The 54,687-nt window shown below is 65.0% G+C and carries 60 protein-coding genes (2 of these 60 cut by a window edge); 20 read left to right on the forward strand and 40 right to left on the reverse strand.

The window, feature by feature from the left end:
- Together BKX93_RS04210 and BKX93_RS04215 are read left to right on the forward strand one after the other, a co-directional pair.
- A protein-coding gene (locus BKX93_RS04210) for a multidrug efflux RND transporter permease subunit (RefSeq protein WP_046156977.1) crosses the window boundary here: on the forward strand, window positions 1-2,875 show its 3' portion. The gene continues 230 nt to the left of window position 1, outside the view; only the last 2,875 of its 3,105 coding nucleotides appear in the window; the start codon falls outside the window, past its left edge; it ends in the stop codon at window positions 2,873-2,875.
- 5 nt (window positions 2,876-2,880) lie between these two features.
- A complete protein-coding gene (locus BKX93_RS04215) occupies window positions 2,881-4,272 on the forward strand; it encodes an efflux transporter outer membrane subunit (RefSeq protein WP_070978857.1) in 1,392 nt (463 codons plus the stop codon).
- 68 nt (window positions 4,273-4,340) lie between these two features.
- On the opposite strand, the gene BKX93_RS04220 is transcribed toward BKX93_RS04215, so the two are convergent.
- Window positions 4,341-5,354, reverse strand: coding sequence for a glycosyl hydrolase family 18 protein (locus tag BKX93_RS04220; protein WP_244887236.1), 1,014 nt, complete (start codon window positions 5,352-5,354; stop codon window positions 4,341-4,343).
- Between the two features lie 516 nt (window positions 5,355-5,870).
- Between BKX93_RS04220 and BKX93_RS04225 the strand changes: the two genes are divergently transcribed.
- A complete protein-coding gene (locus BKX93_RS04225; protein ID WP_046156979.1) occupies window positions 5,871-6,284 on the forward strand; it encodes a hypothetical protein in 414 nt (137 codons plus the stop codon).
- 142 nt (window positions 6,285-6,426) lie between these two features.
- Here BKX93_RS04225 and BKX93_RS04230 read toward each other — a convergent pair whose 3' ends face one another.
- Together BKX93_RS04230 and BKX93_RS04235 are read right to left on the reverse strand one after the other, a co-directional pair.
- Window positions 6,427-7,059 (reverse strand): hypothetical protein, encoded by a 633-nt coding sequence (locus BKX93_RS04230; protein ID WP_052729251.1) that lies wholly within the window; start codon window positions 7,057-7,059, stop codon window positions 6,427-6,429.
- Window positions 7,060-7,081: 22 nt separating this feature from the next.
- Window positions 7,082-7,786 (reverse strand): glutathione S-transferase N-terminal domain-containing protein, encoded by a 705-nt coding sequence (locus BKX93_RS04235; protein ID WP_046156980.1) that lies wholly within the window; start codon window positions 7,784-7,786, stop codon window positions 7,082-7,084.
- A gap of 129 nt (window positions 7,787-7,915) precedes the next feature.
- On the opposite strand from BKX93_RS04235, the gene BKX93_RS04240 reads away from it, so the two are divergent.
- The gene (locus tag BKX93_RS04240; protein ID WP_046156981.1) at window positions 7,916-8,266 is read left to right on the forward strand and encodes a hypothetical protein; all 351 of its coding nucleotides are present in this window, start codon (window positions 7,916-7,918) and stop codon (window positions 8,264-8,266) included.
- 99 nt (window positions 8,267-8,365) lie between these two features.
- The gene (kdsA, locus tag BKX93_RS04245) at window positions 8,366-9,214 is read left to right on the forward strand and encodes a 3-deoxy-8-phosphooctulonate synthase (protein ID WP_046156982.1); all 849 of its coding nucleotides are present in this window, start codon (window positions 8,366-8,368) and stop codon (window positions 9,212-9,214) included.
- Window positions 9,215-9,220: 6 nt separating this feature from the next.
- Here kdsA and BKX93_RS04250 read toward each other — a convergent pair whose 3' ends face one another.
- The gene (locus BKX93_RS04250) at window positions 9,221-9,991 is read right to left on the reverse strand and encodes a class I SAM-dependent methyltransferase (RefSeq protein ID WP_046156983.1); all 771 of its coding nucleotides are present in this window, start codon (window positions 9,989-9,991) and stop codon (window positions 9,221-9,223) included.
- Window positions 9,992-10,204: 213 nt separating this feature from the next.
- On the opposite strand from BKX93_RS04250, the gene BKX93_RS04255 reads away from it, so the two are divergent.
- Window positions 10,205-10,552, forward strand: coding sequence for a hypothetical protein (locus tag BKX93_RS04255; RefSeq protein ID WP_046156984.1), 348 nt, complete (start codon window positions 10,205-10,207; stop codon window positions 10,550-10,552).
- Between the two features lie 43 nt (window positions 10,553-10,595).
- Here the strand turns inward: BKX93_RS04255 and BKX93_RS04260 are convergent, their stop codons facing one another.
- The 4 genes from BKX93_RS04260 to BKX93_RS04275 all read right to left on the reverse strand — a co-directional run bounded on the left by BKX93_RS04260 (window position 10,596) and on the right by BKX93_RS04275 (window position 12,826).
- Window positions 10,596-11,219 carry a 3'-5' exonuclease gene (locus tag BKX93_RS04260; RefSeq protein WP_046156985.1) on the reverse strand — a complete coding sequence of 208 codons (624 nt, stop codon included), beginning with the start codon at window positions 11,217-11,219 and terminating at the stop codon, window positions 10,596-10,598.
- Entirely contained in the window at window positions 11,216-11,419 is a 204-nt protein-coding gene (locus BKX93_RS04265; RefSeq protein WP_021476013.1) for a hypothetical protein, read from the reverse strand. The genes BKX93_RS04260 and BKX93_RS04265 overlap by 4 nt, the downstream gene beginning before the upstream one ends.
- An 88-nt stretch (window positions 11,420-11,507) precedes the next feature.
- On the reverse strand, window positions 11,508-11,915 hold the full coding sequence (gene arfB, locus BKX93_RS04270) for an alternative ribosome rescue aminoacyl-tRNA hydrolase ArfB (protein WP_070978859.1): 408 nt from the start codon (window positions 11,913-11,915) through the stop codon (window positions 11,508-11,510).
- Window positions 11,916-12,112: 197 nt separating this feature from the next.
- Complete coding sequence (locus BKX93_RS04275) at window positions 12,113-12,826, reverse strand: SDR family oxidoreductase (RefSeq protein WP_046157009.1); 714 nt, start codon at window positions 12,824-12,826, stop codon at window positions 12,113-12,115.
- On the opposite strand from BKX93_RS04275, the gene BKX93_RS04280 reads away from it, so the two are divergent.
- Window positions 12,815-13,786 carry a helix-turn-helix transcriptional regulator gene (locus BKX93_RS04280; protein WP_222103287.1) on the forward strand — a complete coding sequence of 324 codons (972 nt, stop codon included), beginning with the start codon at window positions 12,815-12,817 and terminating at the stop codon, window positions 13,784-13,786. The two genes, BKX93_RS04275 and BKX93_RS04280, sit on opposite strands and share 12 nt — an antisense overlap.
- A 57-nt stretch (window positions 13,787-13,843) precedes the next feature.
- Here BKX93_RS04280 and BKX93_RS04285 read toward each other — a convergent pair whose 3' ends face one another.
- Window positions 13,844-15,373 carry a thioredoxin family protein gene (locus BKX93_RS04285; protein WP_046156986.1) on the reverse strand — a complete coding sequence of 510 codons (1,530 nt, stop codon included), beginning with the start codon at window positions 15,371-15,373 and terminating at the stop codon, window positions 13,844-13,846.
- Window positions 15,374-15,532: 159 nt separating this feature from the next.
- Between BKX93_RS04285 and BKX93_RS04290 the strand changes: the two genes are divergently transcribed.
- Together BKX93_RS04290 and BKX93_RS04295 are read left to right on the forward strand one after the other, a co-directional pair.
- Entirely contained in the window at window positions 15,533-16,435 is a 903-nt protein-coding gene (locus tag BKX93_RS04290; protein ID WP_186009489.1) for a helix-turn-helix domain-containing protein, read from the forward strand.
- A gap of 43 nt (window positions 16,436-16,478) precedes the next feature.
- Window positions 16,479-16,994 carry a NuoB/complex I 20 kDa subunit family protein gene (locus BKX93_RS04295; RefSeq protein WP_070978862.1) on the forward strand — a complete coding sequence of 172 codons (516 nt, stop codon included), beginning with the start codon at window positions 16,479-16,481 and terminating at the stop codon, window positions 16,992-16,994.
- 1 nt (window position 16,995) lies between these two features.
- Here the strand turns inward: BKX93_RS04295 and BKX93_RS04300 are convergent, their stop codons facing one another.
- A complete protein-coding gene (locus BKX93_RS04300; RefSeq protein WP_046156989.1) occupies window positions 16,996-17,412 on the reverse strand; it encodes an OsmC family protein in 417 nt (138 codons plus the stop codon).
- Between the two features lie 116 nt (window positions 17,413-17,528).
- Here BKX93_RS04300 and tsaD point away from each other — a divergent pair, with 116 nt between their 5' ends.
- The 3 genes from tsaD to BKX93_RS04315 all read left to right on the forward strand — a co-directional run bounded on the left by tsaD (window position 17,529) and on the right by BKX93_RS04315 (window position 21,316).
- Complete coding sequence (tsaD, locus tag BKX93_RS04305) at window positions 17,529-18,554, forward strand: tRNA (adenosine(37)-N6)-threonylcarbamoyltransferase complex transferase subunit TsaD (protein WP_046156990.1); 1,026 nt, start codon at window positions 17,529-17,531, stop codon at window positions 18,552-18,554.
- A gap of 44 nt (window positions 18,555-18,598) precedes the next feature.
- Window positions 18,599-20,503, forward strand: coding sequence for an ATP-binding cassette domain-containing protein (locus BKX93_RS04310; protein WP_046156991.1), 1,905 nt, complete (start codon window positions 18,599-18,601; stop codon window positions 20,501-20,503).
- A gap of 105 nt (window positions 20,504-20,608) precedes the next feature.
- The gene (locus BKX93_RS04315) at window positions 20,609-21,316 is read left to right on the forward strand and encodes a substrate-binding periplasmic protein (protein ID WP_046166613.1); all 708 of its coding nucleotides are present in this window, start codon (window positions 20,609-20,611) and stop codon (window positions 21,314-21,316) included.
- Between the two features lie 45 nt (window positions 21,317-21,361).
- On the opposite strand, the gene accD is transcribed toward BKX93_RS04315, so the two are convergent.
- The 19 genes from accD to leuC form a co-directional block, all read right to left on the reverse strand.
- Window positions 21,362-22,231: an acetyl-CoA carboxylase, carboxyltransferase subunit beta gene (gene accD, locus BKX93_RS04320; protein ID WP_021476004.1), complete on the reverse strand. Its 870-nt coding sequence runs from the start codon at window positions 22,229-22,231 to the stop codon at window positions 21,362-21,364.
- 75 nt (window positions 22,232-22,306) lie between these two features.
- Window positions 22,307-23,095 carry a tryptophan synthase subunit alpha gene (gene trpA / locus BKX93_RS04325; protein ID WP_021476003.1) on the reverse strand — a complete coding sequence of 263 codons (789 nt, stop codon included), beginning with the start codon at window positions 23,093-23,095 and terminating at the stop codon, window positions 22,307-22,309.
- 11 nt (window positions 23,096-23,106) lie between these two features.
- Window positions 23,107-24,309 (reverse strand): tryptophan synthase subunit beta, encoded by a 1,203-nt coding sequence (gene trpB, locus BKX93_RS04330; protein WP_021476002.1) that lies wholly within the window; start codon window positions 24,307-24,309, stop codon window positions 23,107-23,109.
- The gene (locus BKX93_RS04335; protein WP_046166614.1) at window positions 24,296-24,919 is read right to left on the reverse strand and encodes a phosphoribosylanthranilate isomerase; all 624 of its coding nucleotides are present in this window, start codon (window positions 24,917-24,919) and stop codon (window positions 24,296-24,298) included. Before BKX93_RS04335 ends, trpB begins: the two co-directional genes overlap by 14 nt.
- Before the next feature lie 31 nt (window positions 24,920-24,950).
- A complete protein-coding gene (gene truA / locus BKX93_RS04340; RefSeq protein WP_046156994.1) occupies window positions 24,951-25,739 on the reverse strand; it encodes a tRNA pseudouridine(38-40) synthase TruA in 789 nt (262 codons plus the stop codon).
- 169 nt (window positions 25,740-25,908) lie between these two features.
- Window positions 25,909-28,350: a type IV pilus assembly protein FimV gene (locus BKX93_RS04345; protein WP_145929260.1), complete on the reverse strand. Its 2,442-nt coding sequence runs from the start codon at window positions 28,348-28,350 to the stop codon at window positions 25,909-25,911.
- A gap of 80 nt (window positions 28,351-28,430) precedes the next feature.
- A complete protein-coding gene (locus tag BKX93_RS24500) occupies window positions 28,431-28,802 on the reverse strand; it encodes a hypothetical protein (protein WP_145929261.1) in 372 nt (123 codons plus the stop codon).
- Window positions 28,803-28,860: 58 nt separating this feature from the next.
- Window positions 28,861-31,128: a motility hub landmark protein FimV gene (locus BKX93_RS04350; protein ID WP_483294887.1), complete on the reverse strand. Its 2,268-nt coding sequence runs from the start codon at window positions 31,126-31,128 to the stop codon at window positions 28,861-28,863.
- Between the two features lie 148 nt (window positions 31,129-31,276).
- Window positions 31,277-32,287 (reverse strand): aspartate-semialdehyde dehydrogenase, encoded by a 1,011-nt coding sequence (locus BKX93_RS04355; RefSeq protein WP_046156996.1) that lies wholly within the window; start codon window positions 32,285-32,287, stop codon window positions 31,277-31,279.
- 129 nt (window positions 32,288-32,416) lie between these two features.
- A complete protein-coding gene (gene asd, locus BKX93_RS04360) occupies window positions 32,417-33,523 on the reverse strand; it encodes an aspartate-semialdehyde dehydrogenase (RefSeq protein WP_083340437.1) in 1,107 nt (368 codons plus the stop codon).
- A 500-nt stretch (window positions 33,524-34,023) separates the two neighbouring features.
- Window positions 34,024-34,248: a DUF3955 domain-containing protein gene (locus BKX93_RS04365; RefSeq protein WP_244887238.1), complete on the reverse strand. Its 225-nt coding sequence runs from the start codon at window positions 34,246-34,248 to the stop codon at window positions 34,024-34,026.
- 346 nt (window positions 34,249-34,594) lie between these two features.
- Window positions 34,595-35,470 carry an ankyrin repeat domain-containing protein gene (locus tag BKX93_RS04370; protein ID WP_070978868.1) on the reverse strand — a complete coding sequence of 292 codons (876 nt, stop codon included), beginning with the start codon at window positions 35,468-35,470 and terminating at the stop codon, window positions 34,595-34,597.
- A 212-nt stretch (window positions 35,471-35,682) separates the two neighbouring features.
- On the reverse strand, window positions 35,683-36,747 hold the full coding sequence (gene leuB / locus BKX93_RS04375; protein ID WP_070978870.1) for a 3-isopropylmalate dehydrogenase: 1,065 nt from the start codon (window positions 36,745-36,747) through the stop codon (window positions 35,683-35,685).
- A 10-nt stretch (window positions 36,748-36,757) separates the two neighbouring features.
- Entirely contained in the window at window positions 36,758-37,057 is a 300-nt protein-coding gene (locus tag BKX93_RS04380; RefSeq protein WP_070978872.1) for a hypothetical protein, read from the reverse strand.
- Window positions 37,058-37,076: 19 nt separating this feature from the next.
- The gene (locus BKX93_RS04385) at window positions 37,077-37,658 is read right to left on the reverse strand and encodes a pyridoxamine 5'-phosphate oxidase family protein (protein WP_070978874.1); all 582 of its coding nucleotides are present in this window, start codon (window positions 37,656-37,658) and stop codon (window positions 37,077-37,079) included.
- A 37-nt stretch (window positions 37,659-37,695) separates the two neighbouring features.
- Window positions 37,696-38,091 (reverse strand): GFA family protein, encoded by a 396-nt coding sequence (locus BKX93_RS04390; RefSeq protein ID WP_070978876.1) that lies wholly within the window; start codon window positions 38,089-38,091, stop codon window positions 37,696-37,698.
- Window positions 38,092-38,210: 119 nt separating this feature from the next.
- A complete protein-coding gene (gene leuD / locus BKX93_RS04395; RefSeq protein WP_070978878.1) occupies window positions 38,211-38,849 on the reverse strand; it encodes a 3-isopropylmalate dehydratase small subunit in 639 nt (212 codons plus the stop codon).
- 30 nt (window positions 38,850-38,879) lie between these two features.
- Window positions 38,880-39,065, reverse strand: a complete 186-nt coding sequence (locus tag BKX93_RS04400) for an entericidin EcnAB (RefSeq protein ID WP_046157632.1) — start codon at window positions 39,063-39,065, stop codon at window positions 38,880-38,882.
- A 111-nt stretch (window positions 39,066-39,176) separates the two neighbouring features.
- Window positions 39,177-40,592, reverse strand: a complete 1,416-nt coding sequence (leuC, locus tag BKX93_RS04405; protein WP_070978880.1) for a 3-isopropylmalate dehydratase large subunit — start codon at window positions 40,590-40,592, stop codon at window positions 39,177-39,179.
- Window positions 40,593-40,693: 101 nt separating this feature from the next.
- Between leuC and BKX93_RS04410 the strand changes: the two genes are divergently transcribed.
- A complete protein-coding gene (locus BKX93_RS04410; protein ID WP_070978881.1) occupies window positions 40,694-41,467 on the forward strand; it encodes a helix-turn-helix transcriptional regulator in 774 nt (257 codons plus the stop codon).
- Here BKX93_RS04410 and BKX93_RS04415 read toward each other — a convergent pair.
- From BKX93_RS04415 to BKX93_RS24505, 4 genes are all read right to left on the reverse strand, one after another.
- Complete coding sequence (locus BKX93_RS04415; protein ID WP_052729303.1) at window positions 41,445-42,605, reverse strand: MFS transporter; 1,161 nt, start codon at window positions 42,603-42,605, stop codon at window positions 41,445-41,447. The genes BKX93_RS04410 and BKX93_RS04415 overlap by 23 nt on opposite strands.
- A gap of 69 nt (window positions 42,606-42,674) precedes the next feature.
- The gene (locus BKX93_RS04420; protein WP_046168864.1) at window positions 42,675-43,079 is read right to left on the reverse strand and encodes an RNA-binding S4 domain-containing protein; all 405 of its coding nucleotides are present in this window, start codon (window positions 43,077-43,079) and stop codon (window positions 42,675-42,677) included.
- Window positions 43,079-43,729, reverse strand: coding sequence for a fumarylacetoacetate hydrolase family protein (locus BKX93_RS04425; RefSeq protein WP_046168862.1), 651 nt, complete (start codon window positions 43,727-43,729; stop codon window positions 43,079-43,081). Before BKX93_RS04425 ends, BKX93_RS04420 begins: the two co-directional genes overlap by 1 nt.
- A complete protein-coding gene (locus tag BKX93_RS24505; protein WP_144408933.1) occupies window positions 43,726-43,944 on the reverse strand; it encodes a hypothetical protein in 219 nt (72 codons plus the stop codon). The genes BKX93_RS04425 and BKX93_RS24505 overlap by 4 nt, the downstream gene beginning before the upstream one ends.
- A gap of 114 nt (window positions 43,945-44,058) precedes the next feature.
- Between BKX93_RS24505 and BKX93_RS04430 the strand changes: the two genes are divergently transcribed.
- Together BKX93_RS04430 and BKX93_RS04435 are read left to right on the forward strand one after the other, a co-directional pair.
- Entirely contained in the window at window positions 44,059-45,765 is a 1,707-nt protein-coding gene (locus BKX93_RS04430; RefSeq protein ID WP_222103313.1) for a PHA/PHB synthase family protein, read from the forward strand.
- Window positions 45,766-45,834: 69 nt separating this feature from the next.
- Entirely contained in the window at window positions 45,835-47,013 is a 1,179-nt protein-coding gene (locus tag BKX93_RS04435; RefSeq protein ID WP_070981699.1) for an acetyl-CoA C-acetyltransferase, read from the forward strand.
- Window positions 47,014-47,071: 58 nt separating this feature from the next.
- Here the strand turns inward: BKX93_RS04435 and BKX93_RS04440 are convergent, their stop codons facing one another.
- The 3 genes from BKX93_RS04440 to BKX93_RS04450 form a co-directional block, all read right to left on the reverse strand.
- A complete protein-coding gene (locus BKX93_RS04440; RefSeq protein WP_046168092.1) occupies window positions 47,072-47,443 on the reverse strand; it encodes a DOPA 4,5-dioxygenase family protein in 372 nt (123 codons plus the stop codon).
- A 128-nt stretch (window positions 47,444-47,571) separates the two neighbouring features.
- A complete protein-coding gene (locus BKX93_RS04445; RefSeq protein ID WP_046168091.1) occupies window positions 47,572-48,192 on the reverse strand; it encodes an HAD-IA family hydrolase in 621 nt (206 codons plus the stop codon).
- Window positions 48,189-48,998, reverse strand: a complete 810-nt coding sequence (locus tag BKX93_RS04450; protein ID WP_046168090.1) for a PhzF family phenazine biosynthesis protein — start codon at window positions 48,996-48,998, stop codon at window positions 48,189-48,191. The genes BKX93_RS04445 and BKX93_RS04450 overlap by 4 nt, the downstream gene beginning before the upstream one ends.
- A 76-nt stretch (window positions 48,999-49,074) precedes the next feature.
- Between BKX93_RS04450 and BKX93_RS04455 the strand changes: the two genes are divergently transcribed.
- Window positions 49,075-49,500 carry a GNAT family N-acetyltransferase gene (locus BKX93_RS04455; RefSeq protein ID WP_046168089.1) on the forward strand — a complete coding sequence of 142 codons (426 nt, stop codon included), beginning with the start codon at window positions 49,075-49,077 and terminating at the stop codon, window positions 49,498-49,500.
- A 24-nt stretch (window positions 49,501-49,524) separates the two neighbouring features.
- On the opposite strand, the gene soxR is transcribed toward BKX93_RS04455, so the two are convergent.
- Complete coding sequence (soxR, locus tag BKX93_RS04460) at window positions 49,525-49,971, reverse strand: redox-sensitive transcriptional activator SoxR (RefSeq protein WP_021475977.1); 447 nt, start codon at window positions 49,969-49,971, stop codon at window positions 49,525-49,527.
- A 41-nt stretch (window positions 49,972-50,012) separates the two neighbouring features.
- On the opposite strand from soxR, the gene BKX93_RS04465 reads away from it, so the two are divergent.
- A complete protein-coding gene (locus tag BKX93_RS04465; RefSeq protein ID WP_244887240.1) occupies window positions 50,013-50,363 on the forward strand; it encodes a flavodoxin family protein in 351 nt (116 codons plus the stop codon).
- The gene (locus tag BKX93_RS04470; RefSeq protein WP_052729302.1) at window positions 50,360-50,764 is read left to right on the forward strand and encodes a VOC family protein; all 405 of its coding nucleotides are present in this window, start codon (window positions 50,360-50,362) and stop codon (window positions 50,762-50,764) included. Before BKX93_RS04465 ends, BKX93_RS04470 begins: the two co-directional genes overlap by 4 nt.
- A gap of 129 nt (window positions 50,765-50,893) precedes the next feature.
- Here BKX93_RS04470 and BKX93_RS25880 read toward each other — a convergent pair whose 3' ends face one another.
- Window positions 50,894-51,019, reverse strand: a complete 126-nt coding sequence (locus tag BKX93_RS25880) for a hypothetical protein (protein WP_021475974.1) — start codon at window positions 51,017-51,019, stop codon at window positions 50,894-50,896.
- A gap of 131 nt (window positions 51,020-51,150) precedes the next feature.
- Entirely contained in the window at window positions 51,151-51,369 is a 219-nt protein-coding gene (locus BKX93_RS04475) for a hypothetical protein (RefSeq protein ID WP_046168088.1), read from the reverse strand.
- A gap of 97 nt (window positions 51,370-51,466) precedes the next feature.
- On the opposite strand from BKX93_RS04475, the gene BKX93_RS04480 reads away from it, so the two are divergent.
- Together BKX93_RS04480 and BKX93_RS04485 are read left to right on the forward strand one after the other, a co-directional pair.
- Window positions 51,467-53,251: an aminopeptidase P family protein gene (locus BKX93_RS04480; protein ID WP_200896627.1), complete on the forward strand. Its 1,785-nt coding sequence runs from the start codon at window positions 51,467-51,469 to the stop codon at window positions 53,249-53,251.
- A gap of 70 nt (window positions 53,252-53,321) precedes the next feature.
- Window positions 53,322-54,215, forward strand: coding sequence for a LysR family transcriptional regulator (locus tag BKX93_RS04485; RefSeq protein WP_070978885.1), 894 nt, complete (start codon window positions 53,322-53,324; stop codon window positions 54,213-54,215).
- A gap of 174 nt (window positions 54,216-54,389) precedes the next feature.
- On the opposite strand, the gene BKX93_RS04490 is transcribed toward BKX93_RS04485, so the two are convergent.
- A protein-coding gene (locus BKX93_RS04490) for an ArsR/SmtB family transcription factor (RefSeq protein WP_046168099.1) crosses the window boundary here: on the reverse strand, window positions 54,390-54,687 show its final stretch. 362 nt of this gene lie beyond the right edge of the window; 298 of the gene's 660 nt are visible here — the last part of the coding sequence; its start codon lies off the right edge, out of view — the gene reads right to left on this strand; it ends in the stop codon at window positions 54,390-54,392.

Consider the following 54,687-nt stretch of genomic DNA (forward strand, 5'->3'; position numbering starts at 1 on the left):
CACCGAGATGACGTCGACCAGCTCGCTGGGCTCCAGCAACATCACGCTGCAGTTCGACCTGGACCGCGACATCAACGGCGCCGCGCGCGACGTGCAGGCGGCGATCAACGCCGCCCGCTCGCTGCTGCCGACTGGCATGCCGTCCAACCCGACCTACCGCAAGGTGAACCCTGCAGACGCGCCCATCATGATCATGGCGCTGACCTCGGACAGCCTGACCCGCGGCCAGATGTACGACGCGGCGGACTCCATCCTGGGCCAGAAGCTGTCTCAGGTGGACGGCATCGGCAACGTGATCATCGGCGGCGGCGCCCAGCCGGCGGTGCGGGTGGAAATGAACCCGATGCAGCTGAACCACTACGGCATCGGCATGGAAACGGTGCGTTCCGCCATCACCAGCACCAACGCCAACCGGCCCAAGGGCTTTCTGGAGAACGAAGACAAGCACTGGCAAGTGCAGGCCAACGACCAGGCCGGCAAGGCCAGCGACTACCTGCCGCTGATCGTCAGCTACAAGAACGGCAGCGCGGTGCGCATCTCCGACGTGGCCGAGGTCAAGGATTCGGTGGTGGACCTGCGCAACGCCGGCATGCTGGGCAAACAGCCGGCGGTGATGCTGATCCTGTTCCGCCAGCCGGGCGCCAACATCATCGAAACGGTGGACCGGGTGAAGGCGATGCTGCCGCAGTTGCAAGCCTCCATCCCGTCTGCGATCAAGATCAACCAGGTGATGGACCGCACCCCCACCATCCGCGCCTCGCTGTCGGAAGTGGAGCGTTCGCTGGCGATCTCCATCGCGCTGGTGATCCTGGTGGTGTTCATGTTCCTGCGCAACGGCCGCGCCACCGCGATTCCGGCCATCACCGTGCCGGTGTCGCTGGTGGGCACTTTCGCCGTGATGTATATGGCCGGCTTTTCCTTGAACAACCTCAGTCTGATGGCGCTGACCATCGCCACCGGCTTCGTCGTCGACGACACCATCGTGGTGCTGGAAAACATCTCGCGCCACATCGAGGACGGCATGAAACCGTTCCAGGCGGCGCTGCAAGGCGCGCGCGAGGTGGGCTTCACCGTGCTGTCGATGAGCATTTCGCTGATCGCGGTATTCATCCCCATCCTGCTGATGGGCGGCATCATCGGCCGCCTGTTCCGCGAGTTCGCCGTCACGCTGTCGGTGGCGATCATGGTGTCGCTGGTGGTGTCGCTGACCACCACGCCGATGCTGTGCGCGCGCTGGCTCAAAGCGCATGACGCGCACAAGGAGCCGGGCAAGCTGTTCCGATGGAGCGAGCGCATGTTCGACGCGATGCTGGACGGCTACCGCCGCTCGCTGTCCTGGGCGCTGCGCCACAGCCGGCTGATGATGGCCATCCTGGGCGCCACCATCGCGCTCAATGTGTTCCTGTACGTGGTGATCGCCAAGGGCTTCTTCCCGCAGCAGGACACCGGCCGCCTGACCGGCATGATACGCGCCGACCAGAGCATTTCCTTCCAGGCGATGCAGGTGAAACTCCAGCGCTTCATCAACGTGGTCGGCGCCGATCCGGCTGTGGACAAGGTGGTGGGTTTCACCGGCGGCGGCCAGCGCAACGGCGCCAATATGTTCGTCAGTCTGAAACCGCTGTCCGAGCGCAAGGAAAACGCCGACCAGGTGATCGCGCGGCTGCGCAAGAAGCTGGCCGCGGAACCCGGCGCCCAACTGTTCCTGCAGTCGGTGCAGGATATCCGCATCGGCGGCCGCTCCAGCAACGCGCAATACCAGTACACGCTGCAAGGCGACGATCTGAACGAGCTGCGCGAATGGACGCCCAAGGTGCAGCAGGCGATGAGCAAGATCCCCTTCCTGGCCGACCTCAACAACGACCAGGAAGTGAAAGGCCTGCAAACCACGCTCAACTTCGACCGCGCGGCGATGGCGCGGCTGGGCCTGACCCAGGCGCAGGTGGATTCGGTATTGAACGACGCCTTCGGCCAGCGCCAGGTCTCCACCATCTACAACGCGCTCAACCAGTACCACGTGGTGCTGGAGGTGGCGCCGCAGTACTGGCAGAGCCCGGAAAGCCTGCGCGACATTTACCTGCAGACGCCGGGCGGGTCGCCTACGCCGCTGTCGGCCTTCGCCAGCTGGAAGCCGACCAACACCTCGCTGTCGGTCAACCACCAGAGCCAGTTCGCGGCCACCACCATCTCCTTCAACCTGCCGCCGGGCTACTCGCTGTCCGACGCCACCCTGGCCATAGACGCGGCCATCGCCGACATCGGCCTGCCCAGCAGCATCCACGCCAGCTTCCAGGGCACGGCCAAGTCGTTCCAGGCCTCGCTGGACAGCCAGCCTTATTTGATCCTGGCGGCGCTGGTGGCGGTCTACATCGTGCTGGGCATGCTGTACGAGAGCGTGGTGCACCCGATCACCATCATCTCCACCCTGCCCTCCGCCGGCGTCGGCGCGCTCTTGGCGCTGATGGCAACCGGCGGCGAGTTCAACATCATCTCGCTGATAGGCGTTCTGCTGCTGATCGGCATCGTCAAGAAGAACGCGATCATGATGATAGACTTCGCGCTCACCGCCGAGCGCGAGCAGAAACTGCCGCCGCAAGAAGCCATCCTGCAGGCCTGCCTGCTGCGCTTCCGCCCCATCATGATGACCACGATGGCGGCGCTTTTCGGCGCGCTGCCGCTGGCGCTGGGCCACGGCGACGGCGCCGAGATGCGCACTCCGCTGGGCATCTCCATCGTCGGCGGCCTGCTGCTCAGCCAGCTGCTGACGCTGTACACCACCCCCATTGTCTACCTGTATCTCGACCGCTTCCGCCTGTGGTGCCTGAAATGGCGCGGCAGCCGCGGCCACGCGCTGGCCGGCGGCAAAGAGGAATGATTGCCATGAATAGAACAACAACGCCGCTGAAACACGGCCTGAGCGCCATCGTCATCGCCGCCGCGCTGGCCGGCTGCGCCGTCGGCCCCGACTACGTCAAGCCCAAGCTGGACATCCCGGCCAGCTTCAAGGAAGACGGCCGCTGGAAAACCGCCGAACCGCAGGACGCGATGCCGCGCGGCGACTGGTGGACAACATTCCAGGACCCGACGCTGAACGGCCTGATGGACACGCTGAATAAACAAAGCCCCACCATCGCCCAGGCCGAGGCGCAGTACCGCGAGGCCCAGGCTCAGCTGCGCCAGGCCCAGGCCGGGCTGTTCCCGTCGCTGTCGGCCAACGCTTCGCAGAGCCGCGGCGTTTCCTCTCCAGGCGCCGGCACATCCAATGCCTACAATCTGGGCTTGTCCGCCAGCTGGGAAGTGGATCTGTGGGGCGGCGTGCGCCGCGAGGTGGAGGCCGGCAAGGCCAAGCAGCAGGCGTCCGAGGCCCAACTGGCCGCCATCCGCCTGAGCAGCCAGGCCCAGCTGGCCACCGCCTACCTGCAGCTGGTGGTGGCCGACCGGCAGTTGGCCAATCTGCGCGACAGCGAGAAGGCGCTGGCCGAAGCGCTGAAGCTGACGCGCAACCAGTTCGCCGCCGGCATCGTCGGCGACGACGCGGTGGCCTCGGCCGAAAGCCAATGGCACAACGCGCAGGCCGCGGTGGTGGACAAGCGGCTGACCCGCGCCCAGCTAGAGCACGCGATCGCCGCCCAATTGGGCCAGGCGCCGGCCAGCTTCGGGCTGCCCCCAGCCACGGAAACGCCCCACCTGCCGCAGATTCCGGCCGGCCTGCCGTCGGCGCTGCTGGAGCGCCGGCCCGACGTGGCCGCAGCCGAGCGCAATATGGCCGCCGCCAACGCCCAGATCGGCATCGCCAAGGCCGCCTTCTTCCCAACGCTGACGCTGGGCGCCAGCGGCGGCTACCGCGGCTCCACCCTCGCCGACTGGGTGACGCTGCCGAACCGCATCTGGTCCATCGGCCCGTCGCTGGCGCTGACGCTGTTCGACGCCGGCCTGCGCAGCGCGCAGACCGACCAGGCGATCGCCAGCTACGACGCCAGCGTGGCCAGCTACCGCCAGACAGTGCTCGCCGCGCTGCAAGGCGTGGAGGACAATCTGTCGGCGCAGAGCCTGCTGAAGGAGGAGTCGGGCATGCAGACCGCGTCGCTGGCCGCGGCCAAGCGGGCGGAAACCATCGCGATGAACCAGTACCAGGCCGGCACCGTCGCCTACCTGAACGTGCTGTCGGCGCAAAACGCCCGCATCGCGGCGGAGAACAACCTCTGGACCGTGGTCAACCGCCAGTACACCGGCAGCGTGGCGCTGATCGCCGCGCTGGGCGGACGCTGGTGACGCCGCGCCCCGCTATGGCAAAAACCGGGCTCGAGGCCCGGTTTTTCTTTGCCGCTCCATCCCTCAGACTACGGCTGCGATAAGCCCTGCTTCAACGCGGCCCAGAAAGCGGCATCCTCCATCCCCAGCGCGTAAGCCGAGGTGCCGCCCAGGCCGTAGGCGTTCACCAGGCTGGCCTTCAGCGCCACGCTGCGGGCGTTTTCCGTCCAGACGGTATGCACGCCGCTGCCGTCCTTCGCCGCATAGGTGAAATTGACGGAGTGAGTGCCGACATCGTAGCGCGGCTTGACGCCATACTGGCTGATCAAGGCCTGTGTCTTGCTCCAGAACAGTTGCTTGCCGCTGTTGTCGGACTTCCAGTCATAGCCATAGGCTGGAATGCCGTTCAATATCTTGCTCGCCGGCACAAGCGATACCGCGTAATCTAGATCGTTCTCCATCCAGTCCGAACCCGCCACCGGCCCAGGGCCCCAGGTGGGGATCGTTTCGTCATAGGTCATGATTTGCAGATAATCGGCCGCCGCGCCCAGCGCGCGCAGATCGTAGCCATAATTGGCCTCGTGGTTTTCATCCTTGGTGGAGAAAGCCGGCACGCTGACGATCAGCTTCAGCCCCTTGGCGTGCAATGCCCGGCCCAAAACCTGGATGAAGTTGCTGAAGTTGTTGCGGTCGCCCTGCGCCACCGCCTCGAAATCAATATTGATGCCGACAAAGCCATTGGCCTGGGCGAACTTCACCAGATTGGCCACCGACTGGTTCAGCGCGACAGTCGACACCGCATGGGCGATATCCGCGCTCCAGTCGCTATCGATATTGGAAATGCAGCCATAAGCGGCGATCTTCCTCGTCCGCAGGAAGGACAGCGCGTTGGCCGGCGCCGCCGCGCCATTGCCGGTGATCGCGCCATCGCGGGTGATATTGTAGAAATCGACGGAAACCGCGTTGAAATTGGAGTAGTGCTTGGTCAATGCCTCATAGTTGCCCTGATAGTCCGAGTAGTACGTCAGCACCATCGGGGCCGCCATTGCGGTTGCGGAAGAAAAAGCCAGGCCGGCCAGCAAGACAGCAATCTTTCGTTTCATGCACGCACCTTGTAGTGTTTTGCCTGCTGCATGCACGGCCTGTGCAGCGATAGGCTGATTTGATATGAAAACCCGTATCCTAGCGCTGTAATTTTAAATTTTTCCGCCAAGACAGAAACAATAAACTAAGTACTTATCAAAATGGGGACGATACCTCGTTTTCGTTTCTGGCGCAAATCATCAGCCTTAGGAAAACCTGTCGCGAACACACTTGTTCCTGCGGTTGTCCACCGATTAGGTCAATCGCAAGACGGTTAGGGGCACTCGCGAGATGCGGCGCAGGCGGATCGGGCCGATAGAGTCGATGCGACAAAAGAATGGCCGTTGCATGGTGCCGTCTCCGCCCGGATATCGCATCCCCCTGGCCAGGAGCCCACATCCAGACGAAAATGCACGGCGACCACTGGCTGATGTTCGATCGTTTTGGTCGGGCCTCGACTGTTAGCATCAACCGCTGCGACGCCGGCAGGCCAACCATTGCCTGAGCCCTCGCCTCATAAAAATAAGGAAAGAACGATGAACAAAAACCTTGCCCTGCTTTGCCTGGCGCTGGCCGCGCCATTCGCCTCTGCGGCCGGTTCGCCGCAGACCATGCTGGAAAACTATCTGGCCAAGGATGCCGCCGGCATGCGGCTGCAGGAGTACCCGGCCACTCGCTACTTCGCCAACTACCAGGACGAGCCGGGCTGGGACATGGTGACGCTGATCACCGGCTACGGCGTGCAACCACAGCAATGCGGCCCGCGCCGCTGCGAATTCTTGGTCCGCTACCAGCTGGATCCGACCCGCCCATCCGACGAACAGGCCAAGCCCCACCCCAAGGGCGGCGAGGAAAAGGCCCGCTACGTGGTGGTCAAGCAGGGCGGCGGCTGGAAGATCGACAGCGGCAGCATGCGCGAGCCGCACGTGAAGCGCGGCGCGCTGCGCTGACGCCGCCGGAAGCGGGCCTTGCCTTGGACGCCGGTCCTTCCGGCGTCACTCAGCGCCGCTAACAAAACCTGGTGAAACATCTGAGGCAAGGCGCGTCGACGCACACAGTACACGCAGTACGGCAAGTCTACGCAACGCAGCATCAGGGGTTGGGTTGGCGGCTGTCAGGGTAGGAAAGCGTGACGACCTTCGAACTGGCGCTGGCCTTGGTCCGTTTTTCGTCCGGCCCGGAGTAACGAACGGTAGTCACCGCTAGCTGAGGCTGGCCGCCCGGCCCCGCCAGCGGATTCAGAAACACCTGGCTGCCCTGGCAAGGCTTGCCCTCGTCGCCGCAATCGCCGAAATTATTCCCCTCCTCCGCCTTGAACAGCGTCCGCGGCTTCCAGCCATCGAACAGCACCACGCTATACGTGGCGTCGAAATTGCCCTGGCCGGAGCTCGAACTGCCCAGAATCACCATATAGCCTTTGCTGCCATCATGGGACAGCATCGTCACATCGGCGGATAGCCCGCTAAAACCATCGAGCACGATGGCCTTGCCCAGCGCCGGACGGGCCAACACATAGCCTTGCATGAAGTTGCGCCCCTGATCGGGAAACTCCGCCGACGCAAGATAGGCCTTCTCGCCGCCCTTCAGCGCCAGCGGATGGACCTCTCCCAACGCCACCTTGCCGACATCGCCCAGCCAACGGACGATCTGGGCTTTGGATGGCTCAGCAGCCTGCACGGCGGCGCAGCAGAATGCGGCCAGCGCCGCGAGGTATCGGAATTTCATCGCCGCTCCTTTCCCTTCCGCCTCAATCCCGCGCCGGAATAGCCAGGCCGCGCGCCACCGCCGGCCGCTCGGCGAATGCCTGCGCCACGCGCTGGACGTTGGGAAAATCGTCGAAGCCCACCAGCTCGCCTGCGCCGTAGAAACCCACCAGATTGCGCACCCACGGCCAGATGGCGATGTCGGCGATGGTGTATTCGTCGCCCATGATCCAGGCGCGGCCGGCCATCCTGCCCTCCAGTACTTGCAACAGGCGGCGGGACTCGGCGACGTAGCGGTCGCGCGGGCGCTTGTCCTCGTAGTCCTTGCCGGCGAACTTATGGAAGAAGCCGAGCTGGCCGAACATCGGCCCCACGCCGCCCATCTGGAACATCAGCCACTGGATGGCTTCGTAGCGCGCGGCCGGATGCTTGGGCAGCAGCGACCCAGTCTTGTCGGCGAGATAGATCAAAATGGCGCCCGATTCGAACAGGGCCAGCGGCTTGCCTTCCGGGCCATCCGGGTCCAGGATCGCCGGGATCTTGTTGTTCGGGTTCAACGACAGGAATTCCGGCGACAGCTGATCGTTGCGCTCGAAGCTGACCAGATGCGCCTCGTACGGCAGGCCGGTTTCCTCCAGCATGATGGAAACCTTGACGCCGTTGGGCGTCGGCAGCGAATACAGCTGCAGGCGATCGGGATGCTTGGCCGGCCATTTGCCGGTGATCGGGAAAGCGGACAGGTCTGCCATGGCGTTATCCTTGGTAAAACGGCGAAACGCCCACTATACCCGCCCGGCATTGCGGCGTCTCCCGCCGCGATAAACCGCCCATGCTACGATCCCGCCCTCGATCATCCGCCCCCCGCCGGGAAACACACCATGCGCCGCCTTCTCTCCTTCCTCGCCCTGGCATCGGCCAGCCTGCCAGCCCTCGCCGCCTGTCCCGCCAACGCGCCGGGCGAGCCGCTGCACTGGGCCATCGCCATCTGCCAGCAGCGCTATGAAACCGACGAGATCGAAAGCCCCAAGATGCAGTCCTGCATTTTTTCAACCGCGAAAGCGCATCAGGTCGATCCGGCCAAGCCCTCCGCCAATACCTGCGCGATCAATCTGCAGTTGAAAAAGAAATGGTGCGCAGGCCTGAAAAAAACCGGCGCGGCCGACTCGGCGGACGCCTGCGTCCGCTCGCGCGACGCGGTCCCCGAAGCGGTGGCGCAAGGCGGCGCCTGAGCGCCAGGATGGCCCGCGCCGCGCCGCGGGTATATCATGTCGCTTTGCCCAATCGGCCGCGCCTTGCCTGCGGCCGCGCACGAACACAGGAAGAATCCCTTGATCAACGTCACTCTTTCCCCATCCGTCACCGTAGGCAACGAAGCGCCGTTCACGCTGTTCGGCGGCGTCAATGTGCTGGAATCCCGCGACCTGGCGCTGCGCGCCGCCGAGGAATACGTCCGCGTCACGCAGAAGCTGGGCATTCCCTACGTGTTCAAGGGCAGCTTCGACAAGGCCAACCGCTCGTCCATCCACTCCTACCGCGGCCCGGGCCTGGAGGAAGGCATGAAGATCCTGCAAGCGGTGAAAGACACCTTCGGCGTGCCGGTGATCACCGACGTGCATGAGCCGTGGCAGGCTGCCCCGGTGGCCGAAGTGGCCGATGTGGTGCAGCTGCCGGCCTTCCTCGCCCGCCAGACCGACCTGGTGGAAGCGCTGGCCAAGACCGGCCGCGCCGTCAACATCAAGAAGCCGCAGTTCATGAGCCCGGCGCAGATCCAGAACGTGGTGGAGAAGTTCGCCGAAGCCGGCAACGAGCAACTGATCCTGTGCGACCGCGGCACCTGCCTCGGCTACGACAACCTGGTGGTGGACATGCTGGGCTTCGGCGTGATGAAGAAAGTCAGCGGCAACCGCCCGGTGATCTTCGACGTCACCCACTCGCTGCAACAGCGCGAGTCCGGCGCCGCCGCGTCCGGCGGCCGCCGCGCCCAGGTGGCGGAACTGGCCCGCGCCGGCATGGCGGTCGGCATCGCCGGCCTGTTCCTGGAGGCCCATCCGAATCCGGCCGAAGCCAAGTGCGACGGCCCCAGCGCGCTGCCGCTGGCGCAACTGGAGCCCTTCCTGGCCCAGGTCAAGGCCATCGACGATCTGGTCAAGTCCTTTCCGCCGCTGCAGATCGGCTAAATAGCCTTACAGCCGGGCGCAGCGATACGCCTCGGTGCGGTAAGGGAAGGCCACCCCGCCCCTGCCGCTCAAGTCGGGATGGGTGGCGATCAGACGGCGCAACGCTTCGGCGAAGCGCCGTTTTTCGTCGTCCGGCAACGCCGCGATGAAGCTGACCGACAAGAAACGGTCGATGATCACGCGCTCCGGCGGGCCGACATGACTGTGCGGCAGCATGGTCAAGGCCGGCGCGGCGAAATAGCTGGTCGTTTCAAACGGCAGGCGCCACGCGCCGGAGTGGAAGCGCGGCGTGTCGCCCTCGTACGGCGCCAGCAGATCGCTGATTCGCGCCACCCAATCGCAGGACTCGTCGCGCACATTCCAGATCAGCCCCAGGCTGCCGCCCGGCTTCAGCACCCGGTGGATTTCCCGCAGCGCATCCTCATTGGCGAACCAATGGAACGCCTGCGCGCACACCACAACGTCCATCGACGCGTCAGGCAGCGGAATCTCCTCCGCGGCGCCCTTCAACGCCAGCAGCCCCGGCAGGCGCGCCTGCAACTGCGCCCGCATCTCATCCACCGGCTCCACCGCCGCCGCCTCGCCAGCCACCATCGCCAGCAGGCGGGTGAACTTGCCGGTGCCCGCGCCCAGATCCAGCGCGGCCGAATCCGGCCTCAAACCCAATTCGCGCCTCAGCCAGTCGGCCAGTTCCGGCGCGTATTCGGGCCGGCCTCGCTCGTAGGCCTGCGCCTCCCGGGCGAATCCCGTCTTGGCTTGTCCATGCAATGTATCCATATTCCTCCGACGCTTTACAGCGCTCCGCGAAATTATTTCAACAGAAACAGTATTGGTGCGCATTTTTAAGCCGGCCCTTACTAGCTAATATGGACCAGGGCGGCCCCATACCCTGCCGACGACACTCGCCTGGCTCGCATCCACATCGTCCATCCGGCGATCCGAAGACTCATCCCGGCCGCCCCCACCTCCCCAAACATCCCCGGAGGGCATATGACCACTGCCACCGAAACCCAGGCCGCCATCGCGGAAGCAACAGCAACCAAAAGCTACGCCTGGACGCTGACCGCGTTCCAACAACACGGCAACCTCTGGCTCAGATGGAGCAGCACCGCGCCGTTCCGCGCGCAGCAGGGCCAGATCCATGTTTACGATGGAACCAGCTTCCCGTCCAACCCGCAGGACAAGACCAAGAAATGGACTTGGGACGACGCCCAGAACACGCCATGGGACAGCGGCCTGCCCTGGGGCTCCAACTGGTATTGCGCCTACATCGCGGAACGCCCGCCCAACGGCCCTTACGCCTATGTGGTGCAGGTCATCACGCCGCAGGAAAAGTAAGCTGGCCATAAACGACAAGCGGAAGCTCAAGGCTTCCGCTTTTTCACGCCGTCGTCGCGGCCTGCAATTCCCGCAAATAGGGTTTGACCTTGGCGGCGGTCACTTTCTGCAGCTTGCACAGCAAGGCATGATCGATGTCCGCCAGGTGGAACTGCTGCCGCAGCGTATCGCTCAGCAGCGCCATCAAGTGGGCCGCCATTTCAGCATCCGCCATCGCGCGGTGGGCGCGGCCGGTGTCCGGCAGGCTGGCCCAGCGCGCCAGCGTGCCCAGCTTGTGGTCCGGCGCCTGCGGCAGCAAGCGGCGCGACAGCATCAAGGTGCAGGCGAAATCCTGGCGGCGAGCCAGTCCGAGCAAACCCAGCTCGTAGTCCCAGAACTTGCGGTCGAAGCTGGCGTTGTGCGCCGCCAGCGGCGCATCGCCGACAAAACGGGCCGCGTCGCGCATCACCTGATCCGCCGGCGGCGCGGTTTTCAGCATCGCGTTGCTGATGCCGGTCAGCCGCTCTATCATCGGCGGCACCCAGACGCCCGCGTTCATCAGGCTCTGGAAGCGGTCGACCACGCGGCCATCCTCCACCATCGCCACGCCGATCTCGGTGGCGCGGCAGTCGCGGCCCGGCGACGCGCCGTTGGTTTCGAAGTCGATGACGGCGACGCGCTGCCTCATGCCAGAGCGGCCTTGGCCGCCTCTTCCGGCGTCAGACCGTCGAAGAACTGGTCGGTATACCATTCGGCCTGCTCTTCGATGTGTTCCTGAGCCTCGGCCTCGGTCGCGCCAGCGGCGACCAGATGAGTCTCCACTTCCGCGCACCAGGCCAGCAACGCCAGCGTTTCCTCGTCCAGTTTTTCCTGCGGCTTCTTCGACATCGGGATTTCCTTGCGATTCAATATATTATCGAGCCGGGCATTGTACCCGGCTTACGGCGGCGCGCAAGCGCGCGAGGCTCGGCTTACGCTAATCATCGACCCGGCCGCGCAGGGATTTGATCGCCGCGCGCTGCGACTTGCCGGCCAGCCGGCGCTGCTTCGAGCCATAGGTCGGCTTGGTGGCGCGGCGCGCCTTCGGCGTGTGGCCGGCGCCGTCTATCAAGGCCTGCAGCCTCTGCAACGCGTCGGCGCGGTTCTGCTCCTGGGTGCGATACTGCTGCGCCTTGATCACCAGCACGCCATCCTTGCTCAGCCGCTGGTCGTTCAGGCCCAACAGCCTTTCGCGCAGCCATTCCGGCAGCGAGGAAGCGGCGATGTCGAAACGCAGGTGAACGGCGGACGAGACCTTGTTGACGTTCTGGCCGCCGGCGCCTTGGGCGCGCATCGCGGTGAACGTCACCTCGTCCTCTTTGACCAGATACAGGGATGGCGCCATGGCGGAAACAATCATTGCTAAACACGCATTATAAACCGCGCGGACCCTATAGCCCGCGCGGTTTGTTTGCTCCAGCACCTGTTTACGATCTCGCGAGCCACAGCGAGGAAGCGGAATGCGCAAATGGCGCATGAGCATCCTGAAGCCATACTCACCGTGCCGCACCTCGCAACGCGCAGCAGATCATAAACAGGCTCTTACGCGCCGAGCCGGATGCCGCCGTCGCAGATCAGCGTCTGCCCTGTCATGAAGCCATTGCCGATCAGGAACGCCACCGCATCGGCGATGTCCTCGGCCCTGCCGATGCGGCCGACCGGCGTGGCTGCGGCGAAACCGGCGAACAGGTCCGCCCGGCTCTCGGCCGGCAGGAAATTCCACCACTCGGTATCCACGACCCCGGGCGACACCGCGTTCACCCGCAGCGGCCGCAATTCGGACGCCAGCACCGGCGCCAGCGCGGCGACGGCGGCGTTGGCCGCGGCCAGGCCCGCGGTGCCGCGCAAGGCGGCCTGCGCCGACACGGCGGACAGAAAGGTGATGCTGCCGTTTTTCGCCAGATGCGGCAGCGCGGCCTGGGCGCAGGCGAAATGCGGGTAGACCTTCTCCTCGAACCCTGACTTCACTTGGTTCAGATCAGCCTCAGCGAACGCGCCGCCGCCCTTGTTGCTGCCCATCGCCAGCACCAGATGGTCGATCGGCCCGCAGCGGCGGAAAGCGTCCGGCAGCGCCGAAACGTCCGACGCGTCCATGGCCAGCGCGGCGACCAGGCCATCCAGCCGCGCCCTGGCCGCCTCCAGCCGGCCGGCGTCGCGCCCGGCGATGGTCACCCGATAATCCCTATCCAACAACAGCTTGGCGCTGGCCAGCCCTATGCCGGCCGAACCTCCTATGATCAGAACATGTTGCGTCATGACGAGCTCCTTGGCGATGAACCGGGCGAACGGCTGTCCGCCTTGGGTTTCGAACTCATCATCGGCCATACGACAAATGACAAACAGTTGCGGGATTATCCTGGTATCGTCACTACCATGAACCGCGCCGACCACACCGAAACCATACGCCTGGCAGAACTGGGCGCCTTTCTGCGCTCGCGCCGCGAAAGCCTGAGCCCTGCCGCGGCCGGCCTGCCGCCAGGCATGCGCCGCCGAACGCCGGGACTGCGCCGCGAAGAGGTGGCGATGCTGGCCGACATCGGCACCGCCTGGTACACCTGGCTGGAACAGGGGCGCGACGTGCAAGCCTCCAGCGGCGTGCTGTCGGCGCTGGCCGGGGCCTTGCGCCTGGACGGAGCCGAGCGGCGCCACCTGTTCGCGCTGGCCGGCCGGCAAGCGCCGGACGCCGTCGCGCCGGGCAACCATATCGAAGCCTCGCTGCTGCGCATGCTGGACAATCTGCGCGATCAGCCGGCCTACATCACCGGCCGGCGCTGGGACATCCTGGCGTGGAACCGCGCCGCGGCGGCGCTGTTCGGCGACTATGCCCTGCTGCCGCACGAGGACAGGAATCTGCTGCGCATGGTGTTCGCCAATCCGGCGCACCGGGCTTTGCTGGCGGAATGGGACGATCTGGCGCGCGCCGCGCTGGCGATGTTCCGCTCCGACTACGGCCGCCATGCCGGCAATCCGGCTTTCGAACAGCTGCTCGCCTCGCTGAACCGCGACAGCGCAGAATTCCGCGCCTGGTGGCCCCGGCGCGAAGTGCTGGAGCCGCTGTCCGGGATCAAGCTGCTGAATCATCCGCGGCAAGGCCGCATGAGCTTCGAATACAGCAGCTTCGCGCTGCAGGATGGTTCGGAGCGGCGGCTCACTCTCTACACCCCGCTGGCGGATGACGACAGCGCCGCCAAACTGGCCGCGCTGCTGTCCGGCTGAAAAGAAAACCCGCCGCGCCGGACAGACGGGCGGGCTGATTTCGAGCAGGCGGAACCGCTAGGACTTCAGATTTTTCACCAGCCCGTCGCACACCGGCTTCTGCGCGTCGTCGGCCGGCAGTTTCCCGCACACGCCGTCCAGCTGGCCCGCCAGGCGGCCGACGGCCTCCGCGTGCTTGCCATCCTGATTCCAGGCTTTGAGCTTCCCGGCCACCTTCTCCAGCGAGCGGCGGCTGCGTTCATAGAAAGCGCTGCCCGACTTGCCGGCATCGGTGAACACCTCGCTCGCCGCGGCCTCGATCCGGCCCGCGTCCTGCGGCTCCAGCTCCACCGCGTTGCTGACATAGCTTGCGCCCCATTGCAGCCGGGTGGCCTGCCCTTCCGACGCCTGATAGGCCTTCTGGTACCAATCCAGCGCCGCCGCCTTGTCGCCGCGCTCCTTGGCGTTGGAAGCCAGAATCAGCATGTGGTAGTACGGCGCATGCGAGGTTTTCAGCTCTCCCTTCAGCAGCTTGTCCGACTCGTCCAACAGGCCGGCGTCCGCCAGCAACTCGCCGGCGGCGGTGATCACTGCCTGGCGCTGATAGGGGTTAGGGCTGGCTTTGTCCGCTTCCGCCGCCCTGGCTCTCACGTCGGCCACCCGCTCGGCCGGCAGCGGCTGCTTGGGGTGCTGCTGCTTGTACAACGCCAGCAAGGTCGATGCCGCGCCCAGACGATCGCCCCAGTACAGCGTGCCGTCCGCTTCCAGCTTCTTCAACTGCGCGTCGAAGGCCTCGCGCAGCGTCGCGTCGTCGCCCAGCAGCTTCAGCGCGTCGCCGGCGGAATAGATGACGATGTCGGCGTTCGCGCGACTCAGCCTGTCATCGCCCAGAACCTGCAGCAGGCGGCCGCGCGCCTGGTTTCGGTCGAAGGCCGGAGGCTCTTTTTCTCCGGCCAACGCGGCCAATGCTTTCAACTGCAGCCGGGTCGCGACCGCGGCCGGTTCGGCCGGCACCCGCTCAGCCAGCTTCTCCAGCGTGGCGGGAACATCTTTCTCCGGCAGCAACTGGCCGCGGTCCACATCCCAGGCGTAATCGGCCAGCAGCTGCCAGTCAGCCGCCGCCAGCTTGTTGCCGGCCAAAGCGTCGGACAGCAGCGTCTTCACCGGTTTCACCGTCGTCAGGCCCAGTTGCAGCGTGCGCAGGTAGCGCTCCGGATCCACCTCGCCCGGCAGACGGGTGATCTCCGCGCCGTCCGGGCGGAACAGGATCATGGTCGGGTAGCCGCGCACCTTGAATTTCTCGCCCAGCTGCTGCGCGTTCTCGCTGTCGCCGTCCAGGTACACCGGCACGAACTGGCGGGTGGCGGCGATGAAGTCCGGACGGTTGAAGATGGTGGACTTCACCTGGTTGCACGGCGGGCACCACACCGCGCCCCAATACAGGAACACCGGCTTGTTCTCCGCCTGCGCGCGCGCGAACGCCGCCGGCACGTCGCCCTGCTGCCAGCTGATGCCAGGCGGCAAGGCATGGCCGTCGCTGACATCGGCATGCGCGACCGGCATCAAACCGGCCAGCGCCAGCGCCATCACCAACAAGGTTCGCTTCATGTCTCTGCCTCTTTCTGTCTTTGTATGCATGGCACCATGCTACACCCAATATTCACAAGGCATAAAGACGGACTGGCGATTTGCTTAGCAGCGGCGCGGCAAAAGCCCACTCTCAATACCAATGGCATTGCCGGCATTACTCGCCTATCATCGATGGCCATGAGCCGCCTGATCCTGCCGCCGCCGCTATCGCTGAGCGGCATCGTCCGCTACTTCCACATCGAGCATGCCGACGGCGGCGTGCTCCGGATGCCCGCCATGCCCTTCCCCTACCTCGGCGTCTTGCTGAGCGGCGACAGCTGCGCGGAGCGCGGCGGCGAACGCATGGCGTCCCCGCGCAGCTTCGCCGTCGGCGCGCTGTCGCGTCCGATCAGCCTGCGCATTTCCGCCGGCGCCGTTTTCGCCAGCGCGCCGCTGCGGCTCGGCCAGCTGCAAACGCTGTTCGGCATCGCCAGCCATGAATTGACCGACCAGATCTGGCCGCTGGACGCGCTCATCGGCCGCGCGGAGGAAGAGGCGCTGTTCGACAGCCTGCGTCCCGGCGACGGGGCCGGGCAATGGGTGGAGGCGCTGTCCGCCTGGATCATGCGCAGGCTGGCGCGGCGGGAGCCGCCGGGAGGATTCGACCACTGGCGGCTGCCCGCCGCCTCCTTGTTTCTCGACTCTCGAACGCTGGCGGAGCAATCCAGCCTGAGCACGCGCCAATTCGAGCGCCGCTTCCTCGCCCGCTACGGCCAGCCATTGCGCGACATGCGCCGCATGGCGCGCTTCATGCGGGCGATGGGCGGGATGATCCTGGGCCAGGCCGGCTCTATGGCCGATCTGGCGCTGGACTGCGGCTATTTCGATCAGGCCCATTTGAGCCGCGACTTCAAACTGCTGTCAGGCTTCTCCCCGCGCGAATTCGCGCAGGGCCTCCATGGCCAAAGCAACCGGGAACTGGACCTGTTGCGCTACGACGCGCGCGAAAAACAGCTGGTGATGGACAGCGTGGACGCCGATCTGCGGGAAATGCGGGCCGACGAAGCGACGGATGTCGCCTCGGTGCAAGACGCCTTCTGAGGGAGAGGCGCAGCATGGAGGCCTTGCGCACCGGAGACCCCAGATGGACAGCCCCTCGCTGGAAAAAGACGGCTTTTTGCTCACCACCATCGACGGCCTGTTCGGCCGCGCCCAAAGCGGCAGCCTGTGGTATCTGTCGTTCGGCCTCGCCTGCTGCGCGGTGGAGATGATGCACGCGGCGGCGGCTCGCTACGACATGGACCGCTTCGGCTGGATACCGCGCGCCACGCCGCGCCAGGCCGACCTGATGATCGTGGCCGGCACGCTGACCAACAAGATGGCGCCGGCGATGCGCAAGGTCTACGACCAGATGTCGGAGCCGCGCTACGTGCTGTCTATGGGTTCCTGCGCCAACGGCGGCGGCTATTACCATTACAGCTATTCCGTGGTGCGCGGCTGCGACCGCATCGTGCCGGTGGACATCTACGTGCCCGGCTGCCCGCCCACCGCCGAGGCGCTGCTGTACGGCCTGATGCAGCTGCAGGCCAAGATACGCCGCAACGACACCGCCAGCCGGCGCGATCTGCTGGACCGTTCGACAAGCAGGCAGCCTGGCTGAATCAATCCTCGCGCAGCTCGAAATCGTGGGTGATGTCGGCGGTTTTGGCCAGCATGATGGACGCGGAGCAATATTTCTCCGCCGACAGCTTGATCGCCCGCTCCACCGCGTCCGGCTTCAAGTCGCGCCCAAGCACCACGAAGTGGAAATGGATGCGGGTGAACACCTTGGGATCGACATCGGCGCGATCGGCCTCAATCTCCACCCAGCAGTCGCGCACGTCCTGGCGGGATTTTTTCAAGATGGTGATCACGTCGTAGCTGGTGCAGCCGGCGGTACCCAGCAGCACCAGCTCCATCGGCCGCGGCCCCAGGTTGCGGCCGCCGCCCTCCGGCGCGCCATCCATCACCACCGCGTGGCCGCTGCCGGTCTCGCCCATGAAACACACGCCGTCCACCCATTTCAGCCTCGCCTGCATCGTCCCGCTCCCCTATTTGATCAAAAATGTTCATCAGACTAACACTGCCGATTTGGGCGGACAAAGATTCACCGGTAGAATAGAAAGATTGTCCCGTTATATTCCGAGCTGCACCCATGCTGGTACTTGGCATTGAATCCTCCTGCGACGAAACCGGAGTCGCGCTGTACGACACCCGACAAGGCCTGTTGGCCCATCAGCTGCACACTCAGATGGCGATGCACGCCGAGTACGGCGGCGTGGTGCCCGAGCTGGCCAGCCGCGACCACATCCGCCGCGCCATCCCGCTGACCGAAGCCTGCCTGGCCGACGCCGGCAAGACGCTGGCCGATCTGGACGCCGTCGCCTACACCCAGGGCCCCGGCCTGGGCGGCGCGCTGATGGTGGGCGCCAGCATGGCCAACGCGCTGGCCTTCGGCCTGAACATCCCGGTGATCCCAGTCCACCATCTGGAAGGCCACCTGCTGTCTCCGCTGCTGGCAGATCCGAAGCCCGAGTTCCCCTTCCTGGCGCTGCTGGTTTCCGGCGGCCACACCCAGTTGATGGCGGTGCGCGGCGTCGGCGACTACGAAATCCTCGGCGAAACGGTGGACGACGCCGCCGGCGAAGCCTTCGACAAGACCGCCAAACTGCTCGGCCTGCCCTATCCCGGCGGTCCGCTGCTGTCCAGACTGGCGGAATCCGGCAGTCCGGACCGCTTCACCCTGCCGCGGCCGATGCTGCACTCCGGCAACCTTGACATGAGCTTCTCCGGCCTGAAGACCGCGGTGCTGACGCTGGTGCGACAGCAAGAGTCCGCGCAGGGCGAACTGGACGAACAGACGCGGATGGACATCTGCCGCGCCTTCCAGGAAGCCATCGTCGAAGTGCTGGTTAGGAAATCGCTGGCCGCGATGAAGCAAGCCGGCATGAAGCGGCTGGTGGTGGCCGGCGGCGTCGGCGCCAACAAGCAGCTGCGCGCCGCGCTGGACGAAGCGGCCGCGCGCAAGCGTTTCGAGGTGTTCTACCCGCCCTTGGCGCTGTGCACCGACAACGGCGCGATGATCGCCTTCGCCGGCGCCATGCGCCTCAAATTCGCCGAGCCGGCCGGCGGCTTCACCATCAAGCCGCGCTGGGACCTGTCCAGCCTGCCGGCGGTTTAAACCGAACTCATACGCCGCCCGCACAAGCGGGCGGCCAGAAGAATATGATCCAACTGAAGAACCTCAGCTTGCGCCGCGGCCTGAAAGAGCTGCTGATCGGCGCCAACCTGACGCTGAACCCCGGCTACAAGGCCGGCCTGACCGGCGCCAACGGCGTGGGCAAGTCCAGCCTGTTCGCGATGCTGCTGGGCGAATTGCACGCCGATGGCGGCGACATGCTGTTGCCGCCCAACTGGACCATCGCCCACGTGGCGCAGGAAACGCCGGCGCTGGAGCGCAGCGCGCTCGACTACGTGCTGGACGGCGACAAGGAGCTGCGCGCGCTGGAAGCCCAGCTGGCCATCGCGGAAGACAAGCACGACGGCAACGCCATCGGCCATCTGCACGGCGAGCTGGCCCATATCGACGCCTACTCCGCCCCGTCCCGCGCCGGCAAGCTGCTGACCGGCCTGGGCTTCGACGAAGCCGGCCAGCAGCGCCCGGTGGCCAGCTTCTCCGGCGGCTGGCGCATGCGGCTGAACCTGGCCCAGGCGCTGATGTGCCGCTCCGACCTGCTGCTGCTGGACGAGCCGACCAACCACCTGGACCTGGAAACGGTGCTGTGGCTGGAAGACTGGCTGAAGGCCTACCCGGGAACGCTGCTGGTGATCTCGCACGACCGCGATTTCCTTGACGCCATCTGCAGCCACACGGTGGAAGTGGCCAACCAGACGCTGACGCTGTACACCGGCAACTACAGCCAGTTCGAAGTGATGCGCGCCGAGAAACTGGCGCGCCAGCAGGGCGAGTACGAAAAGCAGCAGCGCCAGATCGCCCACCTGGAATCGTTCATCACCCGCTTCAAGGCCAAGGCCAGCAAGGCGCGCCAGGCGCAAAGCCGCGTCAAGGCGCTGGAAAAACTGGAGCGGATCGCGCCGGCCCACTCCGCTTCGCCGTTCGATTTCCATTTCGACAGCCCCGAGCACCTGCCCAACCCGCTCTTGAAGCTAGACAAGGCCAGCGCCGGCTACGGCGACAAGACCATACTGTCCGGCATCAGCCTGTCGGTGGAGGCCGGCGCGCGCATCGGCCTCTTGGGCGTCAACGGCGCCGGCAAATCGACGCTGGTGAAGCTGCTGTCCAGCGACCTGGCGCCGCAGACCGGCGAGCGCATCAACGCGCAGATGCTGAAGATAGGCTACTTCGCCCAGCACACGCTGGAAACGCTGCGGCCGGACGAATCTCCGCTGCAGCACATGCAGCGCCTGGCGCCGACCACGCGCGAGCTGGAGCTGCGCAGCTTCCTCGGCGGCTTCAACTTCCGCGGCGACGCCGCCACCGACCCCGTCGGCCCGATGTCCGGCGGCGAGAAAGCGCGCCTGGCGCTGGCGATGATAGTCTGGCAAAAGCCCAACCTGCTGCTGCTGGACGAACCGACCAACCACCTGGATCTGGAGATGCGCCACGCGCTGACGCTGGCGCTGCAGGACTTCACCGGCGCGCTGATCGTGGTATCCCACGACCGCAGCCTGCTGGAGTCCACCACCGACGTGTTCTGGCTGGTGAGCGGCGGCAAGGTGCAGCCGTTCGACGGCGATCTGGAAGACTACCGCCAGTGGCGCCTCGCCCAACTGGCGGAAAACGGCAAGCCATCGGACGGCGACGCGCAAACAGTCAACCGCAAGGAGCAGAAACGGCAAGAGGCCGAGGCGCGCCAACAGCTGGCCAAGCAGCGCAAACCCTTGCAGAGCCGCCTGTCCAAGCTGGAGCAAGAAATGGACAAGCTGTCGCGGGAAAAGAGCCAGCTGGAAACCTTCCTGTCGTCCAGTGACGCCTATGACGACGCCAACAAGCAGAAACTGGCCGACAGCGTGCGGCGCCAGGGCGAAGTCGCGGGGCGGCTGGAAGTCGTCGAAGAGGAATGGATGGACGTGCAGGAACAACTGGAAGCGCTAGCCCAGGCCGACTAGCGCCACTTGCGACGAATCATGGCGGCGAGAGAAATTACTTGTAATCTCCGCCGCCGTCTTCTTACGCTAAGAAGAAGCGGGACCTCCCGCGAACCGGAACGCGCCATGCCGCATGCGCTCACGCACAAGCTTCTGCTGGCCAGCCTGCTGCTGGCCGCGCCCTGCGTTTTTCCGGCAGAGCCCATCCGCCTCGCCACCCATCTGCAGCCTCCCCTCTCTTTCACTCGTGACAACGGCCAGGCGGACGGCCTGGCGGTGCAGGTCGTCGATTGCGCGCTGAAAAAGATGCAGCGCCCCTACACCCTGGACTTCCTGCCCTGGCCCCGCGCGCAATGGCAGGTCCAGCATCTGCAATCCGATGGTTTCTTCGCCGCCACGCAATCCGAAGAGCGGGACCGTTACGCGACGCTCTCCGGCCCCCTGATACCCTATGAGCGGCGCTGGTATCTGCTTAAAGCCAACCCGCTGTCGCCTTCCAGCCCCGAATTCAAACGCCTGGCGCGCATCGCCGCCTTCAGCGGCTCCAATATGGATATCTGGCTACGCGATCACGGCTATCGCCTGAGCGCCACCCCGGGCAATAGCGAGCAACTGCTGCGCATGCTGCAATCCCGCAGGGTGGACGCCGTGCTGGGCAACAGCTACGCGGTGGACGCGCTGATCGCCCGCCTGGGGCTGCAGACAGAGCTGCGCAGCGAGTTGGCCGAAGCGCTGCCGATGGGCCTCTACTTCGGCAAAGCCTTCCTCGACCGCGAAGGCCCGCAATTCCTGCCCAAGTTCAACAACGCGCTGCAAGGCTGCCGCCCCAAATGAAAATGCCGCCCGAAGGCGGCATTGGATAGATTAGGCGCGAGCCGCTCAAACAGCGGCAGGCTCCTTCATCAGCAGCGTGATCATCCCGGCGATCTTGCGCTTCAGCTCGCGGCGATCCACCACCATGTCCACCGCGCCCTTGTCCAGCAGGAATTCTGCGCGCTGGAAGCCTTCCGGCAGCGTTTCGCGCACGGTCTGCTCGATCACTCGGGCGCCGGCGAAGCCGATGCGGGCCTTGGGTTCGGCCATCACCACATCGCCCAGGAAGGCGAAGGATGCGGACACGCCGCCCATGGTCGGATCGGTCAGCACCGAAATGAAGGGCAGCTTGTGCTCGGTCAGCAGTTGCAGCGCGGCGCTGGTCTTGGCCATCTGCATCAGCGAATTCAGGCCCTCCTGCATCCGCGCGCCGCCGGAGGCCGACACGCAGATGAACGGCGCCTTGGCTTCCACCGCGGCCTGCACGCCGCGCACGAAGCGTTCGCCGACCACCGAGCCCATCGAACCGCCGATGAACTTGAATTCGAACGCGGCCACGACCGCCGGCAGCGAATGGATGCTGCCCTGCATCACCACCAGCGCGTCATCCTCGCCGGTGTCGCTCTTGGCAGCGGTGAGGCGGTCCGGGTACTTCTTGCTGTCCTTGAACTTCAGGATGTCCACCGGCCGCACTTCTTCGCCGATTTCGCGCCGTCCCTCTTCGTCCAACAGCAAGTTCAGGCGCTGGCGCGCCGACAACGGGTGGTGGTGGCTGCACTTCGGGCAGACCTGGAGGTTGTTTTCCAGATCGGTGTAATACAGTACCGCTTCACATTCCGGGCATTTGCTCCAAAGCCCCTCCGGTACCGCCGAAGGCTTGTCGGCGCGGTTTTCGCGCTTGATCTTCGGCGGGAGGAGCTTGTTCAACCAGCTCATGCTGACTCCTTGAATCTGGGTGTCCGGATATCTCCGGCCACATTGCGACGGGGGCGATGCGCCCCCGTCTGTGTTCTAGCGGATGGCAGCCTTCAATTCGGCTACCAGACGAGTTAGCTGCTCTCTGGCAGTTTCGGGTGTCGCCGCCTCAATTTCCTGCACCAGCCTGCTGCCCACCACCACCGCGTCGGCGGCGGCCGCGATGGCCTTGGCAGTCGCGGCGTCGCGAATCCCGAAGCCCACGCCTATCGGCAGCGGCAATTGTTGTCTGAGGGCAGCAATTTTACGCGCTACATCCTCAATGTCCAGATGTCCGGCGCCGGTCACGCCTTTCAGCGACACATAATAGACGTATCCGCGCGCCAATTTGGCGATTTCCGCCACCCGCGACGGCGGCGTGGTCGGCGCCACCAGGAACACCGTGTCCAGACCCTGGGCATCCAGCGCGGATTGAAGCTCGGCGGCCTCTTCCGGCGGACAATCCACCGTCAGCGCGCCATCCACGCCGGCCGCCTTGGCCCGGGCGGCAAATTCGGTATAGCCCATCGCGCACAGCGGATTCAGATAGCCCATCAGCACCACTGGCGTCGTTGCGTTGTCGCGACGGAATTCGGCCACCATCTCCAGCACATGGCGCAAACCCACCTTGTGCTTGAGCGCGCGCTCGGACGCGCGCTGGATCACCGGGCCATCGGCCATCGGGTCGGAAAACGGCACGCCCAGCTCGATGATGTCGGCGCCGCCTTCCACCAGTCCGTGCATCAGCGACACGGTCAGGCCGGGATGCGGATCTCCCGCGGTGATGAACGGAATCAGGGCTTTCTTGCCCGCGAGCTCGGCAAAACAGTTGGCAATGCGTGACATTCTCGCCCCCTTCACAGCGTGATGCCGGCCAGGCCGGCAACGGTATTGATGTCCTTGTCGCCGCGGCCGGACAGATTGACCAGAATCACCTGGTCCTTGCCCATGGTCGGCGCGACTTTGGCGGCCCAGGCCAGCGCGTGGCTGGATTCCAGCGCCGGGATGATGCCCTCCAGATGACAGCAGTCGTGGAAGGCGCGCAGCGCCTCGTCGTCGTCGATCGACACGTATTCGGCGCGGCCGATGTCTTTCAAGTGGCAATGCTCCGGCCCCACGCCGGGATAATCCAACCCGGCCGATACCGAATGGGTCTCGATGATCTGGCCGTCCGCGTCCTGCATCAGATAGCTCTTGGAGCCGTGCAGCACGCCCACCGGCGCGCCTGAGGAGATCGGCGCCGCGTGCTTGCCGCTGGAAACGCCGTGGCCGCCCGCCTCCACGCCCACCATGCGCACGCCCGGCACGTCGATATAGGGATGGAACATGCCGATCGCGTTGGATCCGCCGCCCACGCAAGCCACCACCACATCGGGCTGGCGGCCTATCACCTCCGGCATCTGGATCTTGGATTCCGCGCCGATTACCGATACGAAATCGCGAACCAGCATCGGATACGGATGCGGGCCGGCCGCGGTGCCGAGAATGTAGAAGGTGGAATCGACATTCGTCACCCAGTCGCGCATCGCTTCGTTCAGCGCATCCTTCAGCGTCTTGGAGCCGGACTCCACCGGCACCACGGTGGCGCCCAGCAGCTTCATCCGGAACACATTGGGCGACTGGCGCTTGACGTCCTCCGCGCCCATGTACACCACGCACTCCATGCCGTAGCGGGCGGCGACGGTGGCGGTGGCCACGCCGTGCTGGCCGGCGCCGGTTTCCGCGATCACGCGCTTCTTGCCCATGCGGCGGGCCAGCAGCGCCTGGCCGATGGCGTTGTTGATCTTGTGGGCGCCAGTGTGGTTCAGGTCTTCGCGCTTGAACCAGATCTGCGCGCCGCCCAACTGCTCGGACCAGCGCTTGGCATGGTAGACCGGGCTGGGGCGGCCGACATAATGCTTGAGTTCATGATGGAACTCCTGCCAGAACGTCGGATCGGCCTTCACGCGGGCGTATTCTTCTTTCAGCTGATCCAGCGCCACCATCAAGGTTTCGGCGACGTAGACGCCGCCGTAAGGGCCGAAATGGCCCTGCGCATCCGGAAAATCATACCGATCCATGTCTTGCTCCTGATATGAAGGCCGCCATTCTGGCGGCGGATTTGATTCCCTTGGACGCCTCCACTCCGCTGGAGACGTCCACCGCGGCCGGCTTCACCCGGCGCACGGCTTCGATAATGTTCTGTTCGTCCAGCCCCCCGGACAGGATCAGCGGCAAGGGCAGATCGTCCGGCAACAGGGTCCAGTCGAAAGTGGCGCCGGTGCCGCCGTGCGCGCCTTCGACGAAAGCGTCGGTCAGCAGGCCCCGCGCATCGGGATAACGGCCCGCCCACTCCAGCAGGTCCACGCCCGGCTTCACCCTCACCGCCTTCAGGTAAGGCCGATGGAAAGCGCGGCAGAACTCAGCGCTCTCCTCGCCGTGGAACTGCAGCACGTCGATCGCGCAGCCGGCCAACACCCGCTCCACCCACTCGCGCTCGGGATTGACGAACAAGGCCACCACGCTGATGAAGGGCGGCAGCGCGGCGATCACCGCGCGCGCCTGTTCAATCGACACATTGCGCGGGCTCTTGTCGTAAAACACCAGTCCGACGGCGTCCGCCCCCAGGCGGGCCGCCTCGACGCCGTCCTCCGGCCGGGTGATGCCGCAAATCTTGATTCTGACCACGATGTCCTGTGCCCCGCTCGATAAGGGTTGTACTTCAGCGCAGCCTGAGCCGCGCCGCCTCGCAGCGGGACGGCAGCGCGAACTCGTCCGGATAACCCACGCCGGTCAGATACAAGCCATCCGGCATGAAGGTGGGCGGCGCGCTGGTGCGGTCGCGCGCCGCCAGCAAGGCCTGCATGTCGTCAGGGCTCAACGCCCCTTTGCCTACGTACAGCAGCGCGCCGACGATGTTGCGCACCATGTGGTGCAGAAAGGCGTCGGCGTTCAAATCGAAACGCAGCAGTCCGTCGGACTCGACGATATCCAGTTGCTGCAGATCCTTGACCGGCGACTTCGCCTGGCACTCCGACGCGCGGAAACTGGAAAAATCATGCCGCCCCAGCAGCCTGGCCGCCGCCTCGCGCATCGCCGCCACATCCAGCGCCTGGTGATACCAGCCCACCTTGCCCGCCAGCAGGCAGGAGCGGACCGGATGGGTCAGCAGGAAATAGCTGTAGCTGCGGGAAAACGCGGAGAACCTGGCATGGAATTCGTCGCCGACTTCGCGCGCCCACACCACTGCCACCTCGGGCGGCAGCAAAGCGTTGACGCCTCTTACCCAGGCATTGAGCGGACGCGTCGCATCGGTATCGAAATGGACCACCTGCATCGCGGCATGCACGCCGGCATCGGTGCGGCCGGCGGCGTGGGTGGCCACTTCGCGGTTGCCGGCGATCTGCCCCAATGCCTGATTCAGCCTGTCCTGTACCGTGTTGCCGTGCGGCTGGGTCTGCCAGCCGGCGAACGCCCGACCGTCATACTCGATGCCGAGCGCGATTCTCATACCCACTCATCCATTCATTGCCACGCTCCGGCCGGGCAAAGCCTCGCCCAGAGCGATAAAGCACCCACTTTATCCTATCCGGCCCGGTTTGCGCCACACGCGTCGCCTCAATACAAAAACAAATGGCACCGGCCGAAACCGGTGCCATTGGCCACTCCCGCCCACGCGCTTAGCGGCCGTGCTGGGCCTCACGCATCAACAGCTCGGCGGTTTCCTTGTCGCCCATTTCCATATAGAGCTTGGCCAGCTCCATTTTCTCGACATCCTCGGTCCCCTCGATCGGCGCCTCCATTGCCGGCGGCGGAGCGGGAGGCGCTTTCGCGGCGACAGGCGCGGCCGCCGGAACCTCGGGCGGAGGAACCGCTATCGCGGGGCGCGGCTCGGGCGCCGCGGCCTTGGGCGCGGCGATTTGCGGCTCCGCGCCGGACGCCCTGGCGAACAAGGGATGATCGGGCAATTGGGCGCGGCCCAGCTCGCTGACCCGCTGCCACAGGGTGCTGTCCTGGCTGAACATGCCCTGGGTGGCGACAGCCTCCTCGATGAACGCCTCCTTGTCAGGCTGGGCCGCCAGCACTTCCAGCAATTTGTAGCGCAGATCCTGCCTCAAGGGCTCTTTCGCCAGGCCCTCGCGCAGAATCAGCAAAGCCTGGTCGTCCCGCCCATAAGCCAGATAGACCTCAGCCTCGGCCATCACGTCGACGGCGCCCAGGTCTATGCCCTCATCGCTCTTCAACGAACTCATCAGCGAGGTCAGCGGCTTCAACTGCATCTTGGCGGATTCGGCGTCATTGCCTGCGCCGCCGCCAGCGTCCTGGCCAGCGGCGGCGGCGCGGCGACGGCGGATCAGCAGCAGCGCCACCAATCCCAGCGCGGCGGCCGCGCCGCCCAGCTTGATTTGCACATCCCGGTCGCTCAACGCCGCCATCGGGCCGGCGGCCGTCGCGCCGCGCGCTGGCGCAGACGGAGGCGCCGCCTCACGCGGCATGACCGGCTCGTGCCTGCTCTCGGGAGACTGAAGCAGTTCCGGCGGCCCATGCAAAGCTGGAACCTCCGGCTTGACTGCCGGCGTCTCCGGCGGCTCTTCCTTCCGAGCGGCCTGCGCCTCGGGCTTTTCGGCTGCGGGCTTGGGCGCGGCTGGCGCCGGCTTGACGCCCTCCTGCTTGCCGGCTGCCGCCACGCCCGCGGACGGCGCGGATGCGGCAGAGGGTTTGCTCTTGGCTTGCTGGAGCGAGCGAATCTTCTCCTCCAGCGCCCTGGCTCTTTGCTCGGTCTGCTTCAGCGCCTGCTCCTGCTTCATCAGCATGTCGCGCATGCGGCGCTCGGCCGCCAGCGCCTGCGGCGATGATGCCGTCTGGGCGGCAGGCTTCGACTCCGGAACGGGCTTCGCCGCCGGCTTGGTTTCAGGCTGGGCCGCCGCCTTGGCCGGGTGGGACTTCGCCAGATCGGCCTGATGCCCTTCCGCCAGCAGTTTGGCCATGCTGCCCGACTTGGCGGCGTCCTTCGCCTCCTCCTGCTTGCCCGCGCCCTTCGCCGCTTCCGGCATCGTCCAGCCGCTCGGATAATGCAGCTCCGCGCCCGCCAGCAGGCGATTGGCGTCGCCGTCGACGAAGGCCTCGGGGTTGTCCCGCAACAGCCGCCCCGCCACATCCTCGCCGCGCGCCTGGCCGCTCATCTTCATGGCGATTCCCGACAGGGTATCGCCTCTTTTCACCTGGTAGGTCTTGCCGCTAGACGCCGCCTCAGAGCCGGCAGGCCTCGCCTCCGGCTTGGCGACGGATCTGGCCGCATCCGCGCCGCTCTTGGCCGCTGCGCCGTCCAGCGTCAGGCTATAAGTCTTTTGCGCCCTGACATCCCCGGCAACCACCTCGATCCGGAACGACAACCTCGGCTGGGTGATCGGCATCGACGACGACAGTCGCAACACGCGGCGCCCGCTGGCCGAACGATCCAGTTGATGCGAAATGGACGCGACTTGCGACAGCTGCTCCTTCATCGCCACGCCTTGCGCGGCATCCGGCAGAATCGCCACCCGCAGTTGCTCCGACTTGTCGAAAGCGCCGCCCAGCAAAGGCAGCTCGGCGATCAGCGGCTCTCCCAGACGGGAGCTGACGCGAATATCGCCCAAACCCGCGCCGTCCAGCCTGGACCCCTGGTCCGGCGTCGCGGCATGGCGCTTGTCGTCGTCCCCGTCGGCGGGAGCCGGCGCCTTGCGCCGCGGCCCATCGCGCTTGTAATCCACCTCGAACTCGCGAACCAGGCTGCCCGCAGGCCAGCGCACCTCCACAGCGAAGCGCAACAAGGGTTCGCCGAAGCTCGCCGGGCCTTTGACCTGCACCTTGCTGATGCGGCCATCGCTGCTGCGCACCAGATTGAAATGCAAAACCGGCGCGGAACCGCTGTAAGGGGAAAGCAGCGGATAACTGTTGCGATCAGCCAGATTCACCTGGGCAAGGTCTTCGATATCCTCGTTGACGACCGGTATTTCAGCGGCGAACGATTCTCCGTCCGCCGAAAGCACGCGTATCGGCCCCAATCCCGCATGCGCCGCGTAAATGCTTCCCATGCCCGCCAGCAGCAGCGCCAAGCCTGTCTTGCGAAAGTTTGCAGCCATCGTTGATGTTCCCAATCTTCTTGCATGCATGATACAACCCGGCCCGGCGGAAAAATACCCACCTTTTGCTCCGAAGGCCCTTATCCATCAAGGCGGCCGGCGTTTTGCAAAAACGCATAATTAAACCTTATAGCACTTTCGCCTGACAATCCCATGCGAAACGCAATACCGGACTCCGGGCGTTCCAAACGCCCGCCGCAGCGCCGCCGGCAGACCATCCGCCAACGCATCCGCTCGCCGCGCATGCAAATCCCCGGCATCCAAAGAACAGATTTACCCTTCCCATCTTTTTGCGCTTTTTGCCGAGGCGCGGCTGACGCATTCGATGCCTTCACGGCAAGCAAACACGTGGCATTTTCCAATTCAGCCAAAATGAAAAACCAATTGCCCGCGTCATGAAACCAGGCTCCCGCTCTCGCGATTCGCCATCCGCCGCGTAAAAATCCGAGCATGAAAAAACCGCCTGAGCGCATGGCTGCAGACGGTTTTTGCCTCGCGGCGGGCAATTCATCAGGCGCTGATCTTATCGAGCAAGGCCTGGGCCTCCTCCTTGAGCTGCCCCTGAGCCTCGCCCAGCAAGTCCTGCAAAACCTCGCGCGCGCCCTCGCGATCGCCCATGTCCAGGTAAACCTTGGCCAGATCCAGCTTGGTGGCCAAGGGGTCGTCCATCACCGACACGCCTTCCGCTTTCGCTTCGTTCGGGGCGGAGTCGGCAGGCTGCGCGCCCCCTGCCGCCGAAGGCTCTTCCGCCAGCATGTCCTCGTACAAGGACTCCAGCCCGGTTGCGCCTGGGGCCTCCGCCGGCTTGGCCTCCACCGCCGGCGCGGCATCCAGATTGAAATCGAAGTCCAGCATATTGGCCTCCGGCTCCGGCGCCTTGGTCTCGCCCGCCTCGGGCTCCGCCGTCAGCATGGCGTCCAGATCGAAATCCAGCGCATTGGCTTCCGGCTCCGGCGCCGCATCGCCGCCAGGCGGCGCATCGAACAACGCCGCCAGCGGATCCGCCTCCTCCGCGACCGGCGATGCCGGCGCCGGCGCGGCCTCGATGGCCGCGGGCGCTTCGTCGCCGAACAACTCCTGATCCAGATCTATCACCTCGCCGCCCGCTGTCGCAGGCGCGGACTCCGGCTCGCCGGCATCCGCCTGATACAGGGCGTTGCCCGGATCGATGGCTCGGCCCAGGGCCGCCGCCTTGGCCCACAGCGCGCCCTTGCCGTCGAAGGCGGCATGCATCTCCTTGGCCAGCCGCTCGAAGTTTGCGACATCCGGCCTGGCCGCATACACCTCCATCAGCTTCATTCTGACCTCATGGCGCGACGGATCCTTCTGCAGCGCGTCCTTGAGGATTTCCTCGGCCTGCTGATCGCGGCCATAGGCGATGTACACCTCGGCCTCCGCCACGGGGTCGACTTCCGCCGCGTCGATGGCGCCGGCGGCCTGGGTGAAGTTGCTCATGAAGGAATTGCTGCCGCCTGCGGCGTTGGCGTCATGCCCAGCCACCGTGCTGCGGCCTAACGCGGCGCTGCCGGCATTCTCGTCAGCCACCTTGCGCCGCCTGGCGATCATGACGCCAAGCAACCCCAGCAAGCCTACGCCGGCGACGCCGCCTCCGATCAGCGGCAGATACCCCAGCACCCTGCTCATCAGCGATGGCGGCGGCGGCGCGGGGTGCGCGGACGCCGGCTTGGGATGGGTTTTTTCCACTGGCTTGGGCGCCGGCTTGGGCGCGCTGGCCGCGACGGCCTCATGCGGAGCGCTCGCCGTCATCAAGGCGCTGGGCGGCGCCGACGCGGCAGCGGGCGGAATGGACTCCAGCTTGGCGCCCGGCATTTGCAGGCTGCTCTGCAACGCTTTCAATTGCTGCTCCAGCGCCGCGATGCGGGTGGTGGCGTCCTGCAGAGCCTTTTCCCGGGCCGTGATCTGCTGCTGCAGGTCGTTGAGCTTGGCGTTGTCCGAGCCGTCTCCCGGCGCCAGCTTGAGCACATCGCCGCCCTTGCCCGCCGGCGCGCTGGCCTGGCCGCCCGCAGACGAAGCCTGCGCCGCCGGAGCGGGTTCGCCCAGAATGCCGGCCACCTGGCTGGCCGACAGCGCGCGCATCTTGCGCGCGGATGGCACTTGCAGCGTCGAGCCTGGCTTGGGATGGCTGACGTCGCCATCGGCGAAAGCATCTGGATTGGCCTGAACCAAGGCGGCCATGACCTGCCGCAACGACGCGCCCTTGGGCTTGACCTTGGCCGCCAAGGAGCGCAGCGTGGCGCCCTGGCGCACCGTCAGCTCGCGCGGCGCGCCAGGCGCCGTCTTGGCTGGAGCAGCCTGGCGATAGCGGCTGGCCTGGTCGCTGTCGGCATAGCTGGGCACGTCCTGGACGATGTTTTGCGCCGTGTAGTTGGCGGGGTCAAGCAGCACCGTATATTCGCGGACCGAGCGGCCGGACGGCGCCTTGGCCTCGACCACGAAACGCAGATAGGGATCGTTGATGGGCTGAGTGGAGCTGACGCGTATCATCGCGCCGCGCGTATTGGGGCTCAGCGCGAAGCGCAAGGAAGACAAGGAACTGGCGTAATCGACATTCAAGGCCTGGAAGGTTTCGATGCCCGCCAGCCCCACCCTGACGGCGTCAAGCTCCGTCGGCTGCACGCCGGTCATCTCGATGTCGGCCTTCAATAGTTCGCCCAGATTGGAGCGAACATGTATTTTCCCCAAACCAGACCAGGCGCACGCAGAGTACGCTAGGCCGATCAATAGCACGCCAAGCTTGATTTTTCCCTGATTTCTCACTGTCTACCTTCCGGCACGGTCGCATTATCATATGTTATCGGCGCCCATCCCTTCGGGATGAGTGTGCAACTGTTGCAATCTTAGGCCCTTGCACGTCGTTTAGCTAGATTTCACAACCAATGCCGGCTAGGCATGCCGTGCGCGTCAATTACATCAAGGCGCTTTGCCCAGCAAGGATTTCAGCGATGCGCACGCAGTGCAGCGCCGCGCCGGCCTTGACGTTGTCGGCCGATACCCACAGGCTCAGCGTCTTGCCCTGCTTGCGCAGTCGGCTGATCCACACCATCTCGTTGCCGGTGGCCTCCATCGGCGTCACGTAGCCGCCATGCTGTTCGCTGCCGACCACCTGCAATCCTGCCGCCTTGAGGCGTGTCCGCGCTTGTTCGAGGTCAAACTCTTCATGCAATTCGACTTGAATCGCCCAGGAATGGCCAAAGAACACCGGCACGCGGGCGCAGGTGACTTCCAGTTGTTCAGGCTTCAGCTTCAGCAGGCGGGCGGTCTCGTCGCGGACCGAGCGTTCCTCTTCCGAATCGCCGTTATCGTCCACGTCGCCGATCTGCGGCAGCACGTTGAAGGCGATGCGCTTGGCGTAGACGCTGACTTCCGCGTCGCGGTGCGAGAACAGCGCGGTGGTCTGCTCCGCCATCTCTTCCATCGCCTTCTGGCCGCTGCCGGACACCGCCTGGTAGGTGGCCACGGTCACGCGGGCGATGCCCAGCGGCGCGAGCGGCGCCAAAGCCAACGCCAGCGGCGTGACCGTGCAATTGGGCACGGCCACCAGCGGCGCGCGGCCCAGGTCTTCCAGTTCGAGGGCGTTGATGGCCGGCGCCACCAGCGGCACGCCCGCGTCGCCGCGGAAGGCGGAGCTGAAGTCCACCACCGCGGCGCCGGCGTCGCGCGCCTGCGGAACATACTGACGCGAGATGTCGCCGCCGGCGGCGAAAATGGCCAGGCCGACATTCTCGAAGTTGAATTCGTCCACCATGTGCACGTCCAGCTCCAGATTGCCCAGCGATACGGTGCTGCCGTCCTGCTCGACGGTGTCCACGGCGAACACGCGGGCGGCCGGGAAGCTGCGCGCGGCCAGGAGTTCCAGCACGGCTTGGCCCACCAGGCTGGTGGCGCCCACAACGGCGATCTGCAAAGAAGTCGACATAACTTGTTCCTATCGTTACCGCCGGCGGCGTCTTCCGCGCCGGCATTGCAATGCGAAAAGGGCACCGAAGTGCCCTTGAATGCTGTGAAGGCCGGCAAAGCCGGCCCAGGCTCGCGCCTATTCTACCCGTCAGCGCTCGATCAGGATACGCAGCATGCGGCGCAGCGGCTCGGCCGCGCCCCACAGCAGCTGGTCGCCGATCACGAAGGCAGACAGATACTCGCCGCCCATATTCATCTTGCGCACGCGGCCGACGCCCACTTCCAGCCCGCCGGTGATGGCGGCCGGCGTCAGCTCCTTGACCGAAATCTCGCGATCGTTCGGCACCCATTTCACCCAGTCGTTGCCGGACTTGATGATGGATTCGATCTCGGACAGCGGCAGATCCTGCTTCAGCTTCACGGTCAGCGCCAAGCTGTGGCAACGCATCGCGCCGATGCGCACGCACAAGCCGTCCACCGGCACCACGCTGGAGGTGCCGAGAATCTTGTTGACCTCGGCCTGGCCCTTCCATTCTTCCTTGGACTGGCCATTGTCCAGCTGCTTGTCGATCCACGGAATCAGGCCGCCGGCCAACGGCGCGCCGAAGTATTCGGTCGGCAGGTCCTCGCGGATGGCCTTGGCCACCTTGCGGTCGATCTCCAGAATGGCGGACGACGGCGTGGCCAGCTCGTCGGCCACGGTGGAGTGGATCGCACCCATGCCCTTGAGCAATTCGCGCATGTGGTTGGCGCCGCCGCCGGAAGCCGCCTGGTAGGTCATGGACGACACCCAGTCGACCAAGCCTTCGCGGAACAGGCCGTTCATGCCCATCAGCATGATGGAGTTGGTGCAGTTGCCGCCGATGTAATCCTTGACGCCGTTGGCCACGCCCTTGTCGATCAGCTCGCGGTTGACCGGGTCCAGCACGATGATGGAGTCTTCCTGCATCCGCAGCGTGGAGGCGGCGTCGATCCAGTAGCCCTTCCAGCCGGCGGCGCGCAGCTTGCCGTACACCTCGGTGGTGTAATCGCCGCCCTGGCAGGTGACGATCACGTCCATCGCCTTCAACTCGTCGATGTCGCCGGCGTCTTTCAGCGGCGGAACATCCCGGCCGATGTCCGGCGCCTTGCCGCCGACATTGGAGGTGGTGAAGAACACCGGTTCCGCGATCACCGCGAAATCGTTTTCCTCGCGCATGCGCTGCATCAGCACGGAACCGACCATGCCACGCCAGCCTACAAAGCCTACTCTCACTGGAAATCTCCCGAGTCTGTCCTAAGTCCGAATCGTTGCCGCCGCGCGGCTGACGCCGGCGCGGCGGTTAAATTTTTGTTACCCCATTGTGCAGCGCGCCAAGACGGCAGGCAATGGGGTAAATCGTTTTTATTGTGAAGTTCCGCAGAACAAATGATTAAGCTGTAATGAACAGCGTGCCAGCAGGCATTCAGCCTCCGCCCGAGTGGTGTCTAGACAGCTTGGAGGACATCGCCATCAAGCTGTCGATCAAGGTTGAGACCACTCGAAAACCCCGCCTGAGTGCTGAGGAAATCACGCGGAATGTCTGGCTCAAGCTTCGCCTAGCTAGAGAGGGAACCATGCGGCAAGAATACGCGGCATCACGACAAACCGTCTGCCAAGCTTAGGCCCGTCAACCAAACCCGGCGAAACGCCTGAGACAAGGCGAGCCGACACAGGCAGTACCAGCAGTGCCGCCAAGGCAGCACAAGCCAGTATCAAGCGTTTGTTAGCTGCGCCTAACGGTAAAACCTGCGCTTGCGGGCAAAGCAGGCCGCCAACCCTTGCCACATCAAATAGCCGGCGGCGACAACGGCGCTGGCGACGATCAGCAAGCTGCCGCCGGCAATCAGCGCAAAGGGTTCGCGCAGCACACCGTTGGCGTCCACATGGGAACCCATCAGACCGGCGGCGCCCAGACAGGCCAATCCGGCAGCCGCCAACAGCGCAACAATGATCAGCAAGGATTTCAAGGAGCGGGACATAATTCCAGACCTAGGTAGCGGATAAGTCTCAGTCCCGATTTCCCGCTCCGAGTTCCATGCTTTAGTCCATACCGCCCCCATCAACCTCCATCATCCAGCTCAGCTTGGCAGAGCAGACCGGTTCTTGGGCTTTGGCCGCGCGGCCAGAACCGGAATTTGTATTGAAGGAAGTGAAACTCAACATTTACCAAGGGCGTTCACAACCCCATAAACATTGATCGTTTTATATCGCGGTGAATGTTGGGCTTCGCAAGCTCAGCCCAACCTGACGAAGAAAGGCGTGGGAGACTTAGCCGGAAGGTCTAAAAAATCTTACTCCCATCCATTAACGCGGCGGCTCGGACTTGAGCGGAAACTGCCATACCAGCTTGCGGCCCATGATCAAATCCTCCACCGCCTCGGGCGGGATGTCGCGTTCTTTCAATGCCCGCAAGTTCAGGGGCCGACGTGGGAAGACCAGGCCCTGGGCGCGCAGCATATTGATCAACTGCTCCTTGCTGCGCTGCAATGGGCTATTCAAAGGAACCTGGCGGATCTCCGCCACCAAAGCCAAACGCTGCAAATCATAGTGATAGCCCTGCTGCAGCAGCCAAACTGCAATATCGAACCTTCCCCTTATCGCCATGGCATACTCCGGCGTAGAGTACTCTATATCCCTCGCATTGATATCCGCCCCAGCCGCAATTAGCGTCTTCACGTTATCGAATAACCCATGATAGGCCGCCTGCAACAGTGGCTGATTGGGTTCCACCCGTTTGCCCTTGGCCGCGTTGACATCGCCGCCGTAGCGAAGCGCCAGCCGCAAAAACTCCGGGTTGCCGGAGCCCGCCGCCAACAGCATGGCGGACCAGCCCTCGCGGATCAGCGTGCCGTCCTCCATCCGGCCATGGCCCTTGCCGTCGCCCGGGCCATGGCCGTTGCCGCCCAGATTGGGATCGGCGCCGGCTTTGAGCAACGCTTCGAAGCCTTCCACATTGTCGGCGCAAATCGCCCACAGCAGCGGCGGCACCGCGCCGTCCTCCAGCGTATTAACCAAGCCCGGCGCCGCCGCCGCCAGCCGCGTCACGGTTTCAACATCGCCATGAACGGCGGCCTTCACCAGTGCCACCGCCTGTGGATTGCGGTAAGCCTCGTCCAAGCTGCGCCTGGCACAGGTGGTTCCCCATAAGCCGGCTTCGGCCGGGGCATTCAGCATGCCCATTAATATGCCTGCCGCGATCCAACTCCACAGAATCCTCATCTTCTCCCCGTTTCACTGCGCTAGTTCAGCTCTGCAGAATAAAAACGATCAAGCTGAATAGGTACTGGAGCTTGCACACGAGCCCAGCATACAAGCAATCGGAAAATATAAATGAAAATGGCGCGATCCTTAACCGGATCGCGCCACTCGCGTCAATCAGCGGACAAGCAGCATCACATCGCCGCCACCACCGCGTCGCCCATGCCGGAGCAGCTGACCTTCTCGCAGCCGGCTTCGTAAATGTCGCCGGTGCGGTAGCCTTGTGCCAGCACCTTCTTCACCGCGTTTTCCACGCGCTGCGCGGCGGCTTCCTGGCCGAAGCTGTAGCGCAGCATCATCGCGGCGGACAGGATGGTGGCCAGCGGGTTGGCCAGGTTCTGGCCGGCGATGTCCGGCGCCGAGCCATGGCTGGGCTCGTACAGGCCCTTGTTGTTCTGGTCCAGCGATGCCGACGGCAGCATGCCGATGGAGCCGGTCAGCATGGAGGCTTCGTCGGACAGGATGTCGCCGAAGATGTTGCCGGTGACCATCACGTCGAATTGCTTCGGATTGCGCACCAGTTGCATCGCCGCGTTGTCGACATACATGTGGCTGAGCTCCACTTGCGGGTACTCCTTGGCCACCTCGATCATGATTTCTTTCCAGAACTCGGTGGTTTCCAGCACATTGGCCTTGTCCACCGAGCACAGCTTGCGGTTGCGCTTCATGGCGATGCCGAAGGCGACATGGGCGATGCGGCGCACTTCGCTCTCGCTGTAGCGCATGGTGTTGTAGGCCTCGCGCTCGCCCAGCTCGTTGACGGCGATGCCGCGCGGCTGGCCGAAGTAGATGTCGCCGGTCAGCTCGCGCACGATCATGATGTCCAGCCCGGACACCACTTCCGGCTTCAGTGTGGACGCGTTGGCCAGCTCGGGGTACAGGATGGCCGGCCGCAGATTGGCGAACAGGCCCAGGTCCTTGCGGATGGCCAGCAGGCCGCGCTCGGGGCGCAGCGGCCGATCCAGCTTGTCGTAGGCAGGACCGCCCACCGCGCCCAGCAGCACCGCATCGGCTTCGCGCGCCAGCTTCTGCGTGGCTTCCGGATACGGCGCGCCGTACTGGTCGTAGGCGGCGCCGCCCAGCGGCGCGTGTTCGGTTTCCATCTTCAGGCCATCGCGGCGCAGCACGTCCAGCACGCGCTCCGTCTGGGCGATGATTTCGGGACCGATGCCGTCTCCCGGCAGAATGGCGATCTTCATGAATGCTCCTTTATTGCCGCTTGTCGTCGTCGCGCCGGGTCAGCCTCTCAACCAGCGCCCGTTCGCAACATTTGAATACGATATAGGCCGCCATCGCGGCATAGCCGGACAACAGCAGTTCTCCCAGCTGGCGCAGCGCGCCGTCCATCGCCGCTTGCCAGCCCACATCCAGCCACAGCTTGAGATTCAGCTGCAGCAGCAGAGCCAGGTTGACGGTGGCGGCGCCGAACAGCAGAAAGCTCAGGCCCAGCAACAGGAAGGCCGCCAGCGGGCGACGATGCAGCCAGGCCATCCAGCCGCGCTGGCTCATGGCGATCTCACCCCTGTTTTCATGCCTGCTCCGCCTTGTCCAGCGGGACTATGCCGCTTTTCTCGACGATGCCGGTCGACAAACCATCCAGACTCACGCTGTTCCGGTTTCGCCAGTAGTCGCGGATGCCCGTCTCTCCCTTGGCGCGAGCCCAATCGTTCAACTGCTCCCGCTCGCCCAAGTACTGATAGCAAGGCACCGACATGCCGCAGGAAGCCTGCACCAGCTCCACGTCCAGCAAGAATATCTGGCGCGCCCCCGGCAAGGGATGGAACAGGCCATAACAGCTGTCCCAATCGGCATCGCCGGGATGAACCGCGCGCGCCTGGCCATACAGGCGCAGGATCAGCGGTTTGCCCTCAAACGCGCAGAACATCACGGTCATGCGCGGGCTATGCTCGACATGGCAGGCGGTTTCATTGCCGCTGCCGGTGACGTTCAGCCAAGCCATCAGGTTCGGCCCCAGCACCCGCAGCGAGTCCATGCCCTTGGGCGACAGGTTGACATGACCATCCGCCATGGCGGTAGCGACGAAAAACAGCTTTTGTCCAGCGATGAACTCGCGGTGCGAGTCCTGCAACTCCTGATAACGCTGCCCCATGCGGACTCCCTCGACAATGAACTAACCCGTGTTTGCCTTACGCAAAATGCTCCGCGCCCTCCGGCACCACCACCCATCCATGCTTCCTCTCCTCATAAACCGACACGCTCGGAGCCGGAAAGCTTGGGTCGGCAAACGCCCCCACCGGTATCGCCACAAACGCTTCCAGCCCTTCCGGTTCGTAGTACACGGTGGCGCCGCAAGTCGGACAGAAGTGGAATTTGACGCGGGAGCCTTCGTCGCCCACGCGGACGTAAACGGTGGAATCACCGGCAATGGCGACGTCCTTGCGGTAGAAGCGGGCCTGCTGGCCAAAGACGCTGCCGGTGCGGCGCTGACAGGCCAGACAGTGGCAGATGGAGACGCGTACCGGGTCGCCTGAGACTTGGGCGGTAAGCTGGCCGCAGCTGCATGCGGCAAGGCGATTGGACATGGGGCGCTCTCTTCCAGTAACTGATGTTGGGTTGAACGGCGCCCTCGCCAGGCGCCCCTTCGCGTGGATTCTTGCCCGTACTCATACCGCAGGCAGGCAAGCGAACCTTTGTGCGTCCGTCAGGAAAACAGCCAAGGCTGCGCCGCGCGGCGTTGCGCCTCGAAAGCCTTGATCTCGTCCGCATGCTGCAAGGTCAGACCGATTTCGTCCAGGCCGCCCAGCAGGCAGTGCTTGCGATGTTCGGTGATGTCGAACAGGAAGGCCTGTCCTGACGGGGCGAACACCGTCTGCGCCGCCAGGTCCACCTTCAGGCTGTAGCCCGGCGCCGCCTCGCACTCGCGGAACAACAGATCCACGATGTCCGCCGCCAGCACGATGGGCAGCAGGCCGTTCTTGTAGCAGTTGTTGAAGAAGATGTCGGCGAAGCTGGGCGCGATCACCACGCGGAAGCCCTGGTCGTCCAACGCCCACGGCGCGTGCTCGCGGCTGGAGCCGCAGCCGAAGTTCTCTCGCGCCAGCAGGATCTGCGCGCCCTGGTAGCGCGGCTGGTTCAGCACGAAGCCCGGGTTCAGCTGACGCTGGCTGTTATCCATGCCTGGCTCGCCATGATCCAGGTAGCGCCATTCGTCGAACAGATTGGGACCGAAGCCGGACCGCTTGATCGACTTCAGGAACTGCTTGGGAATGATGGCGTCGGTATCGACGTTGGCCCTGTCCAGCGGACAGACCAGGCCCTGCAAAGTGGTGAATGCTTTCATATTGCGCTCCCTGTTCAGGATGGCGCGGGGTTACTCGGCGGTATGCTTGATCGCTTCTCCGCCTTTTTCCACCGCATTGCCGATCGCCTGTCCAGCCTTCTGCAATCCGTGTCCCACCGCCTGCCCGCCTTCCTTGGCGTCGGTTTTGATGCCTTGCACGGTATTGCAGCCGCCCAGCAGCAGGGCCAGGCTCAGACAAACCATCTCTTTTTTCATGTGATGCGCTCCATTCGGGTGGCAGCGGGCTGCCGATCTGACAAAGGGACATTCTAAGCAATCCCGGCGTTTTCGTCAGACCCCGGCCCCCGAACGGGCTTCCGACTGCGCTTAGTTGGCGGCCAGGCCGCGCACGTCGACAAAATGGCCGGCCACCGCCGCCGCCGCCGCCATCGCCGGACTCACCAAATGAGTGCGCCCCCCCTGGCCCTGGCGGCCTTCGAAGTTGCGGTTGGAGGTGGAGGCGCAGCGCTCGCCCGGCAACAGCCGGTCGGCGTTCATCGCCAGGCACATCGAACAGCCCGGCTCGCGCCACTGGAAACCGGCGGCGACGAAGATCTTGTCCAGCCCCTCGGCCTCGGCCTGGGCCTTGACCAGGCCAGAGCCCGGCACCACCAGCACCTGCTTGACGCTGCCGGCCTTGCTGCGGCCCTTGGCCACCGCGGCGGCCTCGCGCAGGTCTTCGATGCGGCTGTTGGTACAGGAGCCGATGAACACCACATCCACCGGAATCTGGGCTATCGGCGTATCCGCCTCCAGCCCCATATAGGCCAACGCGCGCTCGATGCCAGCCTTCTTCACCGGATCGCTTTCATTGGCGGGGTTCGGCACCTTGCCGCCCACCGCCGTCACCATCTCCGGCGAGGTGCCCCAGGTGACCTGCGGCTGGATGTCGGCGGCCTGCAGCACGATCACTTCGTCGAAATGCGCGCCGTCATCGGAATGCAGCGTGCGCCAGTAGGCGACGGCCTGCTCCCACTGCCCGGCCTTGGGCGCGAACGGACGGCCCTTGACGTAATCGATGGTCTTGTCGTCCACCGCCACCAGGCCGGAACGGGCGCCGCCTTCGATCGCCATATTGCACAGCGTCATGCGGCCTTCCATGCTCAGGCCGCGGATCGCCTCGCCGCCGAACTCGATGGCGTAGCCGGTGCCGCCGGCGGTGCCGATCTTGCCGATGATCGCCAGCGCCACATCCTTGGCGGTGACGCCGGCGCCCAGCTGCCCGTCCACTCTAACCAGCATGTTTTTCGATTTCTTGGCCGTCAGGCACTGGGTGGCCATCACGTGCTCCACCTCGGAGGTGCCGATGCCGTGCGCCAGCGCGCCGAAAGCGCCGTGGGTGGAGGTGTGGCTGTCGCCGCACACCACGGTCATGCCCGGCAACGTGGCGCCCTGCTCCGGGCCCATCACGTGGACGATGCCCTGGCCCTTGTCCTTGAACGGGAAATAAGCCAACGCGCCGAAAGCCTTGATATTGGCATCCAGCGTTTCCACCTGCTGGCGCGAGATCGGGTCCTTGATGCCTTCATCCCAATGGTCGGTGGGCGTGTTGTGGTCGGCGGTGGACACCACGGAGTCGACGCGCCACAGTTTGCGCCCGGCCAGCTTCAGGCCTTCGAAGGCCTGCGGGCTGGTCACTTCGTGCACCAGGTGGCGGTCGATGTACAAGAGCGCGGTGCCATCGGCCTCCTCGCGCACCACATGGCTGTTCCAGAGTTTGTCGTACAAGGTTTGCGCGGTCATGTTGCGGTTCCTCGGGTCATCGTTGACTGCATATTCGAACAGCTTTGATCCTGTTACAAGATAAGCAGTTATACTGGTATAAAAACCAACAGGATAAGACCATGGATACCGCCGCCACGCCATTGGGCGCCTTCCTGCGCGCCCACCGCGAACGACTGACGCCTCAGCAGGCCGGCCTGCCCGCCGGCTTGCGCCGCCGCGCCAAGGGCTTGCGCCGCGAGGAGGTGGCGCAACTGGCCGGCATCAGCGCCACCTGGCTCACCTGGCTGGAGCAGGGCCGCAGCGAATCGGTGTCCGCGCATACGCTGGGCCGCCTCGCCGCCGCGCTGCAGCTGTCTGGCGCGGAAACCGACTACCTGTTCGATCTGGCCGGCCTGAAGAATCCGCAGGAAAAGCGCGCCGACGCCAATCCGCAAGCGCGGGAGATACTGGAGAAGATGTTGCCGCGCATCGACATGCCGGCCTATGTGCTGGACCGCCGCTGGCGGGCAGTGGCCTGGAATGCGGCGGCGGAGGAGTTATTCTGCGACTGGCTGGGCAAACCCGACGCCAGCCGCAATCAGCTGGACTTCATTTTTCTGATGCCGGAATCCCGCGGCCTCATCGACAACTGGCCGGAACGGGCCCGGCGCGTCGTCGCCGAGCTGCGCGCCGACCTGGGCCAGCAACTGGACAACGCCGAAACTGCCGGCATGCTGGAGAAACTGCGCCGCGAAAGCCCGGAGTTCGACCGGCTGTGGCAGCAACAGGACGTGCTGGAGCGCGAAGGCGGCAAACGCGGTTTCAACCACCCCCGCCTCGGCCGCCTGCAAAAACAGCAAATCACGCTGCGGCCGGCCAACGCGCCGGAATTCAAACTGGTGATGCTGCTCTGAGCTTGCCGGCCGGCCGCAGCCAGCGCAGACAGACCAACACGCCGATCAAGGCCGCCACGGCCGACATCGCGAAGGTCGGCATCACGCCGCCATGCGGCCACACCAGCCCGCCTATCAAGCCGCCGCCGCTGCCGCCGACGCCGAAGGACGCGACGATGTACAAGCCTTGCGCGCGGCCGTGGTGCTGCTCGGCGAACATGCGGTTGATCAGGCCGATGGCCGACGCGTGGTGCAAGGCGTAGGTCAGCGCGTGCAAGGCCTGGGCGAAGGCGGCCACCCCCGGCGAGGCCAGGCAGGTGGCGATCAGGCCGAAACGCAGCACCGCCGCCGATAGCGACGCCAGCATCAAGGCCTCCAGCCCGAAGCGGCGCATGATGCGCGGCATCAGCATGAAAACGCCCACCTCGAACACCACCCCCAGCGCCCACAGCACGCCGACTGCCGCCTTGTCGTAGCCGAAGGCCTTCAGGCCCAGCGAATAGAAGGTGTAGTAAGGCCCATGGGCGAAGGCCTGCAGGAAACAGCAGGCGAACAGCGCCATCACCGCCGGTTTCTTCAACGTGTCCCAGATCGGCCCCGCCGGCTTGGGCTTGCCCTGCGGCACCACCTCCGGCACCTTGAACGCGGCCAGCGCCACGCCGGCCAGCAGCGCGGAGACAATCCACGGCGTCGCCGCGATGCCCAGCCAGTCCAGCAGGTAGCCGCCGCTCATCGCCAGGCAGACGAAGCCTATCGACCCCCATACCCGCACCCGGCTGTAGCGGCCGGGATTGTCGCGCGTCAGGTAGGCGGTGCTGGCCTCGACCAAGGGCAGCGCGGCGGCCCAGAAGAAATGCGATACCGCCAGGCTGACGAAGATCCACCAGAAGCCGTCGTGCAGCCCCACCAGGCAGAAACTGGCGGCCGACAGAACGGAGGTAGTGACGATGATGTTGCGCCGACGGCCGCTTCGGTCTGCCAGCCAGCCCCAGAAGCCCGGCGCGACGATCCGCGCCAGCGTCGACAGCGCCATCAGCACCGATATCTGCCAGGCGCTGAACGACAGAGACTGCAGATACAGGCCCCAGAACGGACTGAACATGCCCTGGAAGGTGAAGTAGGTGAAATAGAACGAAGCGAACGGCCACAACGACTGCATTGTCATCTTTCTGAAGGTTCGATGCCGGGCTCCATCCGGCGCCGGGCCGGACCGACGCCCCGATGGCGGCTAAAACGACGATTTGAAGCGGGATATCTCGCGGCGGGCCTTCTTGGTGGGCCGGCCGTCGCCATGCGGGAAGCTGGCGTGCTCGGCCTTCAGCAACAGCGACCGCTCCTCGCGGGCGGCGATCGACGCCTCGTCCTCGCGGTACATCAGCACCGCCTCCTTGGCCGGGCGGCGCTGGGTGGAGAGCTGCAGCACCTCCACGTTGTACTCCAGCTGATTCAGGCGCAAGAGCAGCCTGTCGCCCTCCTTCACCACGCGCGAGGCCTTGACCCGGTCGCCGTTGACCAGCACCCGGCCCAGCTCCAGCGCCTCATGCGCCAGCTGGCGCGTCTTGAAGAAACGCGCCGCCCACAACCACTTGTCGAGACGAATCTTGTCGTCGTCCCGCTCTTCCTGCCTTGCCATCATTCCACCTTCCAATGCGCCGACACCTGCCCGTGCAGGCTGAGGTCCAATTGATCTCCGGACACGATGCGCGCCACGCCTTCCGGCGTGCCGGTGAAGATCAGGTCGCCGTCGGACAGGCCGTAAAGCCTGGACAGATAACTGATCTGCTCGGCCAGCGTGAACAGCATCAGGCCGGCGTCGCCGCTCTGGCGCAGCTGGCCATTGACCCGCAATTCGAACTTCAACTGCTGCGGATCCGCCACCCGGGCGGCCGGCACCAGCGTGGACACGCAGGCCGCGCCGCGGAAACCCTTGGCCTTGGTCCACGGATGGCCTTTGCGCTTGGCTTCCGCCTGCGCGTCGCGCGCGGTCAGATCCAGGCCGATGCCGTAGCCCGCCACATGGCTCAGCGCCGCGTCCGGCGGAATATCGCTCCCGCCCTTGCCTATCAGCGCCACCAACTCGCACTCGTGATGGACATCATCGGAATAGGCCGGCAGGCGAATGGGCGAGGACTCGTCCAGCAACGCCGAGGTCGGCTTCAAAAACACCAGCGGCTCGTCTTCCACCTTGTTGCCCAGCTCGGCAGCGTGCGCGGCGTAATTGCGGCCGATGCAGAAAATATTGCCGACGCGGATGGCATGTAAGCCAAGTTTTACACTCGTCATTGCAATTCCCCCTGAATTTCGAAGTCGATTATCCCACAAGCGATGTCAAACCCATACCACGAAACGCCTTGTGTTTTATAACGGTTTGTGCATTGCAGCAACAAACTGCGGCCCATGCCCGCCTTATGGCGGATTTCGCCGCCAGACGGCGTGAAAATGTCATGCAACCCTGTTAAAGTCGCAGGGACATCCGCTTGACCATGCAGTCCAGACATTCAGACAGGCTTCGACAACGATTTGCACGTTTCAGGAGATTCATCTTGTCCCAGAATAGTACCGCCGCGCTGGAAGGTTTCTTCACCAGCCTCTCCGAGGCCAACCAGCAATGGATGCAGCAGTTCGTCAATTCACTGTCGCCGGCCTGCGCCCCCGACGCCGAAACCCATCCGTTCTCCGGCGCCTGGTCCCAGCTGATGAGCCAGACCAATCAGCTGTTCGCCCTGCAGTCCTCGCTATACCAGCAGCAGATCAACCTGTGGTCGCAGTTCCTCGGCCAGACTGCCGGCCAGCAAGCTCCGGCCGAGCCGGGCGCCAAGCCCGCCGACCGCCGCTTCGCGTCGCCGGAGTGGAACGAGCACCCGTTCTACAACTTCCTCAAACAGAGCTATCTGCAAACCTCCAAATGGATGATGGAGCTGGTGGACAAGACCCAGCTCGACGAGGACGCCAAGGACAAGCTGGCCTTCGCCACCCGCCAGTATCTGGACGCGATGTCGCCCAGCAACTTCATGCTGACCAACCCGGACGTGGTCAAACGCGCACTCGAGACCAAGGGCGAAAGCCTGGTCGAAGGCATGAAGAACATGCTGGACGACATCCAGAAGGGCCACATCTCGATGTCGGATGAGAGCAAGTTCGAGATCGGCAAGAACCTGGTGATCACGCCCGGCCAGGTGGTGTTCCGCAACGAGCTGATCGAACTGATCCAGTACACCCCCACCACCGACAAGGTGTACGAAAAACCGTTGCTGTTCATCCCGCCGTGCATCAACAAGTACTACCTGATGGACCTGCAGCCGGACAACTCGATGGTGCGCCACTTCGTCGCCCAGGGTTACCGCGTGTTCCTGATCAGCTGGCGCTCGGCCGTGTCCGAGATGCGGCACTTCACCTGGGAAACCTATATCGAGAAAGGCGTGTTCGAGGCGGCGGAGGCGGTGCAGAAGATCACCAAACAGCCGACGATGAACGTGCTCGGCTTCTGTGTGGGCGGGGTCATCCTCACCACCGCGCTGTGCGTGGCCCAGGCCAAGGGGCTGAAATACTTCGACTCCGCCACCTTCATGACCTCGCTGATCGACCACGCCGAGCCGGGCGAGATCTCCTTCTTCATCGACGAAAACGTGATCGCCGCCCGCGAAGCCAAAATGGCCGCCGGCGGCATCATCAGCGGCAAGGAGATCGGCCGCACCTTCGCCAGCCTGCGCGCCAACGATCTGGTATGGAACTACGTGGTCAACAACTATCTGCTGGGCAAGACCCCGGCGCCGTTCGACCTCTTGTTCTGGAACAACGACGCAGTGGACCTGCCGCTGCCGATGCACACCTTCCTGCTGCGCCAGTTCTACATGAACAACGCGCTGGTGAGCCCGGGCGCGATCACGCTGTGCGGCGTGCCGATCGACATCTCCAAGATCGACGTGCCGGTCTATATGTTCGCCGCGCGCGACGACCATATCGTGCTGTGGAACTCCGCCTTCTCCGGCCTGAAATACCTGGGCGGCGCGCCCAGCCGCCGCTTCGTGCTCGGCGCGTCCGGCCACATCGCAGGCTCGATCAACCCGGTGACGAAGGACAAGCGCAACTACTGGGCCAACGACAAGCTGCCGCTGCACGCCGAAGAATGGCTGGAAGGCGCCGAGAGCCGCCCCGGCAGCTGGTGGAAGGACTGGGACGCCTGGCTGGCGCCGCAATCCGGCAAGCAAGTGGCCGCGCCCAAGAGCCTGGGCAGCAAGGAGCTTCCGCCGCTGCTGCCGGCTCCGGGCGAATACGTGCTGGCCAAGGCCATGCCCGCCGTCGCCGCCAGTCTGCAATAACCCTATTCAAACGCCCTCCAGGGCCGCATGGCCCGCGTTCGCGCGGGCCGCAAGCAAAAGGAGAAAGACATGGAAGTAGCGATCGTAGCCGCGCAACGCACCGCAATCGGCAGCTTCGGCGGCGGATTGGCCAAAATCCCGGCGCCGGAGCTGGGCGCCACCGTGATCAAGGCGCTGCTGGAAAAAACCGGCGTCAAGCCGGAAGACGTCAGCGAAGTGATCCTGGGCCAAGTGCTCACCGCCGGCAGCGGCCAGAACCCGGCCCGCCAGGCGCTGATCAAGGCCGGCCTGCCGGTCACCACCCCCGCCACCACGCTGAACGTGGTGTGCGGCTCCGGCCTGCGCGCCGTGCATCTGGCGGCCCAGGCCATCCTGGCCGGCGATGCCGACATCGTCATCGCCGGCGGCCAGGAAAGCATGTCGCTGTCCCCGCACATTCTGCCGGGCTCGCGCGACGGCTTCCGCATGGGCAACGCCCAACTGGTGGACACCATGGTCAACGACGGCCTGACCGACGCCTACAACGCCTACCACATGGGCATCACCGCCGAGAACGTGGCCGCCAAATACGGCATCGGCCGCGAAGAGCAGGACGCCTTCTCGCTGCAATCGCAGCAGCGCGCCGCCGCCGCCCAGAAAACCGGCAAGTTCAAGGACGAGATCGTCCCGGTGCTGGTGCCGCAGCGCAAGGGCGACCCGCTGGCCTTCGACGCCGACGAGTTCATCAAGCATGACGCCAGCGCGGAAGGTTTGGCCAAGCTGCGCGCGGCCTTCAAGAAGGATGGCACCGTCACCGCCGGCAACGCCTCCGGCATCAACGACGGCGCCGCCGCCGTGCTGCTGATGTCCACCCAGAAGGCCGATCAGCTGGGCCTGAAACCACTGGCCATCATCAGGGGCTACGCGCTGACCGGCTGCGAACCGGAAATCATGGGCATCGGCCCGGTGTCCGCCACCCGCAAGGCGCTCTCCAAAGCCGCATGGAAAGTGGAAGACCTGGATCTGGTGGAAGCCAACGAGGCCTTCGCCGCCCAGGCGCTGGGCGTGGCCAAGGAGCTGGGCTGGGGCTCGGACAAGGTCAACGTCAACGGCGGCGCGATCGCGCTGGGCCACCCGATCGGCGCGTCCGGCTGCCGGGTGCTGGTGACGCTGCTGCACGAAATGCAGCGCCGCGGCGCCAAGAAGGGCCTGGCCACGCTGTGCATCGGCGGCGGCATGGGCGTGGCGCTGGCGGTTGAGCGCCCGTAAGCGCCTCCCGCCGTCAAATCAAAACCGCCGGATCTTCGCCGGCGGTTTTTTTATTCCCTCAGTTTCCGCCTCCCTCTCTGCGCTGCCCTCGTTCGCGCAGATAGGCGATGTCCAAGTCCAGCGGCTGTCCCAGCCACATCGCGAAATCGCTGTGGTCCTCGACATCGTCGCCGCTGAGCGGATGCACCAGAATATCCAGTTCGCCCCGGTTCAACATCAGCCACGGCACCAGTTCGCCGAACTGCGCGGCGTCGAACGCCAGCTGGTACGCCCCGCAGGGATGCGGCCCGTACGCCTGGTCGCGCCACCGCCCCACGCTGACATCGAAACGCTGCTGCACCGCCTCCCTGAGCCAACTGGCGCGCGCCTTTCTGTTTTCGTCGAAATACACATGGGCGTGATAGCCCGTCACTGTTACCGCCTGTTGCATGCTTATTCTCCCTTGCGGATGCTGCCCGCTGCTCTGCGCGCGAACGGCGCATTTGCATCTTACGATATATCTTAAGATGCAAATATGCAATCAGGAAATTCACCACCCTTAACCAACGCCAGTACGCCTCAAGCCGTAAAAGCTGCGTCCAAACTCTGCCGCAACGCCAGACTCAAGCGCTCTACATCATTGATCTCATCGTCGTGGAAGATTGTCGCCATGCCCATCCGGCCCGCGGTTTCCAAATTGCGACGGCTGTTGTCGATGAACAGGCACTGCTCTGCCCGCAAACCGCACAATGCCAATGCGTGCCGAAAGATTTCCCCATCCGACTTGTCCGCGCCGATCGCCGCGGATACCACGATGGGATCGAACAACCCATCCAGTCCGTGCAAAGCGCGCAAACAGTCCATCCTGTCCTGTTTGTTGTCGGTAATGATGCCCAATCGGAAACTACCTCGCAGCCGCCACGCCAACGCCAGCACGCCCTCATTCATTGGCGTGCTGCGGAAGGCCTCATCCAGCAAAGCGAAATCGATATCCGCCTCCAGCTCGCGGCATAGATTGGGCCAGATGTCGCGATGGCTGAGCCGTCCAAGCAGCAGCTCGCCGTTGTAGCACTCCATCACTCGATCCACGCGCTCGAATCCCAATCCGGTCGCGTTACCCAGATAACGGTTGGTGGTGTCGGAACCGTATTTATCGGTAGTCAACACCCCGTCGAAATCGAAAAATACTGTCGAAATCATGCGGCCCAGCCCTCAAGCGCGCGGCAGCGGCCGCCCACCTCCACCCACTCGCCGCCGAACCGCGCCCTTAGTTCGCAAGGATTGCCATGCCAATCGCCCTGCCTCAACACCAGCGCCCGACGCAAATGCAAACTCAGCGCCGCGGCGGCCACGCCGGTGGCGGCGTCCTCCAGCGCAGGATCAAGGTGATTGAAATTGCGGCCTTGATACACGGCGCCATCCAGTCGGGCATAGGCATAGCAGCCATTGACGCCGGCCTCCCTGCCCCAGGCAACGATGCGGGCCAGGTCAGGCGTCAACCGCCGCAAGCTTTCGGCATTGTCCAACTCAACCAGCAGCTTGGCGCTGCCGGCCGAAACCAGCGCCGGAGCTGAAACCATGGACGTGGGCGGACACCCCAGCGCCTCCGCCAGCCATGCCGTCGATGGGGCATCGGCCGCCACGGCTTGCTCCCGCAGGCGAAACAGGATGGCATCGCCCTCTTCATCAAGCAGCAAGCGCTGGCCATTGGCGGTGCGCACCGCGGCGGGCAGCTTGCCATCGCGCCGCCGCAGCCACGCGGCGGCGGCCAGCGAGGCATGCAGACACAGCGCGCTGCGTGCATGGGGATAGTAATAATCCAAGGCCGCGGCCTCGTCCGGCTCCACGCCCGGATCGATGAACACGCAAGCCGGCGCATGCAGGCCGCGCGCTATCTCCTGCCGTTGGGCGGCGCTCAAGCGCTCGGCTTCCGGGCCATGACACACTAGCGCCAGATTGCCGCTTTCCGGCCCCCGGCCGAAACAACGGAAAGCATCCCAATCCAATGCAAAACTCCCTTGCTGATTGCTGCGCGGCAGCGCGCCAATCTAAAATGTCAAAATCATAACCATAATCCAAACCATGAGCACGCCTGAAATCGTCATCCAGAACCATATTCCGCCCAACGAGGCCGACATCATCGAGAACGGGCTGAACCGCTATAACGACGACATCGCCGGCTATGCCGACCGCCAGACGCTGGCGGTGCTGGCGCGCGACCCCTTCAGTGGAGAGGTTTTCGGCGGCGCCTACGGCCGCAGCTCGCTCGGTCTGCTGTTTCTGGACCTGTTCCATTTGCCCGAGTCGCTGCGCGGCCGCGGCGTGGGCAGCCAAATACTGACGGCCTTCGAGGATGAAGGACGCCGGCGCGGCTGCCGCCATGCCGTGCTGTACACCATCAGTTTCCAGGCTCCGGGCTTTTACCAAAAACACGGCTGGCAGGTTTTCGGGGAAATCCCCTGCGATCCGCCTGGAACCAGCCGGATTTTCCTGCGCAAAGCGCTGTAGCCCCAGCCGACGCGGCGGCGCGGCTCACGCTTTCTTATCCAGCAAAAAGCGCGGCCCGCTTCCCTTCTCCCCCGCCTCGTCGTCCGGGTTGTACAGCTTGCAGCGCTCCAGAGACAGGCAGCCGCAGCCTATGCAGCTGTCCAGCTGGTCCCGCAGCCGGCATAGCGCGTCTATCCGCGCCTGCAGCAACGGGCGCCAGGCCTGCGAGATCTTGGCCCAGTCGTCGGCCGTCGGCGTGCGCTGCGACGGCAGCTCGGCCAGCGCCGCGCCGATGTCCTGCAGGCTCATGCCCATCGCCTGAGCTACGCGGATGAACGACACCCGACGTATCGCATCGCGGCGATAGCGCCGGGTCTTGCCCGCCTCGCCCACGCTGTGGATCAGCCCTCTCGCCTCGTAAAACCGCAAGGCGCTGGCCGCCACGCCGGTGCGCTTGGCCAATCGGCCGATGGTGATGGCGCTATCTTCCATATTCGCATTGACTTAAAGTTAACTTTAACTTTGATACTAGCATGGCAATCATTCATTACGCGAACGACATGAGCCATATCCAGATCGTCTATTATTCCAGCGGCGACAGCACCCACCGGCTGGCCGAAGCCATCCAGAAAGGCGCGGCCGAATATGGCCACGCCCGCCTGCTGCGCATACTGCCGCAACATATCCAGCACGGCCGCTACCCGATCCAGGCCTTCGCCGACGAGCTGCAGGACGCCAGCGCCATCATCTTCGGCAGTCCCACCTTCATGGGCGGGCCCGCCGCGCAGTTCAAGGCCTTCGCCGACGCCAGCAGCGCCAACTGGTGCCGCCAGGCTTGGGCCGACAAGATCGCCGCCGCGCTCAAAAAGGAGCAACAGACATGACACCCGACATCCATGGCATAGACCACATCCACGTCTACGCGCGCGACCGCGCCGCCGCCGAAGCCTGGTACCGCCGCGTGTTTGGCCTCATCCGCGTGCCCGAGCTGGAATCCTGGAGCCCCGGCCGCGGCCCGTTGACCGTCGCCAATGCGGCCGGCACGCTCAAGCTGGCGCTGTTCGAACGGCCCGAAGTCGTTCCTGGGGCTGTGATCGCGCTGGGCGTGGATGCCGACGGCTTCCTACAATGGCGCGCCCATCTGCGGAGAGAGCTGGGCACGCAGCCGGAAGCCGTGGACCACGAGCTTTCTTGGTCGATGTATTTCCTCGATCCGGACGGCAACGGCTACGAAATCACCAGCTACGATTACGCGGCCCTAAAGATCGGGCTGGCGCAAGACTGAAGGCCCAATGAAAAACCTCCCGCAGCGCCATGCTCGGGAGGCTTGTCCTCTTGTCCGGCCAAGCGGCCGGAAATATCCGCCCATGCCGGGCGGTCGGGTTCGGCGATGGCGCAGCTCAAGCGCGGCCGGCTAGTGAGGAACGATGACGGGGGCTTCCGGCGCATGCTTCTTCTGATGCTTGGCGGCCCGTTTCTCCTTTGGCGTCATCAACGGCTGTTTCTTCGACTCTTTGCTGGTGTGTCTGGATTTGCTCATGATTCGCTCCTGATTTAGTCGAGCGTCGGCATGACCGACACCGGCCTCAGTATAGTAAGAATCGCCAGGGATGTTAGAAACGCAACAAAAATGCGCGCAACATCTTGCCTTGCATCAAATATCTTGCCAAATCAATAAATGCCATTATCATTCAAATTCACGCCAAACAAAGCTCGCACTGAGCCAAGGACGGCGACAAAACGACAAAGGAATCCATGATGAAGCATTTTCTGTCCACGCTCGTCCAGCTTTGCAACGTAGCAGGCCGCCCTGGCCACCGCCGCGTCAAGCACCGCTGAGCCACGCTCGGCTCCATAGCCGCCGCGCCGGCGGATGAGCATGCCAGCCATGAGCCGCGCTCATCCACTTGCGCGGCGATTCCTTTGCTTACAGAATGCATGCAACCCCCCTCCCGGAGCCGGCATGAACACTGTAGCAACCCCGCAATTGGACACCATTCCGCAACGCATCGCCTCGCTGCGCGCCGCGATGAAGAACGCCGGCGTCGACGCCTGTCTGGTGCCCTCGTCCGACCCGCATATTTCCGAATACCTGCCCAAGCGCTGGCAGGCGCGCCAATGGCTGTCCGGCTTCACCGGATCGATGGGCACGCTGATCGTCAGCGCCGACTTCGCCGGCGTCTGGGCCGACGGCCGCTACTGGGTCCAGGCCGAGCAGGAACTGGCCGGCACCGGCGTTGAGTTGATGAAAATCGACACCGCCGCCAGCAGCTTGCACCTGCAATGGCTGGCGGACACGCTGAAGCCTGGCCAGACGCTGGCGGTGGACGGCGATGTGCTGGGCCTAGCCGCGGCCAAGGCGCTGCAAGCCGCGCTGGAGCCGCGCGGCGTCGCCCTGCGCACCGACATCGACCTGATCGACGCGATCTACCCCGGCCGCCCGGCGCTGCCCGCCGCCGCCGTCTACCAGCATGACGGCGCCTACGCGCCGGAAAGCCGCGCCGCCAAACTGGCCCGCGTGCGCGAAGCGATGCGCGCGGCCGGCGCCGAGCGCCACTTCATCTCCACGCTGGACGACATCGCCTGGCTGTTCAATCTGCGCGGCGCCGACGTCAGCTACAACCCGGTATTCATCGCCCACGCGCTGGTCGAGGCCGGTTCGGCCACGCTGTTCGTCGCGCCGGGCAAGATAGACGCCGCCCTCGCCGCCCAGTTGGCAGCCGATGGCGTCCGGGTGAGCGATTACGCCGAAGCCAAGCCCGCTCTGTCCGCGTTGCCCGACGGCGCGCTGCTGATCGACCCGCGCCGCGTCACGCTGGGCCTGCGCCAGGCGGTGGCGGACGGCGTCAAGGTGATCGAGGCGATCAACCCCAGCACGCTGATGAAATCGCGCAAGAGCGCGGCCGAAGCCGAGCACGTGCGCCGCGCGATGGAGCAGGACGGCGCGGCGCTGGCCGAGTTCTTCGCCTGGTTCGAAGCCAACGTCAACCAGGCCCGCATCACCGAGCTGACCATAGACGAAGAAATCACCGCCGCCCGCGCGCGCCGCCCGGGCTTCGTCTCGCCCAGCTTCGGCACCATCGCCGGCTTCAACGCCAACGGCGCGCTGCCGCATTATCACGCCACCCCGGAAGCGCACAGCGAGATCAAGGGCGATGGCCTGCTGCTGATCGACTCCGGCGGCCAATACCTGGGCGGCACCACCGACATCACCCGCGTGCTGGCTGTCGGCAGCCCTTCCGCCGAGCAGAAGCGCGACTTCACCCTGGTGCTGAAAGGCACGCTGGCGCTGTCGATGGCCCACTTCCCGCGCGGCACGCTGTCGCCGATGCTGGACGCGCTGGCGCGCGCGCCGCTGTGGCAGCACGACATCGACTTCGGCCACGGCACCGGCCACGGCGTAGGCTATTTCCTCAACGTGCACGAGGGCCCGCAGAGCATCTCGCGCGCAGTGCCGGAACCGCACATGGCGATGCAGGAGGGCATGATCACCTCGATCGAACCGGGCGTGTACCGCGCCGGCCAATGGGGCGTGCGCATCGAAAACCTGGTGCTGAACGTGGCGTCGGAGCAAAACCAGTTCGGCGACTTCCTGAAGTTCGAGACGCTGACGCTGTGCCCGATCGACCGCCGCTGCATCGACCACTCGCTGCTGACCCGGCCGGAGATCGCCTGGCTGAACGGCTACCACGCCGAAGTGCGCGCGCGGCTGCTGCCGCTGGTGGACGGCGCGGCGCGCGACTGGCTGCTGGCCAACACCGAAACGCTGTAAACTGCGGCGACACCCGTCGACAGGCCATGCCCCGCGGCATGGCCTGTTTCGTTTTTGCAAGGAAAGATCGATGCCGTTCGACCGCCTGGCCGACCTGCGCCTGTTTCAGGACGCCTCCCTGCTTGGCAGTTTCTCCGCCGCCGGCCGCAAGCACGGCCTGTCCCCCGCGGCCGCCAGCGCCTGCATCCAGCGCATGGAAGCCGCGCTGGGCGCCCGCCTGTTCCAGCGCACCACCCGCCGGCTGCGGCTGACCGAAGCCGGCGAAACCTATCTAACGTACTGCCGGCAGGCGCTGGAGCTGCTGGAGGAAGGCGAGCACCGGCTGCAGCAGGAACAGCGGGAGCTGAGCGGCGTGATCCGCCTGTCCGCGCCGTCCGACCTGGGCCGCAACCAGTTGCTGGGCTGCCTGGACCGCTTCGGCGCCGAACACCCCGCCGTGCATTTCTCGCTGTCGCTCAGCGACACGCCGGCCGACCTGATCGGCGACGACATCGACCTCGCCATCCGCTATGGCCAGCCCGCGGACAGCAGCCTGGTGGCGCGGCAGCTGGCCGCGAGCCGGCGCGTGGTCTGCGCCGCGCCGGCGCTGCTGGAAAGGCTGGGCATGCCCAGCCACCCGCAAGATCTGGCCGCGCTTCCCACCCTGACGCTGATGACCGGCCACGGGCCGATGAACGAATGGCGCTATCGAGACATGGGGGAGGCCAGAACGCTGCGCCTGGAACGCGCGCGCCAGAGCAACGACGGCGAGGTGCTGCGCCGCTGGGCGGTGCAGGGCCTCGGCTTCGCCTATAAGTCGCAGCTGGACATCGCCGCCGATCTCGCCGCCGGCCGGCTGGCGACAGTGCTGGACGACTACTTCACCGAGCCCGCGCCGCTGCATCTGCTCTACCCCGGCCATCGCCTGCAGCCGGCGCGGATACGGCGACTGGTCGACTTCCTGTTGGCGGAATTCTCACGATAAGGCCAAGTTACGGGCATGAGGCCGTCGCGCCGCAAGCGCTCGTGAATGTCAGGCCAGCGTGCTGGGGTGCAATCTCGGGACGCGCAATCTAGCCGATATCGCCGAACGCGGCCCCAAGGCTGATGGGTTGCGAGCCATAGCAATCCCATCCGGCCCCAGGGCCGCCGAGCGAGCCTAATCGCGCTCCACGGCCAAGCCCGCGGCCTTCCAGTCCGGATAACCGTCCATCAGCCGTCGCGCCGGCCGCCCAGCAGCCCGCAGCATCGCCACTGCCTGCGCCGACAGCGCGCAATACGGCCCGCGGCAGTAGGCAACGATCTCCAGCGCCGGCGGAAGCTCGGCCAACCGGCGCTCCAGCTGCTCCAGCGGCAAGCTCATGGCGCCGGGCAGATGCCCCTGGAGATACTCTTCTCGCGGGCGCACATCCAGCAGCAACACGTCGCCATCGCGCAATCGCGCCAACAAGGCCTCG

The sequence above is a fragment of the Chromobacterium vaccinii genome (assembly GCF_001855275.1).
In the GTDB taxonomy this organism is placed as follows: Bacteria; Pseudomonadota; Gammaproteobacteria; order Burkholderiales; family Chromobacteriaceae; genus Chromobacterium; species Chromobacterium vaccinii.

Coding starts and splice junctions, on each gene's coding strand:
- BKX93_RS04250 (WP_046156983.1), bottom strand. CDS start 9,991: ATGGATACATTGCATGGACAAGCCAAGACGGGATTCGCCCGGGAGGCG.
- BKX93_RS04465 (WP_244887240.1), top strand. CDS start 50,013: ATGGCAATCATTCATTACGCGAACGACATGAGCCATATCCAGATCGTC.
- BKX93_RS04430 (WP_222103313.1), top strand. CDS start 44,059: ATGCAGCAGTTCGTCAATTCACTGTCGCCGGCCTGCGCCCCCGACGCC.
- BKX93_RS04355 (WP_046156996.1), bottom strand. CDS start 32,287: ATGTCGACTTCTTTGCAGATCGCCGTTGTGGGCGCCACCAGCCTGGTG.
- BKX93_RS04385 (WP_070978874.1), bottom strand. CDS start 37,658: ATGGGGCAGCGTTATCAGGAGTTGCAGGACTCGCACCGCGAGTTCATC.
- leuB (WP_070978870.1), bottom strand. CDS start 36,747: ATGAAGATCGCCATTCTGCCGGGAGACGGCATCGGTCCCGAAATCATC.
- arfB (WP_070978859.1), bottom strand. CDS start 11,915: ATGGCGCCATCCCTGTATCTGGTCAAAGAGGACGAGGTGACGTTCACC.
- BKX93_RS04390 (WP_070978876.1), bottom strand. CDS start 38,091: ATGTCCAATCGCCTTGCCGCATGCAGCTGCGGCCAGCTTACCGCCCAA.
- BKX93_RS04445 (WP_046168091.1), bottom strand. CDS start 48,192: ATGATTTCGACAGTATTTTTCGATTTCGACGGGGTGTTGACTACCGAT.
- BKX93_RS04470 (WP_052729302.1), top strand. CDS start 50,360: ATGACACCCGACATCCATGGCATAGACCACATCCACGTCTACGCGCGC.
- BKX93_RS04295 (WP_070978862.1), top strand. CDS start 16,479: ATGGACAGCCCCTCGCTGGAAAAAGACGGCTTTTTGCTCACCACCATC.
- BKX93_RS04285 (WP_046156986.1), bottom strand. CDS start 15,373: ATGAAGCGAACCTTGTTGGTGATGGCGCTGGCGCTGGCCGGTTTGATG.
- BKX93_RS04230 (WP_052729251.1), bottom strand. CDS start 7,059: ATGAAATTCCGATACCTCGCGGCGCTGGCCGCATTCTGCTGCGCCGCC.
- BKX93_RS04290 (WP_186009489.1), top strand. CDS start 15,533: ATGAGCCGCCTGATCCTGCCGCCGCCGCTATCGCTGAGCGGCATCGTC.
- BKX93_RS04310 (WP_046156991.1), top strand. CDS start 18,599: ATGATCCAACTGAAGAACCTCAGCTTGCGCCGCGGCCTGAAAGAGCTG.
- BKX93_RS04255 (WP_046156984.1), top strand. CDS start 10,205: ATGACCACTGCCACCGAAACCCAGGCCGCCATCGCGGAAGCAACAGCA.
- trpA (WP_021476003.1), bottom strand. CDS start 23,095: ATGTCACGCATTGCCAACTGTTTTGCCGAGCTCGCGGGCAAGAAAGCC.
- BKX93_RS04400 (WP_046157632.1), bottom strand. CDS start 39,065: ATGAAAAAAGAGATGGTTTGTCTGAGCCTGGCCCTGCTGCTGGGCGGC.
- BKX93_RS04440 (WP_046168092.1), bottom strand. CDS start 47,443: ATGCAACAGGCGGTAACAGTGACGGGCTATCACGCCCATGTGTATTTC.
- BKX93_RS04415 (WP_052729303.1), bottom strand. CDS start 42,605: ATGCAGTCGTTGTGGCCGTTCGCTTCGTTCTATTTCACCTACTTCACC.
- soxR (WP_021475977.1), bottom strand. CDS start 49,971: ATGGAAGATAGCGCCATCACCATCGGCCGATTGGCCAAGCGCACCGGC.
- BKX93_RS04215 (WP_070978857.1), top strand. CDS start 2,881: ATGAATAGAACAACAACGCCGCTGAAACACGGCCTGAGCGCCATCGTC.
- BKX93_RS24500 (WP_145929261.1), bottom strand. CDS start 28,802: ATGCTCGGATTTTTACGCGGCGGATGGCGAATCGCGAGAGCGGGAGCC.
- BKX93_RS04425 (WP_046168862.1), bottom strand. CDS start 43,729: ATGACGAGTGTAAAACTTGGCTTACATGCCATCCGCGTCGGCAATATT.
- BKX93_RS04220 (WP_244887236.1), bottom strand. CDS start 5,354: ATGAAACGAAAGATTGCTGTCTTGCTGGCCGGCCTGGCTTTTTCTTCC.
- BKX93_RS04475 (WP_046168088.1), bottom strand. CDS start 51,369: ATGGCTGGCATGCTCATCCGCCGGCGCGGCGGCTATGGAGCCGAGCGT.
- BKX93_RS04240 (WP_046156981.1), top strand. CDS start 7,916: ATGCGCCGCCTTCTCTCCTTCCTCGCCCTGGCATCGGCCAGCCTGCCA.
- BKX93_RS04370 (WP_070978868.1), bottom strand. CDS start 35,470: ATGGGCATGCTGAATGCCCCGGCCGAAGCCGGCTTATGGGGAACCACC.
- trpB (WP_021476002.1), bottom strand. CDS start 24,309: ATGGATCGGTATGATTTTCCGGATGCGCAGGGCCATTTCGGCCCTTAC.
- BKX93_RS04420 (WP_046168864.1), bottom strand. CDS start 43,079: ATGGCAAGGCAGGAAGAGCGGGACGACGACAAGATTCGTCTCGACAAG.
- BKX93_RS04455 (WP_046168089.1), top strand. CDS start 49,075: ATGAGCACGCCTGAAATCGTCATCCAGAACCATATTCCGCCCAACGAG.
- BKX93_RS04260 (WP_046156985.1), bottom strand. CDS start 11,219: ATGAGGCAGCGCGTCGCCGTCATCGACTTCGAAACCAACGGCGCGTCG.
- BKX93_RS04435 (WP_070981699.1), top strand. CDS start 45,835: ATGGAAGTAGCGATCGTAGCCGCGCAACGCACCGCAATCGGCAGCTTC.
- truA (WP_046156994.1), bottom strand. CDS start 25,739: ATGAGAATCGCGCTCGGCATCGAGTATGACGGTCGGGCGTTCGCCGGC.
- BKX93_RS04300 (WP_046156989.1), bottom strand. CDS start 17,412: ATGCAGGCGAGGCTGAAATGGGTGGACGGCGTGTGTTTCATGGGCGAG.
- leuC (WP_070978880.1), bottom strand. CDS start 40,592: ATGACCGCGCAAACCTTGTACGACAAACTCTGGAACAGCCATGTGGTG.
- BKX93_RS04280 (WP_222103287.1), top strand. CDS start 12,815: ATGTTGCGTCATGACGAGCTCCTTGGCGATGAACCGGGCGAACGGCTG.
- BKX93_RS04265 (WP_021476013.1), bottom strand. CDS start 11,419: ATGTCGAAGAAGCCGCAGGAAAAACTGGACGAGGAAACGCTGGCGTTG.
- BKX93_RS04225 (WP_046156979.1), top strand. CDS start 5,871: ATGAACAAAAACCTTGCCCTGCTTTGCCTGGCGCTGGCCGCGCCATTC.
- tsaD (WP_046156990.1), top strand. CDS start 17,529: ATGCTGGTACTTGGCATTGAATCCTCCTGCGACGAAACCGGAGTCGCG.
- BKX93_RS24505 (WP_144408933.1), bottom strand. CDS start 43,944: ATGTCTGGACTGCATGGTCAAGCGGATGTCCCTGCGACTTTAACAGGG.
- BKX93_RS04235 (WP_046156980.1), bottom strand. CDS start 7,786: ATGGCAGACCTGTCCGCTTTCCCGATCACCGGCAAATGGCCGGCCAAG.
- leuD (WP_070978878.1), bottom strand. CDS start 38,849: ATGAAAGCATTCACCACTTTGCAGGGCCTGGTCTGTCCGCTGGACAGG.
- BKX93_RS04345 (WP_145929260.1), bottom strand. CDS start 28,350: ATGGCTGCAAACTTTCGCAAGACAGGCTTGGCGCTGCTGCTGGCGGGC.
- BKX93_RS04275 (WP_046157009.1), bottom strand. CDS start 12,826: ATGACGCAACATGTTCTGATCATAGGAGGTTCGGCCGGCATAGGGCTG.
- accD (WP_021476004.1), bottom strand. CDS start 22,231: ATGAGCTGGTTGAACAAGCTCCTCCCGCCGAAGATCAAGCGCGAAAAC.
- BKX93_RS04315 (WP_046166613.1), top strand. CDS start 20,609: ATGCCGCATGCGCTCACGCACAAGCTTCTGCTGGCCAGCCTGCTGCTG.
- BKX93_RS25880 (WP_021475974.1), bottom strand. CDS start 51,019: ATGAGCAAATCCAGACACACCAGCAAAGAGTCGAAGAAACAGCCGTTG.
- BKX93_RS04485 (WP_070978885.1), top strand. CDS start 53,322: ATGCCGTTCGACCGCCTGGCCGACCTGCGCCTGTTTCAGGACGCCTCC.
- BKX93_RS04380 (WP_070978872.1), bottom strand. CDS start 37,057: ATGAGCCAGCGCGGCTGGATGGCCTGGCTGCATCGTCGCCCGCTGGCG.
- BKX93_RS04410 (WP_070978881.1), top strand. CDS start 40,694: ATGGATACCGCCGCCACGCCATTGGGCGCCTTCCTGCGCGCCCACCGC.